The organism is Bifidobacterium sp. UTBIF-78, from assembly GCF_006408945.1.
Lineage (GTDB): Bacteria > Actinomycetota > Actinomycetes > Actinomycetales > Bifidobacteriaceae > Bifidobacterium > Bifidobacterium myosotis.
In genome coordinates this window covers 1-51,534 of the sequence record NZ_JFAO01000032.1, presented here as the reverse complement: position 1 = coordinate 51,534, position 51,534 = coordinate 1, and the positions used below count along the sequence as shown (strand labels likewise).

General features: G+C 63.6%; 40 protein-coding genes, 2 rRNA genes, 1 other RNA gene and 2 pseudogenes. 33 read left to right on the top strand and 12 right to left on the bottom strand.

Translation table 11 applies throughout. The annotated features are described in order from the left end of the window. From BG22_RS10965 to BG22_RS07905, 3 genes are all read left to right on the top strand, one after another. Positions 1 to 110, top strand: a 23S ribosomal RNA gene (locus tag BG22_RS10965); the annotation flags it as partial. Positions 111 to 282: 172 nt separating this feature from the next. Then, positions 283 to 400 (top strand): 5S ribosomal RNA (gene rrf / locus BG22_RS07910). A 428-nt stretch (positions 401 to 828) separates the two neighbouring features. Beyond that, positions 829 to 1,332: a GNAT family N-acetyltransferase gene (locus BG22_RS07905; RefSeq protein ID WP_140494667.1), complete on the top strand. Its 504-nt coding sequence runs from the start codon at positions 829 to 831 to the stop codon at positions 1,330 to 1,332. A 384-nt stretch (positions 1,333 to 1,716) separates the two neighbouring features. On the opposite strand, the gene BG22_RS07900 is transcribed toward BG22_RS07905, so the two are convergent. Next, entirely contained in the window at positions 1,717 to 2,544 is an 828-nt protein-coding gene (locus BG22_RS07900; RefSeq protein WP_140494666.1) for an aldo/keto reductase, read from the bottom strand. Between the two features lie 152 nt (positions 2,545 to 2,696). On the opposite strand from BG22_RS07900, the gene BG22_RS07895 reads away from it, so the two are divergent. From BG22_RS07895 to priA, 8 genes are all read left to right on the top strand, one after another. Further along, positions 2,697 to 4,169, top strand: coding sequence for an FGGY-family carbohydrate kinase (locus BG22_RS07895; protein ID WP_140494664.1), 1,473 nt, complete (start codon positions 2,697 to 2,699; stop codon positions 4,167 to 4,169). Between the two features lie 63 nt (positions 4,170 to 4,232). Beyond that, positions 4,233 to 4,556: an acylphosphatase gene (locus tag BG22_RS07890; protein WP_258186277.1), complete on the top strand. Its 324-nt coding sequence runs from the start codon at positions 4,233 to 4,235 to the stop codon at positions 4,554 to 4,556. 87 nt (positions 4,557 to 4,643) lie between these two features. Continuing rightward, positions 4,644 to 6,041, top strand: a complete 1,398-nt coding sequence (hisD, locus tag BG22_RS07885; protein ID WP_181163453.1) for a histidinol dehydrogenase — start codon at positions 4,644 to 4,646, stop codon at positions 6,039 to 6,041. Positions 6,042 to 6,215: 174 nt separating this feature from the next. Then, positions 6,216 to 7,391, top strand: coding sequence for a histidinol-phosphate transaminase (locus tag BG22_RS07880; RefSeq protein WP_140494661.1), 1,176 nt, complete (start codon positions 6,216 to 6,218; stop codon positions 7,389 to 7,391). A gap of 289 nt (positions 7,392 to 7,680) precedes the next feature. Next, on the top strand, positions 7,681 to 8,283 hold the full coding sequence (gene hisB, locus BG22_RS07875; RefSeq protein WP_094668208.1) for an imidazoleglycerol-phosphate dehydratase HisB: 603 nt from the start codon (positions 7,681 to 7,683) through the stop codon (positions 8,281 to 8,283). Continuing rightward, entirely contained in the window at positions 8,283 to 9,179 is an 897-nt protein-coding gene (locus tag BG22_RS07870; protein WP_140494660.1) for a hypothetical protein, read from the top strand. Before hisB ends, BG22_RS07870 begins: the two co-directional genes overlap by 1 nt. An 87-nt stretch (positions 9,180 to 9,266) precedes the next feature. Continuing rightward, positions 9,267 to 9,914, top strand: coding sequence for an imidazole glycerol phosphate synthase subunit HisH (hisH, locus tag BG22_RS07865; protein WP_140494658.1), 648 nt, complete (start codon positions 9,267 to 9,269; stop codon positions 9,912 to 9,914). Between the two features lie 58 nt (positions 9,915 to 9,972). Continuing rightward, the gene (gene priA, locus BG22_RS07860; RefSeq protein ID WP_140494656.1) at positions 9,973 to 10,698 is read left to right on the top strand and encodes a bifunctional 1-(5-phosphoribosyl)-5-((5-phosphoribosylamino)methylideneamino)imidazole-4-carboxamide isomerase/phosphoribosylanthranilate isomerase PriA; all 726 of its coding nucleotides are present in this window, start codon (positions 9,973 to 9,975) and stop codon (positions 10,696 to 10,698) included. 219 nt (positions 10,699 to 10,917) lie between these two features. On the opposite strand, the gene BG22_RS07855 is transcribed toward priA, so the two are convergent. After that, positions 10,918 to 12,363, bottom strand: a complete 1,446-nt coding sequence (locus tag BG22_RS07855) for a DUF2252 domain-containing protein (protein ID WP_140494654.1) — start codon at positions 12,361 to 12,363, stop codon at positions 10,918 to 10,920. Positions 12,364 to 12,459: 96 nt separating this feature from the next. Here BG22_RS07855 and glnA point away from each other — a divergent pair, with 96 nt between their 5' ends. Then, on the top strand, positions 12,460 to 13,797 hold the full coding sequence (gene glnA / locus BG22_RS07850) for a type I glutamate--ammonia ligase (protein ID WP_094668212.1): 1,338 nt from the start codon (positions 12,460 to 12,462) through the stop codon (positions 13,795 to 13,797). Positions 13,798 to 13,827: 30 nt separating this feature from the next. Here the strand turns inward: glnA and BG22_RS07845 are convergent. Together BG22_RS07845 and BG22_RS07840 are read right to left on the bottom strand one after the other, a co-directional pair. Next, positions 13,828 to 14,106, bottom strand: a pseudogene (locus tag BG22_RS07845) (DUF5067 domain-containing protein); the annotation flags it as partial. 186 nt (positions 14,107 to 14,292) lie between these two features. Then, positions 14,293 to 14,601: a hypothetical protein gene (locus tag BG22_RS07840; RefSeq protein ID WP_140494650.1), complete on the bottom strand. Its 309-nt coding sequence runs from the start codon at positions 14,599 to 14,601 to the stop codon at positions 14,293 to 14,295. 472 nt (positions 14,602 to 15,073) lie between these two features. Here BG22_RS07840 and BG22_RS10875 point away from each other — a divergent pair, with 472 nt between their 5' ends. The 4 genes from BG22_RS10875 (at position 15,074) to BG22_RS07825 (ending at position 19,060) form a co-directional block, all read left to right on the top strand. Beyond that, on the top strand, positions 15,074 to 15,223 hold the full coding sequence (locus tag BG22_RS10875; protein ID WP_181163451.1) for a hypothetical protein: 150 nt from the start codon (positions 15,074 to 15,076) through the stop codon (positions 15,221 to 15,223). Continuing rightward, a complete protein-coding gene (locus BG22_RS07835) occupies positions 15,220 to 15,909 on the top strand; it encodes a hypothetical protein (RefSeq protein ID WP_140494648.1) in 690 nt (229 codons plus the stop codon). The genes BG22_RS10875 and BG22_RS07835 overlap by 4 nt, the downstream gene beginning before the upstream one ends. Positions 15,910 to 16,430: 521 nt before the next feature. Further along, complete coding sequence (locus BG22_RS07830) at positions 16,431 to 17,540, top strand: hypothetical protein (protein ID WP_140494646.1); 1,110 nt, start codon at positions 16,431 to 16,433, stop codon at positions 17,538 to 17,540. A gap of 278 nt (positions 17,541 to 17,818) precedes the next feature. Beyond that, entirely contained in the window at positions 17,819 to 19,060 is a 1,242-nt protein-coding gene (locus BG22_RS07825) for an MFS transporter (RefSeq protein ID WP_140494644.1), read from the top strand. A 33-nt stretch (positions 19,061 to 19,093) separates the two neighbouring features. Here the strand turns inward: BG22_RS07825 and BG22_RS07820 are convergent, their stop codons facing one another. The 3 genes from BG22_RS07820 to BG22_RS07810 all read right to left on the bottom strand — a co-directional run bounded on the left by BG22_RS07820 (position 19,094) and on the right by BG22_RS07810 (position 24,895). Next, positions 19,094 to 19,885 (bottom strand): hemagglutinin, encoded by a 792-nt coding sequence (locus BG22_RS07820; protein ID WP_140494643.1) that lies wholly within the window; start codon positions 19,883 to 19,885, stop codon positions 19,094 to 19,096. Positions 19,886 to 20,109: 224 nt separating this feature from the next. Next, positions 20,110 to 24,249 carry a DUF3418 domain-containing protein gene (locus tag BG22_RS07815; protein WP_140494641.1) on the bottom strand — a complete coding sequence of 1,380 codons (4,140 nt, stop codon included), beginning with the start codon at positions 24,247 to 24,249 and terminating at the stop codon, positions 20,110 to 20,112. Then, a complete protein-coding gene (locus BG22_RS07810; protein WP_094668216.1) occupies positions 24,239 to 24,895 on the bottom strand; it encodes a class I SAM-dependent methyltransferase in 657 nt (218 codons plus the stop codon). The genes BG22_RS07815 and BG22_RS07810 overlap by 11 nt, the downstream gene beginning before the upstream one ends. A 170-nt stretch (positions 24,896 to 25,065) precedes the next feature. On the opposite strand from BG22_RS07810, the gene hflX reads away from it, so the two are divergent. Beyond that, a complete protein-coding gene (hflX, locus tag BG22_RS07800) occupies positions 25,066 to 26,544 on the top strand; it encodes a GTPase HflX (RefSeq protein ID WP_094668240.1) in 1,479 nt (492 codons plus the stop codon). Between the two features lie 362 nt (positions 26,545 to 26,906). Next, positions 26,907 to 27,869, top strand: a complete 963-nt coding sequence (locus tag BG22_RS07795; RefSeq protein ID WP_094668217.1) for an L-lactate dehydrogenase — start codon at positions 26,907 to 26,909, stop codon at positions 27,867 to 27,869. A gap of 365 nt (positions 27,870 to 28,234) precedes the next feature. Here BG22_RS07795 and BG22_RS07790 read toward each other — a convergent pair whose 3' ends face one another. Together BG22_RS07790 and lexA are read right to left on the bottom strand one after the other, a co-directional pair. After that, positions 28,235 to 29,194, bottom strand: a complete 960-nt coding sequence (locus tag BG22_RS07790) for a cation diffusion facilitator family transporter (protein WP_094668218.1) — start codon at positions 29,192 to 29,194, stop codon at positions 28,235 to 28,237. A 181-nt stretch (positions 29,195 to 29,375) separates the two neighbouring features. Beyond that, entirely contained in the window at positions 29,376 to 30,107 is a 732-nt protein-coding gene (gene lexA, locus BG22_RS07785; RefSeq protein ID WP_094668219.1) for a transcriptional repressor LexA, read from the bottom strand. Positions 30,108 to 30,254: 147 nt separating this feature from the next. Here lexA and BG22_RS07780 point away from each other — a divergent pair, with 147 nt between their 5' ends. Then, positions 30,255 to 30,665, top strand: a complete 411-nt coding sequence (locus tag BG22_RS07780) for a LysM peptidoglycan-binding domain-containing protein (RefSeq protein ID WP_094668220.1) — start codon at positions 30,255 to 30,257, stop codon at positions 30,663 to 30,665. A gap of 44 nt (positions 30,666 to 30,709) precedes the next feature. Here BG22_RS07780 and BG22_RS10870 read toward each other — a convergent pair whose 3' ends face one another. Then, positions 30,710 to 30,907: a hypothetical protein gene (locus BG22_RS10870; RefSeq protein WP_169834127.1), complete on the bottom strand. Its 198-nt coding sequence runs from the start codon at positions 30,905 to 30,907 to the stop codon at positions 30,710 to 30,712. Here BG22_RS10870 and nrdR point away from each other — a divergent pair. Continuing rightward, positions 30,839 to 31,288, top strand: coding sequence for a transcriptional regulator NrdR (gene nrdR / locus BG22_RS07775; protein WP_094668221.1), 450 nt, complete (start codon positions 30,839 to 30,841; stop codon positions 31,286 to 31,288). The two genes, BG22_RS10870 and nrdR, sit on opposite strands and share 69 nt — an antisense overlap. A 133-nt stretch (positions 31,289 to 31,421) precedes the next feature. On the opposite strand, the gene serA is transcribed toward nrdR, so the two are convergent. Both serA and BG22_RS07765 read right to left on the bottom strand, forming a co-directional pair. Continuing rightward, entirely contained in the window at positions 31,422 to 32,621 is a 1,200-nt protein-coding gene (serA, locus tag BG22_RS07770) for a phosphoglycerate dehydrogenase (protein WP_094668222.1), read from the bottom strand. Between the two features lie 9 nt (positions 32,622 to 32,630). Then, a complete protein-coding gene (locus BG22_RS07765; RefSeq protein WP_094668223.1) occupies positions 32,631 to 34,910 on the bottom strand; it encodes an AAA family ATPase in 2,280 nt (759 codons plus the stop codon). A 393-nt stretch (positions 34,911 to 35,303) separates the two neighbouring features. Between BG22_RS07765 and mraZ the strand changes: the two genes are divergently transcribed. The 13 genes and pseudogenes from mraZ to ssrA all read left to right on the top strand — a co-directional run bounded on the left by mraZ (position 35,304) and on the right by ssrA (position 50,644). Continuing rightward, positions 35,304 to 35,822, top strand: a complete 519-nt coding sequence (gene mraZ, locus BG22_RS07760; RefSeq protein ID WP_094668224.1) for a division/cell wall cluster transcriptional repressor MraZ — start codon at positions 35,304 to 35,306, stop codon at positions 35,820 to 35,822. Next, a pseudogene (rsmH, locus tag BG22_RS07755) lies at positions 35,822 to 36,826 on the top strand (16S rRNA (cytosine(1402)-N(4))-methyltransferase RsmH); the annotation flags it as partial. The gene mraZ and the pseudogene rsmH, both read left to right, overlap by 1 nt. A gap of 182 nt (positions 36,827 to 37,008) precedes the next feature. Continuing rightward, positions 37,009 to 37,473: a LapA family protein gene (locus BG22_RS07750; protein ID WP_169834129.1), complete on the top strand. Its 465-nt coding sequence runs from the start codon at positions 37,009 to 37,011 to the stop codon at positions 37,471 to 37,473. Then, positions 37,474 to 39,276 (top strand): penicillin-binding protein 2, encoded by a 1,803-nt coding sequence (locus BG22_RS07745; protein ID WP_140494637.1) that lies wholly within the window; start codon positions 37,474 to 37,476, stop codon positions 39,274 to 39,276. 33 nt (positions 39,277 to 39,309) lie between these two features. Beyond that, a complete protein-coding gene (locus tag BG22_RS07740) occupies positions 39,310 to 40,182 on the top strand; it encodes a hypothetical protein (RefSeq protein ID WP_094668227.1) in 873 nt (290 codons plus the stop codon). 70 nt (positions 40,183 to 40,252) lie between these two features. Continuing rightward, positions 40,253 to 41,743: a UDP-N-acetylmuramoyl-tripeptide--D-alanyl-D-alanine ligase gene (gene murF / locus BG22_RS07735; protein WP_140494635.1), complete on the top strand. Its 1,491-nt coding sequence runs from the start codon at positions 40,253 to 40,255 to the stop codon at positions 41,741 to 41,743. Between the two features lie 48 nt (positions 41,744 to 41,791). Next, complete coding sequence (gene mraY, locus BG22_RS07730; RefSeq protein ID WP_094668229.1) at positions 41,792 to 42,898, top strand: phospho-N-acetylmuramoyl-pentapeptide-transferase; 1,107 nt, start codon at positions 41,792 to 41,794, stop codon at positions 42,896 to 42,898. A 165-nt stretch (positions 42,899 to 43,063) separates the two neighbouring features. After that, positions 43,064 to 44,509 carry a UDP-N-acetylmuramoyl-L-alanine--D-glutamate ligase gene (murD, locus tag BG22_RS07725; protein ID WP_140494633.1) on the top strand — a complete coding sequence of 482 codons (1,446 nt, stop codon included), beginning with the start codon at positions 43,064 to 43,066 and terminating at the stop codon, positions 44,507 to 44,509. After that, positions 44,496 to 45,719, top strand: a complete 1,224-nt coding sequence (gene ftsW, locus BG22_RS07720; protein ID WP_140494631.1) for a putative lipid II flippase FtsW — start codon at positions 44,496 to 44,498, stop codon at positions 45,717 to 45,719. The genes murD and ftsW overlap by 14 nt, the downstream gene beginning before the upstream one ends. A 16-nt stretch (positions 45,720 to 45,735) precedes the next feature. Next, a complete protein-coding gene (locus BG22_RS07715) occupies positions 45,736 to 46,938 on the top strand; it encodes a glycosyltransferase (protein ID WP_140494630.1) in 1,203 nt (400 codons plus the stop codon). 118 nt (positions 46,939 to 47,056) lie between these two features. Continuing rightward, entirely contained in the window at positions 47,057 to 48,598 is a 1,542-nt protein-coding gene (murC, locus tag BG22_RS07710) for a UDP-N-acetylmuramate--L-alanine ligase (RefSeq protein WP_375137711.1), read from the top strand. 572 nt (positions 48,599 to 49,170) lie between these two features. Further along, complete coding sequence (locus BG22_RS11200) at positions 49,171 to 50,064, top strand: cell division protein FtsQ/DivIB (protein WP_258186275.1); 894 nt, start codon at positions 49,171 to 49,173, stop codon at positions 50,062 to 50,064. Positions 50,065 to 50,247: 183 nt separating this feature from the next. Continuing rightward, positions 50,248 to 50,644: a transfer-messenger RNA gene (ssrA, locus tag BG22_RS07700) on the top strand. Positions 50,645 to 51,534 lie beyond the last annotated feature (890 nt).

The following is a 51,534-nucleotide window of genomic DNA, read 5'->3' as shown; positions in this document are numbered from 1 at the left end:
CACCTCGAGTGCCTGTACCCCCCATGGAGAACACGTGGTGGATAGGCCGGACGTGGAAGCCCCGCAAGGGGTGGAGCTGACCGGTACTAACGGGGGAACGGCAACACACACCCCAACCCTGTTGGGGAGCATCGAAAACATTCTTCTGCAATGGACTTCCGGACGGCATGGAGCATCCGGATGACCACAAGACCATTTCGACATCGCGTCCGCTATCCGGTCCCCGGACCATCACGGGAACCATCCCCACGCCCTTGGGGCGTGGACGTCTAATTGAAGATTTGCGGCGGTCATGGCCCAGGAGAGACGCCCGGCATCCATTCCGAACCCGGAAGCTAAGGCCTGGCACGGCGATGGTACTGCACCCGAGAGGATGTGGGAGAGTAGCACACCGCCGCACCACACGTTACCGAAGACCCCGGAAGGCCTCAGCCTCCCGGGGTCTTCGCATACCCGCACACGCATTCCGACACCAACCCACAACAACAAGAAACCCAACACCAACGGGACCAGGACCCCACTCGCATATGCCGCATACCGGCAACGACGAAGCCGTCACGGCAACCCCGACACCAACACCAGGACACCCTTCGTTTACCCACACTTGACGGGAACCCAGACGCACGACGCCACGGGCGGCCGCACGATGACGACAACATCAAAGCCGCCACGAAACCCCCGGCACCAACCGCACCAGAACTCCACACACTCACTCACACACACACGAGTCTTCACTCCGTCGTCATATCGGGACTGCCCTGCTCCGCACTAACTTGGGGCACCGCGGATGGTTCCTTGTATGAAACACAATGGCGTGAGAATGATCGCATGAATTTCAATGAAACTATTCGTCATGCGACGATGAAGGATCTGGACTCGCTTACGGCTATTGAGGAAGCGTGCTTTCCGCCTGCTGAAGCGGCCAGTGCGTATGCATTGCGGGCTCGGCTGTCCGTGTATCCCGATTTCTTCTGGATATTGGCAGATGGGGCGACCATTATCTCGTTCATCAACGGATTCGCAACGAACCGTCCGGACCTGACGGATGACATGTACGAGGACGCTTCGTTGCATGATCCTGATGGCGAATGGCAGATGATATTCGGTGTAGACACCGATCCGCGATTCCAGCATCTCGGTTATGCCAGTCGGCTGATGCGTGCGGTTATTGACGATACGCGTGCTGCCGGCCGTAGGGGACTGGTCCTCACCTGTAAGGAACGGCTCATCGGCTTCTATCAGCGGTTTGGGTTTATCGACGAAGGAGTTTCCGCGTCCACTCACGGCAATGTCGTATGGCATCAGATGAGACTGACCTGCGACGCCGATTAGTATCGCGCGTCAATAAATTCGTTAACGAATTCACTACCCCTCAGACCTGCTTCGCGGGCCAGTACTATAAATATAGATGCGCTCCGTGCGTGTTCTGCTGGCTTGCCTGTTGGCTTGTACGTTGTCTACAAACAGCTTTGCTGTTTGCTTCACAGCAACATCCTAACAAGGGGAGCCAAAAACATAATCAACGAATTTCCGGGACGGACCACTAGTTTTTCGGTTATGGATGCGCTGCGTGCGCGGTGAGTTGTCTTGGCCGTCGACTCGCGCGTCACCTGCGAGTGATTCTGCCATCTGTCACGGCGAGGTCCTGATGGGGAACCGAAAACTGACGAACAGCTGGCGCAAGATATCAAGCTGTCATGCGCCAGCTGAGTGCAATCAGAAATCGAAGTTGTCGGGGTCTGCGCCGTTGCGACGGCCGGTGTTCAGTGCATTGATGGCTTGCACATCATCATCGGACAGCACGAAGTCGAACACGTCGAAGTTCTGACGGATGCGCTCCGCATGCGTGGACTTCGGCAGCACCACAATGCCGCGCTGGATGTGCCAGCGAATCACCACCTGTGCGGCGGACTTGCCGTACTTGGCGCCGATTTCGGCTAGCACCGGGTTGGATAGCAGGTTGCCGCCGGTACCGCCCAACGGGCTCCATGCCTCGACATCGATGTGCTTGGTAGCCAGGAAGTCAACAAGCTCCTGGTTGTCGAACTGCGGTGAGGATTCGATCTGATCGACGGCGGGCAGCACGTCGCTGTCCGCCAGCAGGTCGTCGATGTGATGCGCTTGGAAGTTGCTCACACCGATGGCTTTTGCACGGCCGGATGCGTAGATATCCTGCATGGCGGCCCATGACTCCTGCCAGCCGTCCACCGGCCAGTGGATGAGGTACAGGTCCACGTAGTCCACGCCGAGACGGTCCAGGCTTTCCTGGAAGGCGTCCTTGGCACGGCGGGCGCGGATATCATCGTTCCACAGTTTGGTGGTCAGGAAGATGTCGCCGCGCGGCACGCCGGAGCGACGGATGCCCTCGCCCACGGAGGTCTCGTTGCCGTAGATCATTGCGGTGTCGATATGACGGTAGCCGGCCGCCAGCGCCGTCTCCACCGCATTCACCGTGGTGTCGCCGTCCGGCGTCTGGAACACGCCCAGACCCACCTGCGGGATAACCGTGCCGTTGTTGAGCGTGATGGTCGATTGAATTGCCATGATGCCTCGCAATCCGAAAGTGGTGTTCGTTTCATCACCTACTCTAGAGAACGATGCCGATGAGCGCAGGCCATGAACACAGATCGATGTCCAGGCTCGACTGACGGCTACGATGGGGGAAGCATGCAGGGCTCGGATGAGGGGACAGACCGATGAAGACGAAATACGCGGCCGTATTCGACGCGGGCACCACCGCGCTGAAAGGCGCCATGGTTGACGACAGCGGCAGGATCATCGCCAGCGCGAGCGAGAATCTGGATCTGCTCATTGACGGCGATGAACGGGAACAGGATCCGGACCAATGGTGGCAGGCGTTCCGCAACGTCTCCCGTAGCATGCTGGAACAGGCGGCGGATGCGTCCGGCGATTTCGGATTCGACGCATCACACATCGCCGGTATCATCTGCAGCGGCCAGATGCAGGATGTCATCGCTCTGGACGCCGATCTGAATCCGGTGCGCAACGCCATCCTGTATTCGGATGGCCGGGCGGAGGAGCAGGCGTCACGTTTGGCGTCGGCGCTGGAAGGCGGCGAGCGTGAATTCCTTGATATCGTTGGCAATCGGCTTGAGGGCTGTCTGCCACTGCCCAAACTCATGTGGCTGCGCGACCACGATCCCGAGGTTTTCGGGCATATCCGTCATGTGCTCATCAGCTCGAAGGACTATCTCATCGCTCGTCTGACCGGCGTCTGTGTGGGCGATGTGGCGGCATGCTCCACAGCCGGTGCCATGGATATCCGTGAAGGGCGTTGGGATGCGGAATTATGCGCGGCGGCCGGGCTCGACAGGACATTGCTGCCGGAGCTGCATGCGCCGCAGGACCGCATCGGGGCGGTCACGCCGGAGGCCTCGGAACGTACTGGGTTCGCCGTGGGCACGCCAGTATATGCCGGCATCGGCGACGCCGGCGCCACTACGCTCGCCAGCGGGGTGAGCCGGCCCGGTCAGTACAACATCAACATCGGCACATCCGGCTGGATCGCGACCATATCGCCCGAACCGTTCACGGACAAGCCGGGCGCCGCCAACCTCGCATTCGGCGTCGGACCGGGATTCGTGAATGCCGTGCCGTTCCTCAACGCCGGGGACGTGCACCAATGGGCGACCCATGTGTTTGCCGGAGCCGACTACGAGAAGGCGCACGAGCTCGTGGAAGGGTCCGTGCCCGGCTCCCACGGCGTGCTGTGCCTGCCGTATCTGGTGGGGGAGCGGTTCCCGGTGATGAATCCGGATATCCGTGGCGCCTACGTGGGACTCTCCCCCGACACGACCAGCGCGGACATGATGCGGGCGGCGCTGGAGGGCGTGGCCTTCTCGATCCGCGAGGGGATGGGCAGCTTCGATGTCGCGCCCGTCTCGATATCGTTGATCGGGGGCGGCGCCCGCGAAAGCGCATGGTGCCAGATCCTCGCCGATGTGCTGGACCATCCGGTCGAAGTATTCGCCAACGCGGAGGTGCTGCCCGCCGTGGCGCTCGCCTCTCTGGTGTTCGGCGACGTCGATCTGGTGCACGCCATCCGTGAGAGCACGACGTATGCGCCCGACGCCGTGGCGACGCGGACCTACGAAACCGTCTACCGGCGTTTCCTGACGCTGTACCCGGCTTTGCGGACGCTGATGTGAGAGGGCTTGAGGATGAATATGACGAGTTCGAGGCATGCGCCGATGGATGAGGCATATGAACGTATGGCATCGGAATATGAGGCAGACAAACATCGTGAGGCAGACAAGCACATGGTGCGTAGGCATATCGTCGTCACCGGCTTGGTGCAGGGCGTCGGCTTCCGGTATTTCGCCGTCATGAAGGCCCGTGACCTCGGGGTCGCCGGCTGGGTATGCAACCGGTTCGACGGTTCGGTCGAGGCCGAGGCGCAGGGCGACGAGGACGCCGTGCACGCATTCATCTGCGCACTGCGCCAGGGGCCGAGATGGGCTAGGGTGCGGGATGTGCAGGTCGAAGATATGGCATTGACCGACGAGACGCACGGCGACTTCCGTGTGCGCGGCTGACCGGGCGCCGCACGATAATCTCACGATACGGCTGAAAGTGGGCATTGCGCGAAGGTTCGTGAGCGCACGTTGCTACGATGGATAGTTATGAGCGAGAACATCATGCGAATCATTGATCTGCGCGGTAAGCACCTGACCCGCGCCGAACTGCTGGCCGCGATGCCGCGTGCCGCCATGGGAACCTCCGAGGCCACCGATCTGGTGCGTCCGATCCTCGAAGATGTCAAGGAGCGCGGTGCCGCAGCGTTGCGCGACTTCGAGGAGAAATTCGACCATGTGCGCCCCGAACACCTGCGTGTGCCCGAAGCGGCGTTCGATGAGGCGCTGGAACAGCTCGACCCCGAGGTGCGTGTCGCCATCGAGGAATCCGTGCGTCGCGCCCGCGCGGTCGCCAAGAACCAGGTGCCGAAGGACTTCCACACCGATCTGGCCCCCGGCGCTCGCGTCGCGGAGCGTTGGATTCCGATCCAGCGCGTCGGCCTGTACGTGCCCGGTGGCAAGGCCGTGTACCCAAGCTCCGTGATCATGAACGCCGTGCCCGCCCAGGCAGCCGGCGTCGAATCGCTGGCCATCGCCACTCCGCCGGCCCGTGACGGCAGCAAGGGCCTGCCGAACAAGACCATCCTCGCCACCTGCGCCATTCTGGGCGTCAAGGAGGTCTATGCGGTCGGCGGCGCACAGGCCATCGCCATGTTCGCCTACGGTGCCAAGGGCAGCGAACCCCAGGACGGCGAGGTGCTGTGCGACCCGGTCGACAAGATCACCGGTCCGGGCAACATCTTCGTGGCCACCGCCAAGTCGCTCGTCTCCGGATTCGTGGGCATCGACGCGGTCGCCGGCCCCACCGAAATCGGCATCATCGCCGACAAGGACGCCAACCCGAGCCTTGTGGCCGCCGACCTGATCGGTCAGGCTGAACACGACGAACTTGCCGGTTCCGTGCTGTTCACCGATTCGCCGGAATTCGCCGAGCAGGTGCAGGAGAACCTCAACTATCGCGTGCCTCGCACCGAGCATGCCGAGCGCGTCCACACGTCACTGTCCGGCACACAGTCCGCCATTGTGCTCACCGACAACCTCGATGAGTCCATCGATGCGGCCAACGCCTACGCGGCCGAGCATCTCGAAATCCAGACCGCCGATGCGGACGCCGTTGTCAAGCGCATCAAGAACGCCGGCGCCATCTTCCGCGGTCCATACTCCCCGGTGCCGCTGGGCGACTACATGTCCGGCTCGAACCATGTGCTGCCCACCGGCGGTACCGCCCGTTTCGCCGCCGGTCTTGGTGTGCACACCTTCATGAAGCCGGTCGAAGTCATCGAATACGACGAGGAGGGCCTGAAGGAGCTCGCCGCACGCATCAACGCCTTCGCCGTCTCCGAAGATCTGCCGGCCCACGGCGAGTGCGTGCTGAGTCGTTTCGTCAAGGACCCGTACGACAAGGCCACGCTGCGCGAGCAGGAGAAGGAAGCCGGTCTGCTGTAATACAGAGCGGCGCCGAATCGCCGTGATGCGCCTGGCAAACAGGGGAATCCGGCGATATCCGGAATGATCGTGCAGGGGATGGCCATCACGATTCCGGCCATCCCCGTCATATGTCGTCGCACAGCCCATGCCGTCGAATGACGGCACCGCACTTGGGGGAGAGGAAAAGCAACAATGAGTGAGAACAACAGCAATGCGATCCCGGCCGATCTGCCGCTGCGCAACGATCTGATCGGCGAGGAGCCGTACGGCGCACCACAGCTTGACGTGCCGGTCTGCCTCAACGTCAACGAGAACCCGTACGCACCGGACCCCGAGGTGTGCGAAACCATCGCCAAACGCGTGCTGGAGATCGCCCCCACGCTCAACCGCTACCCCGACCGCGAGCATGTCAAGCTGCGTCAGGCGTTCAGCGACTATCTTGCCCGCGAATCCGGCACCCGACTCGACGTGGATGAGCTCTGGGGCGCGAACGGCTCCAACGAAATCATGCTCCAGCTGTTCCAGGCATTCGGCGGTCCCGGTCGTACGGCTCTGGGCGCCGACCCCACCTACTCCATGTACCCGGAGTATGCGCGGGACACGTTCACCGGGTGGAAGCTCGTCCATCGCAACGCCGACTTCACCCTCAACGTGGAGAAGACCATCGAAGCCATCCATGAGGTGAAGCCGTCGATGGTGCTGCTCACCAGTCCGAACAACCCGACCGGCACACCGTTGCCGATGGAGGACATCGAGCGTATCCTCGCCGCTTGCGAACACGCCGAGGTGGAGGGTGCCCCCGCAGGTGTGCATCCCATCCTCGTGGTCGATGAGGCTTATGTCGAGTTCCGCAAGCCCGGTACGCCAAGCGCCGTCTCCTTGGTCAAGGACCATCCGAATCTGGCCGTCAGCCGCACGATGAGCAAGGCCTTCGCCTTCGCCGGCGCGCGTGTGGGATATCTCGCCGCCAGCAAGGGCATCATCGACTGCGTGCGTATCGTGCGCATGCCGTACCATCTCTCCGCCGTGACTCAGGCCGCGGCGCTCGCCGCCTTCGAGCACACGGACGAACAGCTGAGCCGGGTCGAGCATCTGCGCGAAACGCGCGAGGCCACAGCGGCATGGCTCAAGGAGCAGACCTACAAGGGCCAGCCGTTGGCCGTGGCCGAGTCGGGGTCCAACTTCTTGCTGTTCGGCGGGCATTTCGACGACCGCGATGCCATCTTCGACGAGCTGCTGAAGCGCGGTGTGCTCATCCGCGTGGTCGGCCCCGAAGGGTGGTTGCGCGTCTGCATGGGCACGGACGAGGAGATGGAGCGCTTCCGCACTGCACTCATCGAATCGATGCGGGTGGTGGAGGCCCGGTAACGGACGGCAACGCATGGTGAAGCCCGCTCTCCTGTCGTGAGTCATGAGCAGCCCGCTGACGCCAGTTGGCGGCCACTCAGACCCGCTTTGTGAGCTGGTTCCCCTTTATCAGGAGAGCCGCAAGCAGAGTCAATGAGTCACCGACGCGCGACGCCGAACCGAATTTACCGAACCGGACAATTCCGGCAGTACAACTGACACATACAGAAGACGTATTCGATGATGCGCCCTGCGAGGAAGGCCGCAATCGGCCGACTGCGGGGCGCACCGCAAGACAAGGAGCATCGTCATGGCGCGCACCGCGCACATCGTCCGCGAAACCAGCGAATCGCACATCGATCTGACCCTGGACCTCGACGGCACCGGTAAAACCGACATCGACACGTCCGTGCCGTTCTACAACCACATGATGAACGCGCTCGGCAAGCATTCGCTCATCGATTTGACCATCCACGCGCATGGCGACACCGACATCGACGTGCATCACACCGTGGAGGACACGGCCATCGTCTTCGGTGAAGCGCTGAAGCAGGCTCTGGGCGACAAACGCGGCATCCGCCGTTTCGCCGACGCCACCGTGCCGCTCGATGAGGCGCTGGCCAAGGCCGTCGTCGATATCTCTGGACGCCCCTACGTGGTGTGCACCGGAGAGCCTGAAGGCTTCGAGTACTGCATGATGGGAGGCCATTTCACCGGCTCGCTGGTGCGCCATGTGATGGAATCCATCGCGCTGCACGCCGGCATCTGCCTGCACATGCAGGTGCTCGCCGGCCGTGACCCGCACCACATCGCCGAAGCCGAATTCAAGGCACTGGCCCGTGCGCTGCGTTTCGCCATCGAACCCGATCCGCGTATTCAGGGGCTGATTCCCAGCACGAAAGGCAGCCTGTGATGTCGGGGAAGACGAACGGCGAACAGGATTTCGACCCGGACGAACCGCATTTCTCCGACGAGGAGCTGGAAGCGGCGCTGGCCGGGTTCGAGAAGGAATTCGCGGATGATTCCTCCAATCCGGCTGCATCGCCGGAGACCGGGCATGCGGCTGACGGGGAGAATGGCGCCGACGCCGATCGAATCGGCCAGGCTGGACCGGCTGATCAGATTCACCAGTCCGGTCAGATTCACCAGTCCAATCAGACCGGGCGGGATGGACAACAGGATGCCACCGGTGCCGATCAGGACGAGAAGAACGGACGCCCCGCACGGTCCGGCCAATCCGCGGATTTCGATGAGCAGGCGGCGGCGGATGCGGTGAATGAGGCCATGGCCGATGTCGTGGACCCCTCGCTCGGTTTCGACAACGAACTGGCCGGCCTGCTCGGCAATAAGGCCAAGGTGGCGCTGATCGTCACGCGTGTGGCCTCGGCGGAGCTGCTCGCCGCGTTCTGCCAGCTGTCGGACATCGCGGCCGAATGCGTCGGTTCCAATCAGGGTGCCATCGCCGTGCTGAAGAACCTGGACGGCGACGGCCCGGAGGCGGCCGCCAAGGATCTGACCACCGTGGTCTCCGGCATGGCCGTGGTGCTTGCGGTCAACCGTGCCGACAAGCTCGAGGCCACGATGTATCTGCAAGGCGAGGCGGGACAGAGTTTCGCGCCGCCCGTGCTGTTCACCTCCACGCCGCGATTCGTCGAGGACATGATGCTCGGCATCGTCACCTTGGCGCAGCTCAAGACGCAGGGGTTTGAGGTGGTGGATTCCGCAGGTCTCACCCATGACGAAGCCATGCAGGTGCTGGCCAACCACACCAAGCGCGGCCGTGGGGGACGCGGCACACGCATTGAATAGACGTCCGGGGCAACGGCGTTCGTGAACGCTCATGGACATCGTTCATAGATATGAAACGTTCATAGCAACGTGAAGGGAAGGCGGAATATGACCAAAGCGGTTGTCTTTGATTACGGATTCGGCAACGTGCGCTCCATGGTGCGTGCGCTCGCCAACCTCGGCGTGGACACCACGCTGACTTCCGATTACCGGCAGGCGCTTGAGGCCGACGGACTCGTCGTGCCGGGCGTCGGCGCATTCGCCGCATGCATGTCGGGACTGAAGAAGGTGGATGGCGACCGGGTCGTCTACGACCGCATCCGTGCCGGCCGTCCGGTGCTCGGCGTGTGCGTGGGGGAGCAGATCATGTTCGAACATGGTCTGGAGCATGGCGACCATGCCGACGGTCTCGGTCTGATCGGCGGATCGGTCGACCTGCTCGATGCGGATGTGGTGCCGCACATGGGTTGGGACACCGTCGAAGCCGATCCGGACTCCACGCTGCTCAAGGGCGTGGAGGGTGAGCGCTTCTACTTCGTGCACTCCTATGCCGCCATGGCCGTCACGGCCGCGGACACTGCGCCGTTCTCCATCGACCTGTCCGGCTACGACGAGCATGTGAGCTGGTGCCGGTACGGGCGCTCCCGTTTCGTGGCCGCATACGAGCGCGGACCGCTTTCGGCTACGCAGTTCCATCCGGAGAAGTCCGGCGATGCGGGCGCCCAGCTGCTGAGGAACTGGGTCGCCACGTTCTGACGGCACGAGATGCGAACAGCCTGCCGGTGCGGCGGGCCCAATACGAAAGGTAATGGTTATGTCACTGACTCTGCTTCCCGCCGTCGATGTGCGCGACGGCAAGGCCGTACGCCTGCGCCAGGGCGAATCCGGTTCCGAGACCGACTACGGTTCGCCGTTCGACGCGGCCCGCACCTGGGTCGAGGCCGGGGCGGAATGGATACATCTGGTCGATCTCGATGCCGCATTCGGCACCGGCAATAATCGCGATCAGCTGCGCCGCATCGTCCATGAGCTGGGCGACAAGGTGAACATCGAACTGTCCGGTGGCGTGCGTGACGACGAATCGCTGGATGCGGCGCTCGAAGCCGGCGCGGCCCGTGTGAACATCGGCACCGCGGCGTTGGAGAACCCCGACTGGACCGCCTCCGTCATCGGCAAATACGGCGATCGCGTAGCCGTCGGACTTGACGTGCGCGGCCACACGCTGGCCGCACGCGGATGGACCCGCGAGGGCGGCGACCTGTTTGAGACCATGAAGTTCCTCGACTCCGTGGGTTGCTCCCGCTATGTGGTCACCGACGTGGCCAAGGACGGCATGATGTCCGGTCCGAACATCGAACTGCTTCGCGAGGTGGCCGAACGCACCGATGCCAAGGTGACCGCATCCGGCGGCATCTCCAAGTTGGACGATCTCAGGGCCATCAAGGAACTCGCCGATCTCGGCGTGGACGCGGCCATTCTTGGCAAGTCCCTCTACGCCCGCGCCTTCACGCTGCAGGAGGCCCTTGAGGTGGCGAAGTAGACCTTTGGAAGTAGACCTGCCTTATTCGGATGCAGTTCGAATCCGGGTTGGAATCATACTGCATCCGGACTGATATTCGTATCGAGAGACCCGTGCCGGGGTCCCTGCACGTCATCGTTTGCAGGGCCACCGGCACGGGTCTTCGCGTTTGACCCGCTGGACGGAGCCGTCACGGAGCCGCTGTGGAGCCGTAGCGAAGCAACCGCCCCGCGAGAACCTCTACGCGCAGGGCAGCTCACCGGATTTGAGCAGCCCCTTGAACACGGCGTAGTCCTCCTCGTTCTGCTCCGCATAGGATACGGCGAACGAGGCGATGGACTGGTCGAACTCGTCAGTGCCACCCATGTAGTTGGCGATGGCGATGGAATCGCCGGTGCGGGCATGGGCATGGGCCAGCGCCCATGCGCACATGCGGGCCAGATCGTTGAGCCCCGACGCATTGAGGTTGTCGATGTCGATGGACCCCTTGCCGTTCCACAGCTGCCGCACGTAGTAGTCGCGCTTGCGGCCGTCCTCGGCCATGAAGCTGGACCATCCGAGCAGCACGTCCGCCGTGGACTGGATGATCTTCTGCCCCTGCACCACGCGCTCGCCGTGCGTGGCGTACTTCGAGGCGCCACAGTAGTGCTCCAGCACGGAATACGTGGCCTCTTTCATCTGGATCATCATCGGGTCGTCCATGTCGCGTGCGATCCAGATGGACGTCCATGCGCGCTGGCCCACCGATCCGACACCCACGACCTTGCGGGCGGCGTCCTGATAGCGCAGATGGTCGAACACCATGCGGCGGTCATCGTACAGCGAATGCCGGTAGCTTTCGAACAGCGTATCGATCCGGGCCTGCAGGGCCTCGACGTCGGCGTAGTCGTCAAGCTGGTTGATCGGCACCAGTTCCGGTGGATTCGATTTGAACCGCAGCTTGCCTCCCTCGTAATGGCACAGCTTGGCCGCGGCCGCGTCATTGTCCTTGAGCAGTGCCTTCATGGCGGCCTCGCGCAGCACATGGCTGTGGGAGGAACCGTCGTTCTCGAACCGGTCCAGCGTCTCCTCCACGTCCAGATGCTCGTACCAGGCATCCAGATAGTCCATTTCGGAGAACCACTTCATCCGCGTGCGGTAGGTCTCGACGCAGTTGATCACCGCATCCCGGCGGTCGCGCTCCTTGAGCTTGTTGGCCCGGCCGCAGATCTCCACGGAGACCGCCAGACGTTTGAGATCCCACTCCCAAGGGCCGATCGCCGTTTCGTCGAAATCGTTGATGTCGAACACCAGGCGGGCGGAGGGGGAGCGGAAGATACCGAAATTGCCGATATGCGCATCGCCGACGCATTGCACCGGGATGCCGGTCACGGGAGTCGTGGCCAGATCATTGGTCATGATGAGCACCGTGCCACGGTAGAAGGTGAACGGGCTCACGCTCATACGCTTGTAGCGCAGCGGCACCAGCTCCGGTACGCGAATCGCCGACTGCTCCTCGAGCAGGCTGATGGCTTCGCGGCGTCCGGAACGTACCTGCCAGGCGGCGTGGGCCTCGAGCGGGGCCTTGGCCCGGGCGGCGATGCCGGCGCGAGAACGGTCGCGTGGATTGGCGGCCTGCCTCCAGGAGGCGACGTCGACCGGCGGATTGGGGGACGGGGTGAGATGGTCTTCTGCTGCTTCGCTCATGGGAACCACCATAACCCAATGACGGGCCGCGAGGCGCGAAACATTCCGTGGGATGTTAACGCCGGTCGTAACACGGCTATGGAACGATAGGCGATTATGGATAAACAGCAGGAGTTTGCGCTGCGCACGGTCGAGGAACGCGACGTGCGCTTCATTCGTCTTTGGTTCACGGATGTGTTGGGAACATTGAAATCCGTGGCTATCGCTCCCGCGGAGCTGGAATCCGCATTCGAGGAGGGGCTCGGATTCGACGGTTCCGCCATCGAGGGCATGACCCGCGTATCCGAAGACGATATGATCGTTCACCCGGACCCCTCCACCTTCCAGATTTTGCCGTGGCGCGGCGGTCCTCAAGGCACCGCCCGTATGTTCTGCGACATTCTGACACCTGATGGCGAGCCGTCGCTGGGCGATCCGCGCCATGTGCTCAAGCGCGCGCTCGCCAAGGCCAAGGAGAAGGGATTCACGTTCTACGTGCATCCCGAGATCGAGTTCTACCTGTTCGAAAGCCAGACCGACTGGTCCAAGGCGCCGACCCCGATCGACGAGGGCGGCTACTTCGACCATGTGCCGCGCAGCCCCGGCATGGACTTCCGCCGCGCCACCGTGAACATGCTCGAGCAGATGGGCATCTCGGTGGAGTACTCGCACCACGAGGCGGGTCCGGGACAGAACGAGATCGATCTGCGCTACGCCGATGCCCTCACCACGGCGGACAACATCATGACCTTCCGCACGGTCGTCAAGGAGATTTCGCTGGAGCGCGGCATCCACGCCAGCTTCATGCCGAAGCCTCTGGCCGACGCCCCCGGCTCCGGCATGCACACGCACCTGAGCCTGTTCGAAGGCGATTCCAACGCCTTCTACGAGGCTGGCCAGGAGTTCAACATGTCGCTCACGGCACGCCAGTTCGCCGCCGGCATCCTGTACCATGCGGCGGAGATCTGCGCGGTGACCGACCAGTACGTCAACTCGTACAAGCGCCTGTGGGGCGGCAACGAGGCGCCGAGTTACATCTGCTGGGGCCACAACAACCGGTCCGCGCTGTTGCGTATCCCGCAGTACAAGCCCGGCAAGGGCAACTCCGCGCGCATGGAGTTCCGCGCCCTTGATCCGGTCGCCAACCCGTACCTCGCCTACTCGGTGCTGCTGGCCGCGGGCCTCGACGGCATCGACAAGCAGATGCAGCTGGGTGAACCCACCAGCGACGACGTCTGGGAGCTCACCGACGGCGAACGTCAGGCCATGGGCATCCAGCCGCTGCCGCGCTCGCTGGACGAGGCGCTCAAGATCATGGAGAAGTCCGACTTCGTGGCCGATGTGCTCGGCGAGCACGCCTTCGGCTACTTCCTGAGCAACAAGCATCAGGAGTGGGAGGAGTACAACCACCAGGTCACGCCGTACGAGCTCAAGAAGTATCTGCCCAAGCTGTAGGCTTGAGTCTTTCGGACTTTCGCCCGTGCTTCAAAGACCTTTCGCATCATTGCCATCTGACTCGGTGCGGAAGGCCTTTCGCGTGCCTTCGGCCTGCATCGGGATGATCGGCGCCGATGCGTCACGCAGCGAATAGGCCAGCGTCGTGGTGAGGCTTTCGCCCGGAGCGACGTCGGTCCGCATGGAATCGGCATCGTAGCCGGGCACGTCACCATCACGGGAGAACATGACCCGATTCGTCTGCAGGCCGTTCTGATAGACCTCGGGCCGGGCGAGCGCGTCGAACGTCAGTGCCTTGCCGCTGGTGTTCGTCCACGCATAAGGAGACGATCACCGTGGGGCACCCGTGATAGTCGTCCGGCCCGGACCTGGCCGAGTCGATGGTCAGCCTGCCCTGGTCGTCGCCCGACGCATCGCGGACGTCGCCGGTACGTTCCACGGCGGTCGGCGTGGCCGCCGTTCCCTCCGGCGTGCCGTCACCGCCGCCATCGGCGATCAGCGTCCGCCATGACCCGCCGAAGGATCCGAACCAGTCGGGGCGTTGCCGGGCAGCGGCCCCGCGAGGCCCCACGCCACGATGCAGACGATGATAATGCAGACGATGGCCACCCAGATGAATCCGTGACGCCTTCTGCGCGGCCGTTTGGAGTTCTGTCGTGCGACGACCGGATTCGGCCTGCGGAAGGAACTCCGGGAGGATGATTTGTTGTGGTTGGCTGCGGCGCGATTGTCCGGATCGATGTAGGAGGGCAGCCCGTCGTCGAACGGGGAGACGTAATCGTCCTCATTCCGGAACAGTCCCACGTGCGGCCTCCTTGATGCGGTTTCCTTGGTCTGACTTATTGTACGGGCCTCGCCGGCGTGTCCGAAGGCGCTGGAGAGCTGCTCGTAATCGACGCACGTTCCCGAGATGCTGACCTGTCTTGCCGAGGACGTAGATGGGGACGTCGCAGATGGGCGTTGGAAGAGTTGCGACGCCGGTCCGCTTGATGTTCTCGTCACCCCGATCTCGACGGTCTGGGCCTTTTGTATTCATCCGGACTCGTTCCGATTCCATTTCGATTCCATCCGGGCCCTTCCTCGGTGTCGCGTTGCGGGGGTTTCGGATTCATCTCGCATCTGCTTGTCTCCAGTTGCACGAAGTTGCATGTATCACGGTGTTGAGGGCGTTGCGTTCTTGGATGCACACGAGGATGTCGTATGGTAATAGCCGGCGACGGCACTTGCTCTGGTGCTTGCCTTGTGTGTGACGTTGTACGCATTGGGGACGTTCACGATGATGATGCAGGTTCTGCTTGGTGTGGCTCCCGCGGCCATTCCTGGAATCATCGTGACCATCGTCACCGGTGCTTCCATCTCTGGTCATGATTCCGCAGTCATCGGCCGGCTGGTCGATGACAGGGGCGAGAATAGTCAATGTCAATGATTGAGTTAATCAATCGGAGGGAGAACAATGAGAACTTTCAGGAAGACACTGAAAAGGGCGGCTGCATTCGCTGTGTCGGTCATGGCGGTGGTTGGTCTTGCCGCGTGCGGTTCGCAAACGGGGGGGCGTCCATCATTCCGAAGCTGACGGCCGTTCAGGGTTACGACTACGAGGCGGACAAGCCCGCGAAACTCGACAATGACGGCTCGGTCCCGTTCAATTGGACCGGATGGGACATCAAGAAGATTAAGCTGGGCGGCAGAAACGGTGCGTTGGTGGGACGTTTTGTCTACGTGACATTGACGAACAAGAGCAAGCAGGATGTTGACACGGGAACCATCAATCTGATTGGATACCATGACGGCAAGAGGAACTGGAAGAAGATAGAGGAAATAAAACTAGAACTTTGCCGTCCCACGTCAAATCCCGCCGATGGAGAGGTCCATCTCATGGACAGGGAGACCATAAAGGCGGGCGAGACACGCACTTGTGCGGGGGACCTGACGGGGGACCTGACAGACAACGAACCGGTATCCGACGAGTTCCGTCCTTGGTTCATGACTTGGAATTCGGAGAAGTCTGATGGTACGTGGGTCGATGGTGCGTCGTGTGACAAGAACAACAACAAGTTCGATTCCTGTCACTTCGGACTCGGAACCACGCAGTCCATCAAGCTGGACAAGTAGGTACGGCGGAATACAACGGGCATCGCATCCGGGAGGGAGGCGATGCCCGTTCCCGTAATTCGGACCAATCGGACACGGAGGGGAATCAGGGACACGGGAGGGACGTGACGTGTCGTTGCCGTGGGGTCGGTTGGTTGTATCGGCTCGTTGGTTCCGTTGGGTCCTTGTTGTGTAGGGGACGTGCGGGATTATAGGTAAGCGATCGTGTTTGTGGGGCTGGCTCCGTGCCGGTCCCTTTTATGTGGTTAGGTTGTATCGATGGTTTGTATATCTACGTGTTACGGCATGGGTCAAACGTATGTGGCCCGTGCAGATTCAGGAGGATACGCAACATGATTATGAAGAAGTATGTCAGGGGTCTGGTGCCCGTTTTGATGGCGGGTGTTTTCGCCTTGGGCGGGTTGTCTCAGACGGCGATGGCCGTGGATGCGAATGCATGTGGGACCATTAATACGACCACGTCCATTTGTCTGCAGAACATTACGAGGGGTCATACGTATCGGGCCTACGCTCTTGGTTCCGTGACGGCCGGTGCGGTGAGCGATTCGGGTTTGGCCACGGATATCGCCTTTGTTTCGGCGGATGACCGTAATGTTTTGGATTACGCCCGTTCCGCCAAGGACATCATGCGGGAGACGGTGAAGAACATTGATGGTGATGCGGGTGCCGATCCGTTGAATACGGCGATGGGCTGGGTGAAGTCGGACGGTGCGTCCGATGGTTCCACTGCGTCCGTTATCAATACCGACAAGCAGGATGAGAAGCTGACGGCGTTCCTTGATGGTATCGACTATGCTATCCGTCAGAGCATGGGACAGGAGAATACCCCGACCGTGGGGAATCGGTACTCGGGCGGGAATGCGTTGCTGCCCAACCTGAAGCCGGCGACCGTGTACATCATCACGGATACGGACGATGACGGTAAAGCGGGAGCTCCGAGGCTCGCCGGTACTTCCGAGGTCTCGTTGAAGGGGTCCATCGTTTCGGAGACCTCCATGGAGGGGTACAGCATTCCGAACACGGTGACGGTGAAGGCGGGGCTGGATGACATCTCCATCGCGTTCACGGCGGTTGACGACAAGGACAAGCCGGTGGAGGGTCGCACGTTCACCCTTTCCGGGGGCAAGCTGTCCCAGCCGATGAAGGAGGTCTCGAAGGCGAATGGAGGGGTGATCTTCGATGATATTCCGTTCGCCTCGTCATACACGGTGACGTTGCAGAAGTTGGATGGCTCCGATAGTCAGGAGATAGTCATCAGCCCGAAGTCCACAACCACGGTGAATGGTGCCATGAATGACACCTATTACGACGTGCTGGACCACACGGATTGCTCGGGCGTGTCATGCTTCAAGGACGACGACAAGACGGACGGCAGGGGTCTCTTCTCCCCCGACAGCACGGCGACATGGCGTATCCCGGACGAGCCGAAGTCGGAGGCGAAGGACACAGGTGAATCCAAGCCCGCCGCCACAGGTGAATCCAAGTCCGCCACCTTGCCGAAGTTGATTCATGATAACATGCTGCTCCTGCTGGCGATAGCGGCGATCCTGTTGGTCGTCCTTGTCTTGGGGATTGTTATCATAATCTGCTTGGCGATCCGGTCCGCGAAGGCACACGAGCCTCGTGGGTGATGGCCGGGTTTGATGGTGGTTGGACATGGCGATGGCGATTACCGCCGTGGCCGCCACGATGCTCGGCTCGGTGGCTTTTGCCGCTGACGGCGACCCGGACAACGGTGGCAAGTAACTGAGCTTCTACAGGAAGGACACGAAATCCGCTCCTGATGAGAATGGTAAGTAGACCGTGACCGGTACGGATTATGTCTACATTGATGACGCCGTGTCTGAAGGCCGATGTCGTTGGGGTGGCCAATACCATGCAACACAGAGGAAATCGGAAGGAGTCCGCCATGACCAGCAATACCCCGGCGACCACACCCCGTGACACGGCCGATGCTGCACGACAGGACCGATTCTTCACCCTACCGGTCAATATCCTGATCTTCGCGAGCTTCATGCTGGGCCTGAGCGAGTTCGTGGTGGTCGGCATCCTGCCGGACATCGCTTCCGGGCTCGGGGTCTCCGAGGTGACGGTCGGCAATCTGGTGGCCATCTTCGCATTCGTCTATGCGCCATGCACGCCGCTTGGCTCGGCGCTGAGCGCACGCTTCCCACGCTTCGCCACCTATCTGACGCTGATGGGCGTGTTCCTGCTGGGCAACATCCTGTGCGCCTTCGCCCCCAACTATCCGGTGCTTCTGGTGGCGCGTCTGCTCATCGCGTCTGTCTCCGGCACGCTGGTGGCCATCGCAATGACGTTCGCGCCGGATGTGACGCAGGACAAATACCGTACCAAGTTCATCGCGTGGGTGTTTTCGGGCTTTTCCATCGCCTCCGTCGTGGGCGTGCCCATCGGCACGTCGATCGCCAACGTCTTCGGCTGGCGCTGGACCTTCCACATGATCAACGTGCTGACCGTGATACTGCTCATCGCCATGTTCATTGTGCTGCCGCGTAACAGCCACATCGTCAGAGTCGGCTTCCTCTCCCAGTTCCGCCTGTTCTTCGATCGGCGCATCCATCTGGGCGTGTTGGCCGTGGTGTTCGGTGCTGCGGCCAGTTACGTGTTCTACACCTATCTGACGCCAATCATGCGCGACGAGATCCACCTGCCGGAACGCTATGTCAGCCTCGGACTGGTGGTGTATGGCGTGGCCTGTCTCATCAGCAACCTGACCGCCGGCAAGCTCGCCGAGCGCGGTAGGGGAGTGGAGCCGCTCTACCATCTGCGCTGGGTGTTCCTCGTCCACGCCGTGCTGCTCGCCTCGCTGGCCGCAGCCCACTGGATTCCCGTCTACGGCGCGGTCCTGCTGGTGGCGCTTGGTCTGCTCATGTACCAGTTCAACGCATCGTCGCAGGTGCTGTACATGGACGTGGCCGCCCAATCCCATCCGGGGTCGATGAACCTCGCCTCGTCGCTCAACTCGATGTCCTTCAACATCGGCATCGCCATCGGTTCCGCGGTGGGCGGCGTGGCCAACGACGCCCTTGGCCTGACTTGGCTCGGACCGGTCGGCGCCGTCTTCGCCCTGCTCGCCATGGCGGTGACCATGGCACTGCGCCCGTATGTCGGGCAGCGTCCTGAGCGGTGAGTCGGATGGCGCGGATGATGCGGCGCGTCCTCGTCAGGTGCGCGGCGAGCCGAACCAGCCGGAGTAGATGAGATCGAAATTGCGGTTGCCGTAGCTGGAGCAGGCGTCGCCCGTGCCGTTGCCGGCGGCCAGCGCGGCCACGTTCGGCTGGTAGGGCGTATAGATGTAGAGCAACGCCGTGGCCTTGTTCTCGATATACACCTCGCTGCCGCCACACGCCTGGTTCGGATGGTACCGGATGTAGTTGAGACTGTTCGCCCGGTAGCCGTACCGGTCCTCGTTCGCCAGATAGTAGCGGTAACGTTTCGCCGCGCCATACACCTGTCTGGCGAACCCGTCATACGCCGGATCGCAGTCGGCGGTGTCCGGGCAGTTGAGGCCCATCGCCGAACGGAGCTGGAACGCGTCCGGATCGACGGCGGTCACCAGATGCTGCTCCTTCTGCAGCACGGTGAGCAGCACCTTCTGACTGACGCCGCAGGCCGCGCCGGCACGGGCGATGATGGCCGCCGCCGACTGTCCGCGCGCGCCGGCGAAGTCCTCGCACAGGCCTTCACCCGATTCGCTTGCGGTATCGAACGTCATGGTGGCAAGGGAGCCGCCTTGGGCGTCAAGAAACGATTGCACCTCGGCCTCGCTCATCGCGGAACCGTTGAAGAACTGGCCGTCCGAAATGATGTTGCCGGGGTTGAACCCATAGGTCTTCGCCATCTCCAGCTGGGCCTTCTCGGCGGCGATGACCGCGCCGCGCCAACGTACGAAACGCACCGCCGCGATGACGAGCGCGACGACGGCGATGACCGTCACCGCGGGGATGAGCACCATCCTCAGTCGCGTGCGCCAGTTCGCGCGGCGCCACGCACGGGCCAGCGGACCGGCTTTACGGCGGCGACGCGATGATTTCGGTCGTGAAGTTTGTCGCCGTTTCCGCACGGTTCCGGCGTTCCCGGTACGGGTCGCGCGGGCCTTGCCTTGCCGGGAGGCCGCCGTTGACTGCTTCCGCTTTCCGGCGGACGACGAGCCGGTACCGCCTCCATGCCCGCGTCCGCTCACGCCAGCGCTTTCCTGATGCGGTTGAGCGAGACCGGCCCCTTGGTGCCGATCTCCTGCGCCCAGAGACTCACATAGAACTCCTCGAGCATCCAGCGTGCCTGCTCTGCCTGACGCATCAGCGCCTCATGACGCGGCCCCGCCGGTTCGCCCTTGGCGTGGGTGAGGGCCTTGTCTACGAGCTGCTTGGCCTCGTCAGCCTGCCATGCCCATTTCACATCGCGGTTCTTGTCCATCTTCGCCTTGGACAGTCGGCTCAGGTCGGCCTTGAGATACCGTCCGATCGACGTGAGCTCGTCCGGGGGAGTACGCCCGATGAATCCGGGATAGACCAGCGTGGCGATATGCTCGCGAATCGACTGCAGCACCGACAGCATCGGCAGGTCGGCCTTGCCGGACGTGGCTTTGTCCACCTCGGCATAGGCCTTGAGGATGCCGATGACGTCGCGCGCCACCTGATAGACAGTGTCCTCGTAGACCTCGCGCACGTCCAGCACGGCGTTGGCCAACGCCTCGTCGCTGCCGAGCGAGTCCACCTTCGGCAACAGCCGCTTGACGGCGGCCAGCTGAAGGTCCTCGACCAGGTCCTTGGTGGACTTGTACGGGGCGGATGCCAGCATCAGCGCCTCGGCGCCCAGCCAGCGCGAGGAGATGCGTTCGGCCGGCAGCCTCAACGCATCCAACGCGCCACGCCAGAGCATCGTGGCCCGCGACTCCGTGGTGGCGCCGGCCTTGTGCAGCAGATTCGCCTGTTGCACAAGCTTGCCCTGCGCGCCGGCCTGATCGGCCTGCCTGCGCACCATCTGCCGTGCCGAGGCCTCGGCCTGCTCGGCGAACCGGCGCTGTAGCGCCTTGAGGTCCTTGGACGTGCCCAACACCTTGATGGCGCCGCGGTCATGACGCCGTCCGCGCTGGTTGCGCCCGCCGGGCAGCTGCTGTTCCACCGAGAAGGTGACCTTGAGATACGGCGACAGACGTTCGATGAGCTCCGGGCCCAGCACTTCGGGATGAATCTGCGCCCCCACGGTGGCGATGGCGGCCTTGGTGAACACATGGGCGAGATCGGGCCATCCGGTGGCGTCGCCGTTCTCGTCCGCCGGCGGCAGGTTCGGCCGCTGACGATCGCCGGAGCCGGGCAGGTCGGGGTAATGCTCGTCGATCCAATCGCGGATTGCGCGCGCGGCGTCCGGGGCGGGCACGAACTGGACGCGCAACTGCTTCGGTAGCGCCTTGATCATCGCCAGAATCAGCTCGTCCAGCAGACCCGGCACATTCCATGTGAACTGCTCGGCGCTGATGCGCGACAGCGCCTTCAGCGGCACATGCACGGTCACGCCGTCGGCCGGATCGGCCGGGTCGTACACGTAGCTCAGCCTCAGGTCTATGGGCTGGCCGTCCGAGCCCATCGTATGCCAGTGGTCCGGGTAGTCGTCCAGACTCACCGCATCGCTGGAGGCCAGACGCTCCACCTTCGACGGGTCGAACGTGAGCAGGTCCGGATGCGCCTCATGCTCGCCCTTCCACCATTTGGCCAGATCGGCCACGGACGTGACGTCGGACGGGATCACGGCATTGTAGAAGTCGAACAGATCCTCGTCGGACACGGTGTCCGCAAGCTGTCGGGTGCGGCTCGCGTCGTCGGCGGCGTCCTCGAGGATATCCCGGTTGGCGCCGACGAAGTCGTCATAGCTGAACCGTTGCTGGATATCGCCCTCGACCAGACCCTGGCGGATGAGGAAATCACGCGCCTCGAGCGGGTTGATGCGCCCCCACTGCACGGTACGGTCCTGCACGATCGGCAGACCGTAGAGCAGCACGCGGGCCGTGGCCACGGCCGAGCCGCGCGAGCCGGACCAGTGCGGCTCGGCGTATGTGGTGCGCGTGAGCTGGCCGGCCAGCGGTTCGGCCCACGCCGGATCGATGGCCGCCGAATACCGGGCCCACAGGCGGGAGGTCTCCACGAGCTCCGTGCTCATCACCCACGAGGGCGTCTTCTTGGCCACGGCCGAGGCCGGGAACAACGCGAAATGCGTGCCGCGCGCACCCTGATACTCGTTCTTCGACTGCTTCTGGGCTCGCTTCAGGGCGCGGGCGCGTGCCGCACCGGACAGGCCGGCGAAATCGGAGGCCTTGGGTTCGCGCACCACCTGCATGCCCATCATCGACAGCAGGCCCGCGAGCATCGACTTGTGGATGCCGTCCGCATCCCATGCGCAGCACAGCGAATGCGCCGCCTGCTGGTTCAACGGTAGCTGACGCACCTCCAGACCCGGACGGGTGGATGGCAGCGGGTCGCCCACGTTGAACTTGAGCTCCTTGCACATTTGGCGCAGTTGGGAGACCAGATCCTTCCACTGGCGCATCCTGAGCCAGCTGAAATACTCGGTCTTGCAGATGCGCCTGAGCGCGGTGTTGCTCGGATCGCCGTCGGCCTGGAACACGCGGTCCCAGATGTTGAGCGCGGTCAGGTAGTCGCTGGTCTCGTCCGCATAGCGGTTGTGGATGCGATCGGCCTCGTCGCGCTTGTCGTCGGGACGTTCGCGCGGGTCCTGCAGGCTCAGGAAGGAGACCACGACCAGCACGGCCGCCAGCGTGTTGGGGGAGGCGGTGCGCGCCGCCTCGACCACCATGCGTCCCAGACGCACGTCGATCGGGATGCGCGCCAGCTGCCGTCCGATATGGGTGAGCGTCACCTCGCCGCGTTTGCGGCCGATGGCCTTGAGCTCGGTGAGCTCGTTGAAGCCGTCCGAGACGGCCTTCATGTCCGGCGGGTCGATGAAACCGAAGTCGGTGACGTCCTCGGCGGTGCGGGCCACGCCCACCGACAGCATGTGGAGGACCACCGCGCCCAGCGAGGTCCTCAGGATTTCCGGCTCGGTGAAGCGCGGACGGGTCTCGTAGTCCTCACGCGAATACAGGCGGATCGCGATGCCGTCGGCCACACGGCCGCATCGGCCGGACCTCTGGTCGGCGCTGGCCTGGCTGATTGGCTCGATGGGAAGCCTCTGGACCTTCGCGGTCTTCGAATAGCGGGAGATGCGGGCGGTGCCCGGGTCGACCACATATCGGATGCCCGGCACGGTCAGCGACGTCTCGGCCACGTTCGTGGCGATGACGATGCGCTGGTGCACATGCGACTCGAACACCTTGTGCTGGTCCGCGGCGGACAGTCGCGCGAACAGCGGCATGATCTCGATGGCGTCCGGCCGGCGCATGTCCTCCGCCCGCGGACCGTAATGGTGGCGCAGCGCAGCCTCGAACTCGTGGATGTCGCGCTCGCCGGAGGCGAAGACCAGAATGTCGCGCGGGCCGCGCTCGTGCGAGGAGTGGATGACGAGTTCGGCGCAGGCGCGGGCCACGGCGGTGGGCATGTCCGTGATGCCGTCGTCGGCGTAATCGGCGTTGTCCCGGCCACGACGCGGCCGGTCGGTGTCCGATTCGGCGATGGCGTTGGCCAGCTCCTCGTAGTCGGCGTCGCCGGGCCGGGCGCCCACGGCGAACCCCGGCACCTCGCGCATGAGCGCCGGTGCGGTGCCCAGCGGCTCGTACACCACTTGGACGGGGAACGTGCGGCCGGACACCTCGATCACCGGCACCTTCTCGTGCAGCGCGTGCTCGAAATGCTCCTTGAACTTCACCGAATCGATGGTCGCGGAGGTGATGACGAGCTTCAGATCGCGGCGCTTGGGCAGCAGGGCCGTCAGATAACCGAGGAGGAAGTCGATGTTGAGGCTGCGCTCGTGGGCCTCGTCGATGATGATCGTGTCGTATTTGGACAGCGTGGGGTCGCGCTGGATCTGGGCCAGCAGGATGCCGTCGGTGACCACCCTCAGGCGGGTATTCGGCGAGCTTTCGTCGGTGAACCGCACCTGATAGCCCACCTCGTCGCCGAGGCGCACGCCCATTTCGGCGGCGATGCGTTCGGCCACCGTGCGGGCCGCGATGCGCCTCGGCTGGGTGTGCACAATCTGACGGCCGTGCGTGCCGCGGCCGAGCTCGAGCAGGATCTTCGGCAGCTGCGTGGTCTTTCCGGAGCCGGTCTGGCCCGAAACGATGACCACCTGCGAGTGTTGTACCGCGTCGGCTATCTCATGGCGCGCGGCGGAAACCGGAAGTTCAGAGGGATACTCAAATTTCATGACGGATTTCTATGATACGGAAGCCCTTGGAGCTCGCGTATTTGCCCACCGTGAAGTCGTCGCCCAACGCCTCGTCCAACCAGGGGATCAGTGAATCGGAGCCGAGATTGCGTTGCACCACGAGATACGCCGCTCCGCCCTTCCTGAGCCTCGGCAGCCAGGTCATGAGCAGCGTGTGCAGCGCCTCCTTGCCGATGCGGATGGGCGGGTTCGACCAGATCGTGTCGAAGGTGAGATCCCCGGGCATCGTGGAGGCGAAGGCCGGCTGCGCGTCGTCTGGCAGGGGCGCGCCGGATTCGTCCGTTAGCGCCGTGCGGATATTGGCGCGGCCGTTGGCCTGGGCGTTCGCATGGGTCAGGTCGAGCGCCCGCTCGTTGACGTCCACGGCCCACACCGTGGCCTCCGGCGACTCGAAGGACAGGGCCAGGGCCACGGGCCCCCATCCGCATCCCAGATCCAGGAACTCGCCCGTCAGCGGCGGCTCCGGGGCTTGCCTGAGCAGTACGGATGTGCCCAGATCCACGCGGTTGGCGGAGAACACGCCGTTCGAGACCTGCACATCCGCCTCATGGCCGCGCAGCGTCACATGCATCGTGCGGCGGACGTCCTTGGACGAGGGGTCGGCGGAGAAATACTGTTCTGCCATGTCTGCTCCTATTCCGCGGGGTTCGCCGCGTGTGGTTCGTCGTTTCCTGCATGCCTGCGCCGGCATGTCACCTCACCTGATGATAATAAAGTGCCATAGATGAATCGTGAACCTTCGACCCGACCGAGGCGCCCTTGACCGACCGCAACCAGCGTAATCAGTACACCGACATCAATCCCACCGAACCCGACGCCGCGTTGTCCGGCGTATTGGCCGATCAGTCCGAGGTGCTGCTCGATGACGGGCGGCGCGCCGACGGCTGGCATGAGGATGCCAATCAGGAATGGGAGGAGCGCGAGGCCCGTAACGAGCTCAAGCATGTGGCGGGCCTCGGCGAGCTCCAGGACGTCACCGAGGTCGAATACCGCAAGGTGCGCCTCGAACGCGTGGTGCTGGTGGGGGTGTGGTCCTCGGCCGAGACGACGCAGGCCAAGGCGGAGGAGTCTCTCAGGGAGCTTGCGGCGCTCGCCGAAACCGCCGGCGCCGTGGTGTGCGACGGCTTGCTGCAGCATCGCCTCAAGCCGGATGCGGCCACCTACGTGGGTTCCGGCAAGGCGCGCGAGATCGCGGACATCGTGGCGCGGGAGGAGGCCGACACCATCATCGTGGACGACGATCTGGCACCTTCGCAGCGCCGTGCCTTGGAGGACACGGCCAAGGTGAAGGTGGTGGACCGCACCGCCGTGATCCTCGACATCTTCGCCCAGCATGCCACCTCGCGCGAGGGCAAGGCTCAGGTGGAGCTCGCGCAGCTCGAATACATGCTGCCCCGTCTGCGCGGTTGGGGTGGGTCGCTGTCCCGTCAGGCAGGCGGACGCGCGGCCGGCGCGGATGCGGGCATCGGCTCCCGTGGCCCCGGTGAGACCAAGATCGAGATGGATCGTCGCGTGATCCGCACGCGCATCGCCCGTCTGCGCCGGCAGATCCGTGAGATGGCCCCCGCTCGCGAGATCAAACGTGGTTCGCGCCGTAGGTTCGGCCTTCCCACGGTCGCGGTGGTGGGGTATACGAACGCGGGCAAATCGTCGCTGACCAACCGGCTGACCGGTTCGCGAGAGCTGGTCGAGAACGCGCTGTTCGCCACGCTGGACACGGCCGTGCGGCGAGCCAGGACGCGCGACGGGCGCCTCTACGCCTATGTCGATACGGTCGGTTTCGTGCGGCGCCTGCCCACCCAGTTGATCGAGGCGTTCAAGTCCACGCTGGAGGAGGTGGCCGAGGCGGACGTGATTCTGCATGTGGTGGACGGGTCGCATCCCGATCCCTTCTCGCAGATCAGCGCCGTCAACGATGTGCTTGCGGACATCGAGGGAACCGCCTCGATTCCACGCGTGCTGGTCTTCAACAAGGCCGATCAGGTGGACCGGGCCACACGTGAGCGACTGGCCTCGCTGGAGCCCGAGGCCCATATCGTCTCCGCGTTCAGCGGTGAGGGGTTGGACGGGCTGCGCGACGCCGTGGAGTCGCTGCTGCCGGTGCCGCATGTGCACGTCAACGCGCTGCTGCCGTACACGGCCGGCTCGCTGCTGTCCCGCGTGCGCGAATACGGCATGGTGACCAAGGTGGAGTACCGTGACGACGGCGTGATGCTCGAGGCCGACGTCGATTCGCATCTGGCGGCGCAGGTGGTCGAGCGGTCCATCGGATAGCGGTCGGCGGCGATGAGACGGCCGGAGACGGTTGATCGGTGGCGGTTGGTCGGTAGGGGTTGGTCGATGGGGCGCATACGATCCCGGTTGCGGGAGTCACGCGATTGTCTGCGGTCGTCGGAGCATTGGAGGAACATTCGGTGTGAACGTTTCCTCTGCGGGCAGGCCTGTTGCGGGGGTGGAAAGTGAGGTAAATCACACTTTATGTGTGAGCGCTAACAATCCTTATGGAATATGGGTTTTGGGCATAAAAAGCGGTCTATCCGGCATGTGGAAACGTCTCGCTGGGCTTATAAAGTGAAGTCGTAATCGATCAGGCCTGCCACTTATGCAGACCGCCTTTGAAGAGAGGTTTACCTATCATGGCGGAAACTACCGTTAAGCCCACGAAGCTTGCTATTATCGGTGCCGGTGCCGTTGGTTCCACCCTTGCTTTCGCTGCCGCCCAGCGTGGCATCGCCCGCGAGATCGTGCTCGAGGACATCGCCAAGGAGCGCGTGGAGGCCGAGGTGCTTGATATGCAGCACGGCTCCAGCTTCTACCCGACCGTTTCCATCGACGGCTCCGACGATCCCGAGATCTGCCGCGACGCCGACATGATCGTCATCACCGCCGGCCCGCGTCAGAAGCCGGGTCAGTCCCGTCTGGAGCTCGTCGGCGCCACGGTGAAGATCCTGCAGGCCATCATTCCAGGCCTCGTCAAGGTTGCTCCGAACGCCATCTACATGCTGATCACCAACCCGGTTGATATCGCCACCCACGTTGCCCAGAAGATCTCCGGCCTGCCCGAGAACCAGGTCTTCGGCTCCGGCACCAACCTCGACTCCGCCCGTCTGCGCTTCCTGATCGCGCAGCAGACCGGCGTCAACGTCAAGAACGTTCACGCCTACATCGCCGGCGAGCACGGTGATTCCGAGGTCCCGCTGTGGGCTTCCGCCACCATCGGTGGCGTTCCGATGTGCGACTGGACCCCGCTGCCGGGCCACGAGCCGCTGGATGCCGCCAAGCGCGAGGAAATCCACCAGGAAGTCAAGAACGCCGCCTACAAGATCATTAACGGTAAGGGCGCCACCAACTACGCCATCGGCATGTCCGGCGTGGACATCGTCGAGGCCGTCCTGCACGACACCAACCGCATCCTGCCGGTGTCCTCCATGCTCAAGGACTTCCACGGCATCTCCGACATCTGCATGTCCGTGCCGACCCTGCTCAACCGTACCGGCGTCAACACCGCCATCAACACCCCGGTCTCCGACAAGGAGCTCGCCGCTCTGAAGCGCTCCGCCGAGACGCTGAAGGAAACCGCCGCCAAGTTCGGCTTCTGATGAAGCCGTCGTCACGCATGGCGTTGACTGCGTGACGGTTCGTTCCTCATTGATGGTGAGGGCCTCGATTTCGATGATCGACGCCCTCACCATTTTTGTTAAGTCCTGTTCAATCGACTGGTGCAGACGAGGCGAGTCTGGTGAGTTGGCTTCCCTGAGGGGCCAACTCACCCAGAACTTACGCTGATGAATCCAAGTCAATTCTGGTGTAACAGAGCCTTGTTATACAGGCGACGAGGCCGTCACCACTGGCGGACGATATGACCTGCGTCGTGACCGTTCGTGGTGCGCATGAGCCGTCGTCGTGCGCGTTCAGCGGATGCGTTTGGCGGATGTGCCCGGTTGGATGTGTTCAGCGGATGTGCTCAGTGGGCGTGTTCGGCGGCAGTGGGCTGATGCATCTCGGCGTCGGAAGGGGAACGATACCCTTCCGGTTCGAGTTGGAAGGTGGTGTGGGGCACCGAGACGGGGAAGTGTTCGCGCAGGCAGTCCTGGAGCTGTTCGAGAATTGTCGAAGCCTGTTCCATGGTCAGACCCTTGTCCACGACGATATGCGCCATGAGAATCGGCATGCCGGTGGACACCGTGCTGGCATGCAGGTCATGCACCGCGACCACATGGGGCACGCTTTCGAGATGAGCCCGCACGGCGTCCAGATCAAGACCTTTCGGTGTCTCCTCAAGCAGCACACGAACCGCGTTGTGCAGCAGCTTGATGGCGCGGGGAATCATCAGCAATGCAATGACCGCGCCGGCGACCGCATCGAATCCACTCCACCCGGTGGACAGCATCACCAGAGCCGAGGTCACCACCGCAACCGAGCCGAGCGCGTCGTTCATGACCTCCAAAAACGCCGCCTTCATATTCATGTTGTCCTCGCGCTGCGAGGCAAGGATGAAGATTGAGATGACGTTCGCCGCAAGTCCTAGTATGCCGACGAACAGCAGCAGGTTCACGTCCTCGACGTCGTTCGCGGACCCGCCGAACAGACGCATGCCGGCTTCGACCAAGGCGTAGATGCCGACAATCATCAGTACGAGCGCCCCTACCGCCGCGGTCAGCACCTCAAGTCGCGCCCAGCCCCAGGTTCGTGTGTTGCTTGGCTTGCGGCGCATGAGTATGGCGGTAATCGTCGAGGCGATCAGCACCGACATGTCGGTGAGCATGTGACCGGCATCGACCAGCAGCGCCAGAGATCCGGTGAGGAAGGACGCCGCCACTTCGACCAGAAACACCGTTCCCGTCACCGATAACGTGGCCATGAGCCTGCGCTGATGGGCGCGCGGGTCGTTGGCTGCTGCTGGGGTTGCATGGGTATGGGACATCGTGTATTGCGATCCTTTCCGGTTTTCAGTTGAAACCGCTTCTCAATACCATTCGCGGTATGGTCCGGATACGACGAAACCCCGGCTTGCGGCCGGGGTTTCCGTTCTTTCGGCACTATAGCACGAGATGACGTTCGCGTGCTGCTCGTGTGACCTAGTGCATTACAGTTTACGCAGCGAGTTACAGTTTGCGCAGCACGGTGACGACCTTGCCCATGATGGTGGCGTGCGTGCCGTCGATTGGGGAATACGCCGGGTTGTGCGGCATCAGCCAGACATGGCCGTTGTCTTTGCGGAACGTCTTGACGGTGGCCTCGTCATCCAGCAGGGCGGCGACGATGTCGCCGTTGACCGCGGACTGCTGTTCGCGCACCACCACATAATCACCGTCGCAGATGGCGGCGTCGACCATGGAATCGCCATGGACCTCCAGCATGAACAGTTTGCCGGTGCCGGTCAGCCGCTCCGGCAAACGCATGACATCCTCCACATGCTGTTCGGCGGTGATGGGCACTCCGGCGGCGATGCGGCCCACCAGTGGTATGTCCTGCGACTGGGTGATGGATGCACTGGGGAACTGGTATATCGCAGCGGTGATTTCATCGTCCTGTTCGCGTGAATCCGCCGTTGTGCCTGCACTGCGTGGCGGCGTGACGGCGGCATCGCCGACGACCACCTCGATGGCGCGGCCCTTATTGGCGTTCATGCGAATGAACCCCTTCTCCTCCAGTGCCTGAAGCTGATGCTTGACCGAGGAGGGGCTCTTGAGCCCAGCCGCTTCGCCGATCTCCCGGAATGACGGCGCGAACCCCTGTTCTGCGATATGCGTGCGGATCGCATCCAACACCTTGCGTTGGCGGTCGGTCAACGACGATTCGTCCGGCTGCTTGGGGGAGAAGGGGATGGTGCTCACGTCTGGTTCCTTTCACTCTGTATCCAGCATACCGGCTTGTTCACAAAAATCAAACATCTGTTCGAGTGTCGTGGTTGACGATTTCGAACACATGTGCCACTATAAGAACAGATGTTCGATAGAACGTTCGTTCGAGAAGGGGCTGATATGACCAATTCGGTAGTCGCTGGCGGTGCCGTTGGATTGCATGTGGATGAGAAGCGCCCATCGCGGCGTGTGCATGGGTTGTCACGAGGCGTGCACGAGCTGTCACAGAGGACGCATAGACCGTCGCGAGGTGGTCGAGGAATCGCGGTGCTGCTGGCGTTTGTGTTGTCGTTGATCGGTGCCGGTATTGGAACCGCGCAGATGGCGCAATCGCAAGGTGGTCCCGTTGAGGTAACCAGCTACATCGTGAAGCCAGGGGATACCTTGTGGTCGTATGCGTCCCACATCACCCCACCCGGTGAGGATGTGTCCCAGACCGTGGATGAACTCATCAGTCTGAATCATCTTGATTCAGGCTCATTGCGTGTGGGGCAGCGAATCGTCGTACCGGTTGAGGAAGTCGTCGGTTGATGGATTATCGTCTGATGAGTTTGTCGCCTGTTGGGATCGTCCGATCAGCGGTGGCGGACGACTGTCGCAATCGTGGTGATGGCGGTTGCCGTGACGTAGGCCTTATCGCCGGCGGTGATGGCGAAACCGCCGTATATGATGCTTTTCCGCCCGGTCACGTTATTGTGGAGAGTATGCATTGTCCTTTTTGCCAAAATCCAGACACCAAGGTAATCGATACCCGTATCAGCGATGATGGTCATTCCATCCGTCGCCGTCGTGTATGCCCGGTGTGCAACAGACGATTCACCACCGTGGAGACGAGCATGCTGCTGGTCACCAAGCGATCCGGCGGTGTGGAACCGTTCAGCCGGGACAAGGTGATCACCGGCGTGCGCAAGGCATGTCAAGGCAGGCCCGTCAAGGAGGAGGACCTGAAGAAACTTGGGCAGAAGGTGGAGGAGGACCTGCGCTCCCGTGGCTTGGCCGAAGTGAGTTCGGATGAGGTCGGCAAGGCCATTCTCAAGCCATTGCGTGATTTGGATGAGGTGGCGTATCTGCGTTTCGCCAGTGTGTACCAGAACTTCTCGGGTCTGGAGGATTTTCAGAAGGCCATCGACGCGCTTCGCGAGTTGGCCAATTAAGTCGGCCAACTAATAAGTCGGCCAACTAAGGGTGTGGGCGGCGAGCCGCAGGAATCGCAGCTTGCCGCCCACACCCTTATCGAAATCATTCGACTAGCGAGATCATTCGGCGGCATCGCCCGAAGGCAACCCGTCAGCTGATGACGCGCATGCGGATGGTGCCCTCGATGTTGCGCAATGCGTCCAACGTGGTTTCGCTGGGCTGCTGCGCCACATCGGTGACCACATAGCCGAGCTCGCCTTCAGTCGCCAGGGACTGGAAGGAGATGTTGATGTTCTCCTCGCCGAGCACGCGGTTCACACGAGCCAGAACGCCGGGCAGATTGTCATGGAGGTGTGCGATGCGGCAGACGCCCTTGCATTCGCCCAGATTGATCTGCGGCAGATTCACGGACAGCGAGGTGGAACCCTTGAACCAGTAGTCCTCGAGGCGCTGCGACACGAAGTGGCCGATGGACTCCTGGGCCTCCAGGGTGGAGCCACCGATATGCGGGGTGAGAATCATGTTGTCCTCATCCGCCAGCGGGGTGATGAACGGGTCGCCGCTCTTCTTCGGCTCGACGGGGAACACGTCCACGGCGGCGCCGGAGAGATGGCCGGAGTCGAGATGACGCTTCAGAGCATCGAGATCCGCCACGAATCCGCGGGACAGATTGATGAAGATGGCGTCCTGCTTCATGTGGGCGAACTGGTCCTCGCCGAAGAAACCGGTGTTGGACTTGCGGCCGTCCACATGCAGCGTCACCACGTCGGATTGCTCCAGCAGCTCATTCAGTGTGTCGCAGCGCTGCGCGTTGCCCAGTGCCAGCTTCTCCTCGATGTCATAGAACACCACATGCATGCCCAGAGCCTCGGCCAGCACGGAAAGCTGGGAGCCGATGTTGCCATAGCCGATGATGCCGAGCGTCTTGCCGCGGACCTCGTGCGAGCCGGATGCGGACTTGTCCCAGACGCCGTGCTTGATGTGGTGGGTGTGGGCCGGCACGCGGCGAAGCAGGCAGATGATGTCGCAAATTACCAGTTCAACGACGGAACGCGTGTTGGAGTAGGGGGCGTTGAACACGGCGATGCCGCGCTTGCCGGCATGCGTGAGATCCACCTGATTGGTGCCGATGCAGAAGCATCCCACGGCGGTCAGGTTCGGCCGCGCGTCAAGCACGCGGGCCGTAACGCTGGTCTTCGAGCGGACGCCGACCAGATCGACGCCATCCAGCGCGTCGATGAGTTCGTCCTCACTCAACGCGCCCTTCATGGTCTCGACCTCGAACCCACTGTTGCGCAGCGAAGCGGCCGCATCGGGATGAATGTTTTCCAGTAACAATGCTTTGGGCATATTCCCACCTTAGATGTTCAGGGACTTCTCGTCCTCGTTTGTCCGAACTATAACCAGACGCTGGGTGGGCCTGGTCATGGCCACATACAGATCCGACGCCGCCACGGGCCGGCTTGGCGCATTGTCGGCGATGCGCCCGGGCTCGACCACCACCACGGCGTCGAACTCCAGACCCTTGACCGTTTCCGTGCCGCAGACACTCACCTGTTCGTCCCACTGGGGCTGATCGTGCAGCCGCTGGTATTCGGCGGGGTCGAGCAGGCTGGAGAGACGTCGGTCGACGGCGGCGCGCACCGGGGCGATTAGGTCGTCGGGGCAGATGATCGCGATGCGACCGGTGCCGTCGGACGATACGAACTGGTTGGCCAGTTGCACCGCCTGGTTGGCGACCATGGAGAGGAGCGCCTTGCCGTCGTCCACGACGTGACGGGCGACAGAATCGTGCACGCTGCGCACCGCGTTGACGGTAGAGATGTACAGTCCCTCGCCCTGGGCGAAGCCGGAGGCGAGCTCCGAAACCTCCTTGGGGTTGCGGTAGTTGATGGTCAGTTCGTTGAGATCCCAGTGCGAGGCTCCGAAGAGACGGTTCATGGTCTTGTCCCATCGGCGTGAACCGCCGAGGGCCGAGGTCTGCGCCACATCGCCCACGATGGTGAACGACCGTGAGGGGCAACGGCGGATGAGCATGCGCCAGTCCATGGCGGTCAGCTCCTGCGCCTCGTCGACCACAATGTGGCCGTACGTCCATTCGCGGTCCGCGGCGGCGCGCTGGGAGGTGAGTTCACTGTCGTCGCCGTTCATTTGGTCGAGCAGCATCTGGCTGGAGACGATGCCCTGACCGAGCCCGGTGGCGGCCAGCGTATCCTTCGCATACTGCTCCTCGGCGGCCCTGCGGGCGTCGGCGGCGGACTTCTTGGCCACCAGCTTGGGATCGGGGCCGAGCAGGTCCATGGCCTCGTCCAACAGGGGGATGTCGGATCGGGTCAGCGGCGAGCCCTTGGGGCGGGCCAGCGCGGCCACGTCCTCGTCCGAAAGCCAGCCGGCCAGCGACTTGAGCCGCTCCGGATGGGCGAACAGCTGGTCGATGAGCCAAGGGCCGGTCATCGGCAGCCAGCACAGGTTCAGGGTCTTACGCACCTGCTCGTTCATGCGCAGCAGCGACATCGTGCGGTTGAGCTCCGCTTGGTCCGGCGTGTAGTCGAGCTGCTCGGCATAGCGGGCCTGCATGTTCGACAGCATGGAGCGGATGAAGGTCTCGCGGGCCTTGTTGTGCGGCTGGCGGGTGCGCTTGGCATCGGCCTGCGCCTGCTCGATGTCGGCGGGGAGCATCGGCACCTGGATGCCGCTGATGGTCACTGTGGGCAGGTTGGAAGGCACGCGGACACGGGCGGCGATGGCGTTGGCCACCACCTGAGCCATGCGGCGGTCGCCCTTGAGCTTGGCGGCTTGCGGGGAGTCGAAGCCGGTGGCGGTGATTCCGGGGACCAGATCCCCGATGGTGCGCGAGACCACGCCGGTCTCGCCCAAGGAGGGCAGCACCTGATCGATGTAGTGCAGGAACGTGGAGCTCGGTCCCACCACCAGCACGCCGGAACGCTCCAGCGTGCGACGATGTGTGTACAGCAGATAGGCGGCGCGATGCAGTGCCACGGCGGTCTTGCCGGTGCCGGGGCCGCCCTGCACCACCACCGCGCGGTTCATGTCGGAGCGGATGATGCGGTCCTGCTCGGCCTGGATGGTAGCCACAATGTCCGTCATCTTGCCGGTGCGGCGCGAGCTCAGCGAGGCCAGCAGCGCGCCCTCTCCGGTCAGCGTGCCGGCGGAGGACGCCTTGCCTACCTGATCGGAGTGCACGTCGAGCACTTCGTCCTCGACGCCCACCACCTCGCGGAAGCTGAGGGTGATGTGGCGACGCATGACGATGTCGCCGTGGTTGGATGGCGTCGCCTCGTAGAACGGGCGGGCGGCCTCGGCGCGCCAGTCGGTCAGGATGGGCTCGTGGTCGGTGCTGGACAGGCCGATGCGGCCGATGTAGTGCCTTCTGCCGTCCTTGGCGTCGAGACGGCCGAACACCAAACGGTCCTCCACGCTGCGCAATTGGGTGAGACGGTTCTCGTACATGGTGGCGAAGGAATCCCGCTCGCTGCGTTGGGTGGGCGAACCATGGGAGCCCGCCGCCCGGACGGTGTCCAGACGCTGCCACATCTCGGCGCGCAGATCGTCCAACCGTCCGTAAGCCCGGTCCACCGCCTGTTGTTCCTCATGCAGTTGCGAGGCGTAGCTTGACATGCTTCTCTTCGATTCCAATCCGTGGGGTCAAAACTTCAAGGCATTCAAATTTACCGCAGACCCCATACGTCGGTCGGCGTTCGGGGGAGAGCGTGGGTGAAGTTCAGGTGAATTCCGGCCATGCTCAGCATGGTTGGTTCGCGGTTGGGCCGCAGTCGGTTCACGGTTGAGCCGCGGTCGGTTCGCGATCGGTCTGTGGTTGGTCTGTGATCGGCCCGTGGCCGGTCCGCGCTTGACCTGTGATTGGCTCGCCCTCCGACACGCTAATCCATGTGATTTACCCGAAAAGGTGAGCAAATCGTGCACGGGTGGGGAAAAATGGGGAAGTGTGGGGTAGAGTGGTGAGGCGTTGGGTGTCCCATACCCTTCAGGAGCGGCAAAGGAGGTGGAACCATGGTCGACGAGCGGCCGGCACAGGACGCCGAGTCCAAGGCCGAGGGTTCCGCGCTGTCCGACCTGATGGGAGGTCTGCCGCCGCTCCTGCTGGGCACCTACACCCCCAAGATCGACGCGAAGGGCCGTATGGCCCTGCCCGCCAAATTTCGCCCCCAACTGGGCCAGGGTCTGGTGATGGCCCGCGGTCAGGAGCGGTGCATCTATCTGCTGCCGTTCGATGAGTTCCGCCGCATCGCCGCGCAGATCCAGCGCACCTCGGTGGGCAACAAGGCGGCCCGCGAATACCTGCGTGTGTTCCTGTCCGGCGCCGTGGACCAGGAGCCGGACAAGCAGGGCCGTGTGCTGGTGCCGCAGATGCTGCGCGACTACGCCCATCTCGGCTCCGAAGTGGTGGTGATCGGCGTGGGCACGCGCGCCGAGCTGTGGAACAAGGATGCGTGGGAGTCCTATCTGGCCGAGAAGGAAGAGGGCTACGCCGATATTGCCGATGATGTGTTGCCGGAGGTTGAGTTCTGATGATTGATGTGACCGCCATACACCAGCCGGTGCTGCTGGCCGACTGCGTTGCGCTGATGGCGCCGGCGTTGGACCACGAGGGCGCCATCGCCGTGGACTGCACGCTGGGTCTCGCCGGCCACTCCACGGCGTTCCTCAAGGCTGCCCCCAAGGCACGGCTCATCGGCATCGACCGGGACGGCGAGGCGCTGGGCCTGGCCACCGAGCGCATGCGGCAGGAGGGTCTTGCCGATCGTTTCACCCCCGTGCACGCCGCCTTCGACCAGCTCGACGAGGTGCTTGCGGACAGGGGCATCGCGCGTGTGGATGCCGTATTCATGGATCTGGGCCTTTCCAGTCTGCAGATCGACGAGACGGACCGTGGTTTCTCGTATTCGCATGACGCCCCGTTGGATATGCGCATGGACGTGAGCCAGCCGCTCACCGCGGAACGCATCCTCGCCACCTATGACGCCCAGGAACTGACGCGCATATTCAAGGAGTACGGGGAGGAGCGTTTCTCCCGCCAGATCGCCCGCGAGATCGTGGCCCGCCGCGTCCGCGAGCCCTTCACCACCACCGCGCAGCTCAATGCGCTGGTCGACGAAGTGGTGCCCCAGGCGCACCGTCCGGCGGGCAATCCCGCCAAGCGCGTCTTCCAGGCGCTGCGCATCGAGGTCAATGGCGAACTGGACAAGCTCGCCTCCACGCTGCCGCAGGCCGCGAACCGCCTTGCCGTGGGCGGCCGTCTGGTGGTGGAGTCCTACCATTCCTTGGAAGACAAGACCGTCAAATCGTTCATGGCGCAAGGTCTCAGAATCGACGCCCCGGCCGATCTGCCCATCGTGCCGCCCGACGCGCAGCCGTTCTTCAAGGAACTGACCCGTGGCGCCGTCAAGGCGGATGAACAGGAGATCGCGTCCAACCCGAGGTCCGCGTCCGTACGTCTCCGGGCCGTGGAGCTCAGCCGCGAGATCCCCGATCGTTGGCGTGCCTGTTTTGTCGAGGACGCCGAGAACCCGAACCCGAGCAGGGGCCCCCATACGGACGACAAAGGCACTTCGCGCTCCGGCCGAAACGCACGCCATGACGGCCGCGACACCGGCCGCACGGCACGCGGCGACCGGGCGAACCGCCGGATCGGCCGCGCGGATCGCAACAACCATGACAACCGCGGCAGCCGCAACGACCGCGCAAGGAGGGACTGATGGCAGCAACCGCACGCAGCGTCCGGTCCAACGCAGCACCCTCATCCAACCGGCCAGAGTCCAAGCCGGCCACGTCGTCGCGCCCCGAACTGCGTCTGATTTCGAACCAGCGGACGCAGACGCAGGGCAACGTGGTCGGCCGGGTCATCGAATGGACCCGCACCCGCAGCGCGCCGCTCGTCCACGTCGTCATCGCCGTGGCCTTCCTGATGGGCACGCTGTTCGGCGCGCTCATGCTCCGCACCCAGATGGTGCAGAACTCGTTCGAGGCCGCGCAGATCGAGGCGCACATCAGCGTGCTGGAGCAGGACGTCGAGGACGATCAGGCCAAGCTCGACCAGCTCGTCGCCACCCTGCCGGACAAGGCCAGCGACATGGGCATGGTCCCGCAGCAAGGATCCGTGTCCATCGACCTCAACGGATACCAACCCAGCAGTTCCAGTACTACCGAAAGCGGGAAGTAAGTGAAGACCATCCAGCGCATCGTTCGGTTCGCCAAGGTGAAGACCTTCGCGTTCAAGTGCATCGCCGTGGGCGCGGCGCTCGCCCTGGTGGCCACGGCGTGCTTGGCGCAGCTCGCCTCCACCCAGCTCATCGGCGGGCGCCAGACCGCGCAGGCCGCCACTGCCAGCCGCACGCTCACCGTCACGCTTACGGCCAAGCGCGGCCGCATCCTCGACGCGAACGGCACCGTACTCGCCCAAAGCGTGGAACGGTACACCATCGTGGCCAATCCGGAGGCCGCCCAGGAATTCACGCCGATCACCTGCAACGACACCACCCGCGACTACTGCCATGAAATCGACGGCAAGCCCGTGGGCGCCACCGGCGCCGCGGCCGTGGGACGACTGCTGGCGAAGGCCCTTGACATGAACGCGATGGAACTGGGCGCCAAGATGTCCGGCACCGGCCAGTACGTGATCCTCAAGAAGGACGTCACCCCGCAGGTCAAGCGCAGCATCGAGGCGCTCAACCTTGGCGGCATCGTCTGGGGCGAGCTCAGCAGCGAACGCCTCTACGCGGACGGCGACGTCATGGGCGCCCTGCTCGGCGGCGTCAACGCCGAGGGCGTGGGCGTGGCCGGCATCGAGCAGATGGAGAACAAGGCGCTGACCGGCACCGACGGGCACCAGACCTACCAACGCGGCAACGGCGGCGAGGAGATCCCCGGCACGATGACCGAATCCGTGGCGGCCAAGGACGGCGAGGACGTGACCCTCACCATCGACCGCGACGTGCAGTGGTACGTCAAGAAGGTCCTCAAGGACGCCAAGTCCAAGTACGGCGCCACCTGGGCCATCGCCGTGGTGCAGGACGTCAGCAGCGGCGAGATCCTGGCGCTCGCCGACAGCGACGAGGTGAAGGCCGGCAGCGACGAGGCCAAGATGAGCGTCTCGCGAGCCGTCTCCGAGACGTTCGAGCCCGGTTCGGTGGGCAAGGTCATCTCCATGTCCGGCTACCTGCAGACCGGACTGCACAAGATGACCGACCAGCTCACGGTGCCCGACCACACCACCCAGAACGGCCAGACCTTCAAGGATTCTTTCGAACACGGCTCCGAGCGTTGGACGCTGGCGGGCATCCTGCAGAACTCCTCGAACGTGGGCATGGTGCTCGCCGGACTCAACTACACCGACGAGCAGCGCTACGAGTACCTCACCAAGTTCGGCATCGGCCAGTCCACCGGACTCGACCTGCCCGGCGAGTCGACCGGCGTGCTTACCAGCCCCTCCTCATGGGATCTGCGCACGCGTAACACGGTGCTGTTCGGCCAGGGCTACACCGTCAACGCCCTGCAGCTCAACAACGTGGTGGCCACCATCGCCAACAAGGGCGTCAAGCAGCAGCAGTCGATCATCAAATCGACCTCGTCCACGGCCGGCTCGTCCGACGCGACGGCCCAGGGCAAGGCCACGCGCGTGGTCGATGAGAAGGTCGCCGCCGACATGATGAACGGCATGGAATCCGTGGCCGAAGGCTACAGCAAGTTCGTCAAGGTCGACGGCTACCGCATGGCCGCCAAGTCCGGCACCGCCGAGGTGCAGGGCGCGGACGGCAAGCTCTCCTCGATCATCTCCGACTATTCGGTGGTGATTCCCGCCGACAACCCGCGCTATGCGGTCACCGTGGTGCTCAAGGACCCGAACGGCGTCTTCGGCGGTCTGACCGCCGGCCCGGTCTCCGCTCAGATCTGTGAGTTCCTTATGCAGAAATACGAGGTGCCTGTCTCATCCCCGCGTAAAGATGCTATTCCGGTCACGTGGTGATATAGGCGATCGCAGGAGGAAGGCGGAACGTCCATGAGTGCAGTGAGCGAATCCATCACCCAGCGGATGACCCTGGGTCTGCTCGCCCGACGGTATGGTCTCGAGATCGACCCCCCGTTCGCCGTCAACGTGACGATCACGTCGCTGAGCGACACGATCGACACCGTGATTCCCGGGTCCCTGTTCATCTGCGGGGCCGCGCAGGGCGCCGATCTGCCGCGTGCGGCCCAGTCCGGCGCCTATGCGGCGCTCGTGCCGTCGGCTCTGAAGGGGCAGTGCCCGGATGCGGGCATCCCGCTGCTCTACGGCGATCTCGACGACCGCATGATGGGCACGCTGGCGGCCGGATTCGCCGGTTCGCCCTCGAGCACGATGGCCGTGTTCGTGGTGGCCGGCGACGACGAGGACGTGATCGATGCCGACGCGCATCATCTCGCCGATTTCCTGCATATGCTCGGCAATCCGGTGGCCCTGGTCAGCGCATCCGGCTCCACGTCGATGACCCGCACCTTGAATCTCAGCTACCCGCTCGGCATCCTCGACATGCAGCGTGTGCTCGCCGTGTGCGCGGAGGACGGCGTGGCCGCGGTGATCATCGCCATGAATCCCTCGACCCTCAAGCCGCACGCCCTCGAATCCGTGAACGTGGACGTGCTCGGCGCCCAGCGTTCCGCATCCGGGCCCGATCTGGCCGAACTCCGGGACCGCTACGCGTTCGTGGCGGACGGCGATCTGGCGCTGACCCGCCCCACACGGGAATCGGACGATCTGGCCGCGGATTCGCCGGCGGCCTCCAGCATGTCGCGTCTGCGCCATATGTCGCTCGCCATCGCGATGGTGTTGGCGGCCGGGGTGCGCAGAAACAACGTGCGCAGCGCGTTGCGCGTGGCCAGCAACCTGACATGACGGGCCCGCCCCAAGGCCCAATGACTTACATCCATGGGATACCACGGAAGACAAAGGAGCAGATGACACTATGGTGCCGATGAGCGTGGAGGAGATCGCGCAGGCCGTTTCCGGCCGACTGGTGGAGGACGGGGCACCCGGGCGGCTCGGGGCGTCACCGGCTCCGGCCACCAACACCGTCAGCGACTCGCGCCAGGCCGGCGTGGGCTCGGTGTTCGTGGCGATCAGGGGAGAGCGGGTGGACGGCCATGACTTCGTGCCCGCCGTGGCGGCGCAGGGAGCCGTGACGGCGATCGTGGACCATGAGATCGCCGATGCCGGACTGCCGCAGATCGTCGTGGACGACACCGTGGCGGCCCTCGGCGAGCTGGCACGCCACAACATCGCCCGGCGACGCGAATTGCCCGGCGACTTCGACCTGATCGGCCTGACCGGTTCGGTGGGCAAGACCACCACCAAGGACCTGCTGTCGTCGCTGTTGGCCACGCTCGGCCCGACCGTGGCCCCCGTCGGCTCCTTCAACAACGAGATCGGTCTGCCGCTGACCGCGCTCAAGGTGGGGGCGGACACGCGCTTCTTCGTGGCGGAGATGGGTGCCAACCATGTGGGCGAAATCGCGCGGTTGACCCGCATCGCCCCGCCCGACACCGCCATCGTGCTCAAGGTCGGCGTCGCCCATCTCGGCGAATTCGGCTCGCGCGAACGCATCGCGCAGGCCAAGAGCGAAATCGTCCAGGGGCTCGTGCCGGGCGGTCTGGCGGTGCTCAACGCGGACGACGACCATGTGACGCCGATGGCCGAGATCGCGCCCGGCGACGTGCTCTGGTTCGGCGAGGGCCGCAGCCGCGACAACGAGGTGTTCGCCATGGACATCGCTGCCGACCATGCGGATCATGCCGAATTCACGCTTATCGCCGCCGACGGCGACCGTGTGGACGTCCATCTGGGCATCCCCGGCCTGCACAACGTGATGAACGCGCTGGCAGCCTCCGCCGTGGCCATGCACTACGGCATGACCCCGGAGGCCGTCGCCTCGACGCTCGCCGCGCAGCACGTCATCAGCCCCCATCGCATGGCGCTGAGCGAGGTGAGCCGCGAAGGGGCGTCTTTCACGCTCATCGACGACTCCTTCAACGCCAACCCGGACTCCATGAAGGCCGGTCTTGACGGCCTCAAGGCATGGCAGCCGGCGGACGGCGCGCACGCCCCGTTCCGCGTGGCCCTGCTGGGCGCGATGCTCGAGCTCGGCCCGGCCGAGACCGAACTGCACGCCTCGATCGGCGAATACGCGGCCGAACAGGGGCTTGACGCCATCATCGCCGTGGGATCGGCCACCGACGCGCATCTGGACGCACTGGCCGACGCGCTGGCCGGCGGTGCGAGCGGGGTCGACGAGGCCCGCGACGCGCACGCCCCGCTCGTGGAGCATGTGCACGACGTCGATGCGGCCGAACGGCTGGTGCTGGAACTGGCGGCGCATCATCCTGATACGGTGGTGCTGCTCAAGGGCTCGCACGTCTCCGGACTGAGCGCATTGGCCGAACGCTGGGCGAGGAACTGACCCGGCCGCACACAGGGACGGAACCGAAGAGACAAGGGAAGATTCACCGTGATTGCTCTGATCATTGGAATGCTGACGTCGCTGATCATCACACTGGTCGGCACGCCGATGCTGATCCGGCTGGTGCACCGCCTGCACTATGGCCAGTACATCCGCCAAGACGGACCGCAGTCACATCTGGTCAAGCGTGGCACCCCGACGCTCGGCGGCGTGGTCATCAACTTCGCCATCCTGCTCGGCTGGGGCGCCTCCGCACTCTACCGGTACCTGCGCTCGGGCGACGTGCCCTCGTGGTCCGCGGTGCTGGTGCTGTTCGCCATGTTTTCGATGGGCGTGCTCGGCTTCATCGACGACTTCGCCAAGGTGCGCAAGAAGCAGAACGAGGGCCTGACGGTGGGCGGCAAGTTCATCGGCCAGTTCATCTTCGCCACCATCTACGCGGTGCTGGCGCTCATCATCCCCACCAAATCGGGCCTGCCCAGCGCCCAGCCCGGCATGAGCTTCATCGAGAAGCCGTTCTTCAGCTTTGATTTCGCCGGACGCGCCGTGGCCATCATCCTCTTCGTCATCTGGGTGAACTTCCTGATGACCGCGTGGACCAACGCCGTGAACCTGACCGATGGCCTGGACGGCCTGGCCGCCGGCTCCTCGATGATCTCCTTCACCGGCTTCGGCATCATCGCCTTCTGGGAGAGCTACCACATCAAGGGCGGCGACCACGGCGGCTACTCCTACGCCGTGTCCGACCCGCTTGACCTGACCATCATCGCCGTGTGCGCGGCCGTGGCCTGCTTCGGTTTCCTGTGGTACAACTCGAACCCCGCGTCCATCTTCATGGGCGACACCGGCTCGCTCGCGCTGGGCGGCTTGTTCGCTGCACTGTCCATCGCCACGCACACCGAGTTCCTGGCCGTGATCATGGGCGGGCTGTATGTGATGGAGGCCCTGAGCGACGTGATTCAGGTGGGGTACTTCAAGATGACGCACAAGCGCGTGTTCAAGATGGCCCCCATCCACCATCATTTCGAACTGCTGGGATGGACCGAGACCAAGGTGGTGGTTCGGTTCTGGATGATCGAGCTGATCTTCGTGCTTATCGCGCTGACCATCTTCTACGGCGACTGGGTGACCAGATCCGGCCTGCTGTTCAGCTAGCGGAAAGGTAACGGAAACGTGGGCGGCCTATGCTCGCCCACGTCGGCATCCGGGCCGGGCGCCGCCTCATGCCGTACATGTCGGGCGCACGGTCGGCGTCGGCGGTCAGGGGCCGACGATCGGGAATCGCCTGCGGGCCTTTGACCAGACTTCTAGGGAGGAACAATGCAAATCGAAGACAAGACGGTGGTGGTCGCGGGACTGGGCGTATCCGGTACCTCGCTGGCCGAGGTGCTGCGCGAGCGCGGCGCCCATGTGATCGGTGTGGACGAGCGCAAGCCCGAGGCCGACCTCCATTCGTTCGATGACGTGGACTGGGACCGCGTGGACTATGTGATGTCCTCGCCCGTGTTCAATCCCCGCACGCCATTCATCCTCGAGGCCCAGCGCCGAGGCATCCCCGTGATGAGCGAGGTCGAATTCGCGTGGCGACTGCGCGTGGACAACGAACGCACAGGCAAGCCCGCGCCATGGATCGGCATCACCGGCACCAACGGCAAGACCTCGACCACCGAAATGACCTCCGAGATGCTCAAGGCCTGCGGCATGGACGCGCCCACCGCCGGCAACATCGCCTCCGGCGACATGTCCATGAGTCTGTCGCGCTGCGCCGTCAACCCGAAGCATGACGTGCTGTGCGTGGAGCTGAGCTCCTTCCAGCTGCACTTCACCGATTCGCTCGAGCTGGAATGCGCCGCGATCACCAACATCGCCGACGACCATCTGGACTGGCACGGCGGCCGCGAGAACTACGCGGCGGACAAGTCCAAGGTGTTCCGGGGCGCCAAACGCGCCATCGTCTACAACGCGCAGGACGCCAAGGTGAGCGCCCTGGCCGAGGCCGCGCACACCGTCGAGGGATGCCGCAGGATCGGATTCACCCTTGAGGAGCCCAAGGCCGGGCAGATCGGCATCAAGGACGGCTGGATTGTGGACATGAGTGGCGTGGCCGGCGCGAGCGCGGGGGAGGAGACCCGCATCGCCCCCATCACCGACTTCACGCATCTCATGGAGCCCGACGGCACCCTGTACCCGCATCTCGTGGCCGATGCGCTGACCGCGCTCGCCCTTGTGCTGGGCTTCGGCGCGGACCTCGACACCGCGCTCGGGGCGTTGAAGGCGTTCAAGCCGGGTGGCCATCGCATCGAGACGGTCGCCGAGGCCAAGCTGGCCGACGGCGTGGTGCGCTTCGTGGACGATTCCAAGGCCACCAACGGCCATGCGGCCCACGCGTCGCTCTCCAGCTTCCCCGCGAAATCCGTGGTGTGGATCGCCGGCGGTCTGGCCAAGGGCAGCCGCTTCGAGGATCTGGTCAGGGACCAGGCCCACACCATCAAGGCCGCGGTCATCATCGGTAAGGATCAGCAGCCGATGATCGACGCCTTCGCCAGCGAAGCGCCCGACATCCCGGTCACCGTCATCGATCCGGCCGACAACGACACCGTCATGGACCGCGCGGTCGAAGCCTGCGGCTCGTATGCCACCGGTGATGACGTGGTGCTGATGGCCCCGGCATGCGCATCCATGGACCAGTTCAAGTCCTATGCGGACCGTGGCAACCGGTTCGCGGCGGCGGCCCGCACTTGGAGCGAGGTGCATGGCCTCCACTGATTCCCGTTCCCGCGCGCGCAACATGCGCCGAGCCGCAGGAGAGCCGGCCCTGGTCATCAACGACTACACCGGCTGGCGCAGTCTGCTCAATCCGTTGTGGTGTTACCACGGCTTCCGCATGGCCGTGGTGGGTCTGACCGTGTTCGGCCTGATCATGGTCTTCTCCAGTTCCACGGTCACGATGACCTCGCAGGGCAAATCACCGTTCGTCCAGCTCATCAGTCAGGGCGGCTTCTGCGTGATCGGCCTGATGCTGGGGTTCGCGGCCATGATGATGCCGGTACGGTTCTGGAGGACGACGGGCATGGGATTCGTGGTCGCCGCCCTGATCATGCAGGCGCTGACCTTCACACCCCTCGGCCTTGACGTCTACGGCAACAAAGGCTGGCTCAATCTGGGCTTCACCACCATCCAGCCGGCGGAATTCATGAAATTCGCGATGTGCGTCTGGCTGCCCGCCTCGCTGCACGCCTGCAGCAGGCTATACCGCAAGGAGGGCATCAAGGCGTACCGGTTCCCGATGCTGGTGTACGGGCTCGGCCTGCTGCTCGTGATCGGCGGCAAGGACCTCGGCACCGCGATGATCCTCATCTTCATCGGTGGCGTGGCGTTTCTGGTCGCGGGATTCCCCGGCAAGTGGATGGCGGTCGGTGCGGGAGTCGCCGTGGCGCTGGTCATCGTGCTGGCGGTGACCAGCCCGAACCGTATGCGACGCATCCTCGCCACGTACGGCGATTGCTCCGCCGCCGACGCACAGACCGTGTGCTATCAGTCCATGCATGCCAAATACGCCATCGCCTCCGGTGGTCTTCTCGGTCTGGGCATCGGCAACTCGCGCGAGAAATGGAACTATCTGCCTGCGGCCCACAACGACTTCATCTTCGCCATCATCGGCGAGGAGACCGGATTCGTGGGATCGGCCATCGTCATCCTGTTCTTCGTGATTCTCGGCTGGTGCATGATCGCCATCGCCCTGCAGGTGCCGGACCGGTACGTATCCATGACGCTCATGTGCGTGACCATCTGGCTCGTCGGCCAGGCGCTGGTCAACATCGGCGTGGTGGTCGGCGTGTTCCCCGTGCTTGGCGTGCCCATGCCGTTCGTCTCGGCCGGCGGCTCGTCGATGATCATGTGCCTGTCCGCGGCCGGACTGGTTGTGGGGCTTATGCGCTCGCAGCCGCAGATCAAACAGGCCAGACAGACCGCGTAGAGTACACTCGGTAACCATGACTGAAGGCACATTGGAAGGCGCATATCATATCGTGTTGGCCGGCGGCGGCACCGCAGGCCATGTCAACCCGTTGCTCGCCGTGGCTGGTGCCATCCGCGAGCTCGAACCCACCGCACAGGTGAGCGTGATCGGCACCGCCGTCGGATTGGAGAAGGATCTCGTCCCGGCCGCCGGGCTTGAACTCGATACCATCGAAAAGGTGCCGTTCCCGCGCAGACCGAACCTGTACATGCTGAAATTCCCGTTCAAATGGAAGCGCGAGACCGCCAAGGTGCGTGCCATCCTTGAGCGGCGAAAAGCACAGGTCGTGGTCGGCTTCGGTGGATACGCCTCCGCGCCCGCCTATGCCACGGCGCATCGGATGGGCATCCCGATCGCCATCCATGAGCAGAACGCCCGCGCCGGCATGGCCAACAAGCTCGGTGCGCGATGGGCGGAATTCATCGGCACCGTATATGAGGGCACCGGACTCAAGCCTCGCGAGGGTGCGACCGTCGAACGCGTCGGACTCCCGTTGCGTCCGGCCATCGCCGAGCTGGCCCGTCGTATCGGCGAGGACCGCGCCGCCGTCCGCCGCGAGTCGGCCGCACGGCTGGGGGTCGATCCGAACCGTCCGCTCGTGCTGGTCACCGGAGGATCGTTGGGCGCCCAAAGTCTCAATCGTGCGGTCGCATCCTCGGCGGCCGGGCTGTTGGCCCATGCCCAGGTGATTCACCTGACCGGCCGAGGCAAGATCGACGAGGTCCGTGACCTCGTCTCCCAGTCGGCGGGCGACGGCGTGCTCACCGGACTCGGTCCCGAATCCGCCGGACAGGGGGACTACCATGCCGCCGAGTACCTCGAACGCATCGATCTGGCTTTCGCCTGCGCCGATCTGGTGATCTGCCGCGCCGGCGCCGGTTCGGTTTCCGAGCTGGCGGCGCTGGGACTGCCCGCGATCTACGTGCCGCTGCCCATCGGCAACGGCGAGCAGCGCTTCAACGCCGAGCCCGTGGTGCAGGCGGGTGGCGGTCTGCTGGTGGCCGACCATGACCTGACCCCCGCATGGGTCGCCGAGCATGTGCCGGCATTGCTGGCCGACCCTGAGCGTCTCGCCTCGTTCGGTCGCAAGGCCTGGGAGTACGGTATCCGAGATGCGGCGCGAATCATGGCGCGCCATGTGCTCGACCTTGCCGCACGGCGCAGGGCGCGTGGCTAAACCTTGCCTCACGAATCCCGCAGAACGAATCCCGCAGATAGGTAAGACTCCTAAGATATGTTCCGGAACACCCGTTAAGGAGCGGAAATTGACTCAACAGCAATCCGAGCGATCCATCGTGCTTGATCCCACCCATGCCGTCTTCGGCACCGACGCGGTTCCCGCGGATCTCGGTCGCACCCACTTCATCGGCATCGGCGGCGCCGGCATGAGCGTGCTGGCGGAGATGCTCCACGCCCAGGGCGTGGCCGTGGACGGGTCCGACCGTGAACGCAGCAGCAAAACCGACCGGCTCACCGCCCTCGGCATCCCCGTTGAATTCGGTCAACGGGCCGATAACGTGGCCGGTGCGGAAACCGTCGTCTATTCCAGCGCCATCAAGCCGGACAATCCCGAAATCGTCGCGGCGGCGTCGGCCGGCGTGCGCATCGTCCATCGCAGCGACATCCTGGCGCTGCTGATGAACGGCAAACAGGCCGTTACCGTGGCCGGCGCGCACGGCAAGACCACGACCAGCTCCATGCTGGCCCACATCCTGGTGCATGCCGGCGTCGATCCGAGCTATGCGATCGGCGGCTCCATCCAAGGCCCCGACGGCACCACGCTGGACGGCGGCCATGCGGGGCGCGGGCCGGTGCTGGTCGCCGAGGCGGATGAATCCGACGGCAGCTTCGCCAAGTATCATCCGACCATCGCCATCATCACCAATACCGAGGCCGACCATCTCGATCATTACGGCGACGAGGCCCATTATCAGGCCGCGTTCGTGGATCATGCGGGCCACGCCACAGACCACGTCATCATCTGCGCCGACGACCCCGACAATCGAGGCGTGATCGCCGCGATGCCGGATGCAGTGCGGTCCCGCGTGATTGCCTATGGCACCACCTCCGCCAGCGACCTCGCCGATCTGGACGTCTCGTCGATCGCCGCATACGTGCGCATCGCATCCGAAGCCGAGTCCGCGGGCAGCGGCAGCGAACGGTTCACACTTGAATTGCCGGGCGCGGTCACCGGGGCGACAGTCACCGGGGGAACGGACGTTTCGCTTGACGTGGCGCTCAAGGTTCCCGGCGTGCACAATGCGCGCAATGCCGCCGCGGCCATCACCGCCGCCGTCCTGCTGGGCGTCGCCCCGGATGCGGCCGCGCAGACCATCGCCGGGTTCCTGGGCGCATCGCGTCGTTTCCAGGTGCGCGGCACCGTCAAGCAGGTCACCGTCGTGGACGATTACGCCCATCACCCCACCGAAATCGCGGCGTTGCTTGATGCGGCCCGCCGTCGTTACCCCGAGTCGGTCATCCGCGTGATCTTCCAGCCGCACCTGTTCTCCCGTACCCGGTTCTTCGCGCGCGAGTTCGCCGAGGCGCTGGCCAAGGCCGATGATGTGATCGTCACCGGCGTCTTCCCCGCCCGCGAAAAGCAGGAGGACTTCCCCGACGTGGGTCCCGAGACCATCGTGGATGCCGCGGCCGGGCTCAAGGACCCGTCCGCAGGTACGTGGATTCAGGCCGTGGGGGATATGAATCTGGCCGCGCGCATGATGGCGATGCGCGCCCATCACGGCGACGTGGTGTTCACCGTGGGCGCCGGCGACATCACCGAGATGGATCAGGTGTTGCTCGCCGCGCTCGAGGCCCATCGCGAAAGTTGCGAGTGATGGCCGGACGTACGGTACGCTCGTCCGGAAGTGAGGGGGGTGAAGGCGGGTCCAACCGGGACTTCCGCACGTCTGGTTCCGCTGGTTTTGCCGGTTCCGCCGGTTCCGTGAGGTCCGCCGGTTCTCGTCATTCGGATGATGCCGAGTCCTTGCGTGGCGCGGAACGCGGACGCAAGGCGCGCGGCGTCGCATCGCACGTCTCCGGCAGGACCGCTGCGTCCAAGAGAAATGCCGATCAGCCTGTCCGGTCCACGCGCTCTGCGGGCGGACGGGCCGAACACCCGGGGATTTCGCGAATCGAACGGTCCGGGGCGGGGCAATCCGTGGGTGGACATTCCATGGGCGGGCGGAACGCGAGTGGACGAACCGTGGGCGGACGGGTAAAAGCGGGACAATCCAAGGTCCTGCGTTCCGAGGCCGTGCGCTCCGAATCCGCACAATTCAAGGCCGTACAGGCCCGAGGCGGGCGCTCCTCCCAAGTCGCCCGATCCTCCGGTTCCTCCCGATCATCCCAATCGTCACGGATTTCACAGCCAGACCGTTCTCCCAGATTCTCCCGACCGGCGGAACAGGTGGAGCAGCAGTCGTCCGACGTGACCGTCGCCAAAGGCCGGCAGGGCGCATTCGTGGATGCGCGTCGGCTGCATAGCGAGGATTATGTGGCGGAGACGCTGCGGCAGACCGCCGGTACGCTGGGTGTCGCCGCACGGCCGAAGGTGGTGGACTTCACTGAGCGCGCCAAGGAGCGCAAACGCGCCAGCGCGCGGGTGATCGCCGTGCGCGTGGCAGTGGCGGCCGGTGTCGTTGCCGTGGTCACGGGGCTGGTCTGGTTGCTGTTCTTCTCAACGGTGTTCCGTCTGGAATCGGCGGCCATCAGCGTGACCGGTGCGAATGAATGGGTCAGCGAACAGACCATCCATGACATTGCGGACAAGCAGGCGGGCAAGTCGTTGTTCCTGGTGTCCACGCGTGACGTGGCCGATCAGCTGCAGGACATTCCCGGTGTGTCCGAGGCCAAGGTCACCAAACGGTTCCCCAAAGCCATGAACGTGGCGGTCACTGCGCAACGGCCCGCCGCGATGCTGAAAAGCGGGGAGACGCTGACTGCGGTTGACGCCGAGGGGCGCGTGCTCAATTCGGTATCCTCCCAGAATGTGGACGGCATCCCGGTCATCGAGGTCAAGGACGTGCAGGCGAGCCTTGAAAACCGGTCCGTCAAGGAGGCGCTGATCATTCTGGGCGCGCTGCCTGAATCGATGCGCCAGCAGATCACCAAGGTCACCGCGGAGACCCAGGATTCGGTGACCACCACGCTGGACGACGGCGAACGGGTGATCGTGTGGGGTGATTCCTCGCAGCTCAAGCTCAAGATGGCCGTCGTGGACAAGATCATCAACGATCCCAAGGTGATCGGTGACAAACATCAGGTGGATGTGTCCGCGCCGCTCAAGCCGATCATCAAGTGATGGCTGGCTGAAGGCCGGGGGAGTGCCGGCGGGCTGTTTGCGTGCAAGATCCTGCGTGCAAGATCCTAAGTTCGCTGTGCGCGAATGACACCAAGGAACCACGGGGCAGGTTGCATGTCCGGGGAATCAGGTGTATGTTGAAATATCCGGTTGCAAAACCGGAATGCTTGACAATTCAAGATTGGGGATGATCGGTTTCGACGGTGACCTGTTCGTCGCAGGGAAGCGTGCCGAGAACGCCGGGTCCGCTCGTGGATGACCCCGGCAAAAGAATAAGTGCTAAATCTAACCGCACTGAGTTCGCTCTCGCTGCCTGAGCTTCGCGCCAGGATTAACCAGTGAGCAGCCGCTCCGTTCACTCCTCCTCGTCTTTGGGAGGATGCTGAGCGTCGTTAAGAAGACTTGCTGACGTAGCTGAGCCTCAGGGCTGCGTCGGGACTTGTACTGCGGATATGCTCGCCATCGGTTGTCTGCGACATAGATGGGGGCAGAAAAACCGCCGCACGGCCAGCAGACTACACACGTAGAAGACTGTGGGTTCGGTCATCGGACCGGGGTTCAATTCCCCGCATCTCCACTTCTGCAAAGGCAGACGAAAAGCCGCTTTCCCTTACGGCAGTAGGGGAGAGCGGCTTTTCTGTTATCCGCTGGGTTCATGGTTTTCATTTGACTTATGGAAATGTGGGCAAAAACAGGTCCCTGGCTGCCTCTGTGTCTGACAACCCTGTGTCTGGCATCTGACCTCCGGCTTTTTCTGTTTCGGTTCCTGGATCTCCCTTGTCTGGCATCTGACAGACCCCTGAAAAAGTGTGCCCAAAATGTGCCCACAAACAAAGTCCGGAAACGATGTGTACTGCTTCAATGTTTGTTCAACACGTTGAGGTGGTGCCAACTTGCTAAAACACAACGGTGTCGCGACATGTCTCCGCAGCCGTTTCCGGACCTCGTTTTCTCAGGAGAAGGGGTATGCGTGCGAAACGGTGCGCGACTGTACTGTATTGCTTCAATGTTTGTTCGGCAGGTTGAGTGGTGTCCCCCTACTGCCGCAATGCGGGAACCACCCTTTTCTGTGTTTTAGTAAGTTGACGTCCGCGTTGCGGAAACACCGTTCAGCCCGCCGAACAAACATTGGAGCAATACACCTTCCGCCCATTGTTGGGGTATGCATGTTGTGCGCAACTTGTTATGGTCGAGGAATGCCTGTGTTGTTCCTGCCAGTGCAGGCGTATTGTGCCTTGTGATCCTTGATGCAGGTATATTGTGCTTACGTACGGTTGAAATCCGGTCACATAAAGGTACAAAAGCCCTGCAGCGAATATAACTATGCTCGTTTTACCTGCGATGCTTGCCCTAGCGCGACATGAAATGCCTGCAATATGCAGCGGTTTGGTTCCGAGACAGTCTCCGAGGCTGGTGTGAGGTCTGTAGGTGAATACTTTTTACCTGCAACGGTGCTTGATCACATGGGTT

Coding starts and splice junctions, on each gene's coding strand:
- murD (WP_140494633.1), top strand. CDS start 43,064: ATGCAAATCGAAGACAAGACGGTGGTGGTCGCGGGACTGGGCGTATCC.
- BG22_RS07810 (WP_094668216.1), bottom strand. CDS start 24,895: ATGGCAGAACAGTATTTCTCCGCCGACCCCTCGTCCAAGGACGTCCGC.
- BG22_RS07750 (WP_169834129.1), top strand. CDS start 37,009: ATGGCAGCAACCGCACGCAGCGTCCGGTCCAACGCAGCACCCTCATCC.
- BG22_RS07825 (WP_140494644.1), top strand. CDS start 17,819: ATGACCAGCAATACCCCGGCGACCACACCCCGTGACACGGCCGATGCT.
- BG22_RS07780 (WP_094668220.1), top strand. CDS start 30,255: ATGACCAATTCGGTAGTCGCTGGCGGTGCCGTTGGATTGCATGTGGAT.
- BG22_RS07765 (WP_094668223.1), bottom strand. CDS start 34,910: ATGTCAAGCTACGCCTCGCAACTGCATGAGGAACAACAGGCGGTGGAC.
- BG22_RS10875 (WP_181163451.1), top strand. CDS start 15,074: ATGATGATGCAGGTTCTGCTTGGTGTGGCTCCCGCGGCCATTCCTGGA.
- priA (WP_140494656.1), top strand. CDS start 9,973: ATGTCACTGACTCTGCTTCCCGCCGTCGATGTGCGCGACGGCAAGGCC.
- BG22_RS07880 (WP_140494661.1), top strand. CDS start 6,216: ATGAGTGAGAACAACAGCAATGCGATCCCGGCCGATCTGCCGCTGCGC.
- BG22_RS10870 (WP_169834127.1), bottom strand. CDS start 30,907: ATGACCATCATCGCTGATACGGGTATCGATTACCTTGGTGTCTGGATT.
- BG22_RS07855 (WP_140494654.1), bottom strand. CDS start 12,363: ATGAGCGAAGCAGCAGAAGACCATCTCACCCCGTCCCCCAATCCGCCG.
- BG22_RS07895 (WP_140494664.1), top strand. CDS start 2,697: ATGAAGACGAAATACGCGGCCGTATTCGACGCGGGCACCACCGCGCTG.
- BG22_RS07790 (WP_094668218.1), bottom strand. CDS start 29,194: ATGTCCCATACCCATGCAACCCCAGCAGCAGCCAACGACCCGCGCGCC.
- BG22_RS07795 (WP_094668217.1), top strand. CDS start 26,907: ATGGCGGAAACTACCGTTAAGCCCACGAAGCTTGCTATTATCGGTGCC.
- BG22_RS07820 (WP_140494643.1), bottom strand. CDS start 19,885: ATGGTGCTCATCCCCGCGGTGACGGTCATCGCCGTCGTCGCGCTCGTC.
- mraZ (WP_094668224.1), top strand. CDS start 35,304: ATGGTCGACGAGCGGCCGGCACAGGACGCCGAGTCCAAGGCCGAGGGT.
- nrdR (WP_094668221.1), top strand. CDS start 30,839: ATGCATTGTCCTTTTTGCCAAAATCCAGACACCAAGGTAATCGATACC.
- BG22_RS07890 (WP_258186277.1), top strand. CDS start 4,233: ATGGCATCGGAATATGAGGCAGACAAACATCGTGAGGCAGACAAGCAC.
- ftsW (WP_140494631.1), top strand. CDS start 44,496: ATGGCCTCCACTGATTCCCGTTCCCGCGCGCGCAACATGCGCCGAGCC.
- hisH (WP_140494658.1), top strand. CDS start 9,267: ATGACCAAAGCGGTTGTCTTTGATTACGGATTCGGCAACGTGCGCTCC.
- BG22_RS07905 (WP_140494667.1), top strand. CDS start 829: ATGAATTTCAATGAAACTATTCGTCATGCGACGATGAAGGATCTGGAC.
- BG22_RS07835 (WP_140494648.1), top strand. CDS start 15,220: ATGATTGAGTTAATCAATCGGAGGGAGAACAATGAGAACTTTCAGGAA.
- murF (WP_140494635.1), top strand. CDS start 40,253: ATGGTGCCGATGAGCGTGGAGGAGATCGCGCAGGCCGTTTCCGGCCGA.
- BG22_RS07815 (WP_140494641.1), bottom strand. CDS start 24,249: ATGAAATTTGAGTATCCCTCTGAACTTCCGGTTTCCGCCGCGCGCCAT.
- glnA (WP_094668212.1), top strand. CDS start 12,460: ATGGATAAACAGCAGGAGTTTGCGCTGCGCACGGTCGAGGAACGCGAC.
- serA (WP_094668222.1), bottom strand. CDS start 32,621: ATGCCCAAAGCATTGTTACTGGAAAACATTCATCCCGATGCGGCCGCT.
- BG22_RS07870 (WP_140494660.1), top strand. CDS start 8,283: ATGTCGGGGAAGACGAACGGCGAACAGGATTTCGACCCGGACGAACCG.
- BG22_RS07740 (WP_094668227.1), top strand. CDS start 39,310: ATGAGTGCAGTGAGCGAATCCATCACCCAGCGGATGACCCTGGGTCTG.
- hisD (WP_181163453.1), top strand. CDS start 4,644: ATGAGCGAGAACATCATGCGAATCATTGATCTGCGCGGTAAGCACCTG.
- hisB (WP_094668208.1), top strand. CDS start 7,681: ATGGCGCGCACCGCGCACATCGTCCGCGAAACCAGCGAATCGCACATC.
- BG22_RS07715 (WP_140494630.1), top strand. CDS start 45,736: ATGACTGAAGGCACATTGGAAGGCGCATATCATATCGTGTTGGCCGGC.
- BG22_RS07900 (WP_140494666.1), bottom strand. CDS start 2,544: ATGGCAATTCAATCGACCATCACGCTCAACAACGGCACGGTTATCCCG.